48 protein-coding genes, 1 rRNA gene and 1 pseudogene are annotated in these 50,234 nt (G+C 44.1%); 40 read left to right on the forward strand and 10 right to left on the reverse strand.

What is annotated here, in order from left to right; genetic code table 11:
• The 6 genes from AB5706_RS19920 to cobS all read left to right on the forward strand — a co-directional run.
• Window positions 1-126 (forward strand): 23S ribosomal RNA (locus AB5706_RS19920); the annotation flags it as partial.
• Window positions 127-374: 248 nt separating this feature from the next.
• Window positions 375-1,337, forward strand: coding sequence for a glycosyltransferase family 2 protein (locus tag AB5706_RS19925; RefSeq protein ID WP_148463346.1), 963 nt, complete (start codon window positions 375-377; stop codon window positions 1,335-1,337).
• Window positions 1,321-1,737, forward strand: coding sequence for a GtrA family protein (locus AB5706_RS19930; protein WP_173771960.1), 417 nt, complete (start codon window positions 1,321-1,323; stop codon window positions 1,735-1,737). Before AB5706_RS19925 ends, AB5706_RS19930 begins: the two co-directional genes overlap by 17 nt.
• Window positions 1,734-2,786 (forward strand): nicotinate-nucleotide--dimethylbenzimidazole phosphoribosyltransferase, encoded by a 1,053-nt coding sequence (gene cobT / locus AB5706_RS19935; RefSeq protein WP_368366287.1) that lies wholly within the window; start codon window positions 1,734-1,736, stop codon window positions 2,784-2,786. The genes AB5706_RS19930 and cobT overlap by 4 nt, the downstream gene beginning before the upstream one ends.
• A gap of 1 nt (window position 2,787) precedes the next feature.
• Window positions 2,788-3,330, forward strand: a complete 543-nt coding sequence (locus tag AB5706_RS19940; protein WP_118583346.1) for a bifunctional adenosylcobinamide kinase/adenosylcobinamide-phosphate guanylyltransferase — start codon at window positions 2,788-2,790, stop codon at window positions 3,328-3,330.
• Window positions 3,317-4,081: an adenosylcobinamide-GDP ribazoletransferase gene (gene cobS, locus AB5706_RS19945; RefSeq protein ID WP_330590186.1), complete on the forward strand. Its 765-nt coding sequence runs from the start codon at window positions 3,317-3,319 to the stop codon at window positions 4,079-4,081. Before AB5706_RS19940 ends, cobS begins: the two co-directional genes overlap by 14 nt.
• Before the next feature lie 36 nt (window positions 4,082-4,117).
• On the opposite strand, the pseudogene AB5706_RS19950 reads toward cobS, so the two are convergent.
• A pseudogene (locus AB5706_RS19950) lies at window positions 4,118-4,165 on the reverse strand (DUF6783 domain-containing protein); the annotation flags it as partial.
• Between the two features lie 8 nt (window positions 4,166-4,173).
• On the opposite strand from AB5706_RS19950, the gene AB5706_RS19955 reads away from it, so the two are divergent.
• The 17 genes from AB5706_RS19955 (at window position 4,174) to AB5706_RS20035 (ending at window position 21,119) form a co-directional block, all read left to right on the forward strand.
• Window positions 4,174-4,335 (forward strand): DUF6783 domain-containing protein, encoded by a 162-nt coding sequence (locus tag AB5706_RS19955; protein WP_373119401.1) that lies wholly within the window; start codon window positions 4,174-4,176, stop codon window positions 4,333-4,335.
• Window positions 4,271-4,651 carry a bifunctional adenosylcobinamide kinase/adenosylcobinamide-phosphate guanylyltransferase gene (locus AB5706_RS19960; RefSeq protein WP_148463350.1) on the forward strand — a complete coding sequence of 127 codons (381 nt, stop codon included), beginning with the start codon at window positions 4,271-4,273 and terminating at the stop codon, window positions 4,649-4,651. The genes AB5706_RS19955 and AB5706_RS19960 overlap by 65 nt, the downstream gene beginning before the upstream one ends.
• On the forward strand, window positions 4,644-5,237 hold the full coding sequence (locus AB5706_RS19965) for a histidine phosphatase family protein (protein WP_118583352.1): 594 nt from the start codon (window positions 4,644-4,646) through the stop codon (window positions 5,235-5,237). Before AB5706_RS19960 ends, AB5706_RS19965 begins: the two co-directional genes overlap by 8 nt.
• 108 nt (window positions 5,238-5,345) lie before the next feature.
• Entirely contained in the window at window positions 5,346-5,459 is a 114-nt protein-coding gene (locus AB5706_RS19970; RefSeq protein ID WP_368072567.1) for a DUF6783 domain-containing protein, read from the forward strand.
• Window positions 5,460-5,617: 158 nt separating this feature from the next.
• The gene (gene ssnA, locus AB5706_RS19975) at window positions 5,618-6,955 is read left to right on the forward strand and encodes a putative aminohydrolase SsnA (RefSeq protein ID WP_118583354.1); all 1,338 of its coding nucleotides are present in this window, start codon (window positions 5,618-5,620) and stop codon (window positions 6,953-6,955) included.
• A gap of 2 nt (window positions 6,956-6,957) precedes the next feature.
• Entirely contained in the window at window positions 6,958-9,957 is a 3,000-nt protein-coding gene (ygfK, locus tag AB5706_RS19980) for a putative selenate reductase subunit YgfK (protein ID WP_173771964.1), read from the forward strand.
• A 218-nt stretch (window positions 9,958-10,175) separates the two neighbouring features.
• On the forward strand, window positions 10,176-12,758 hold the full coding sequence (xdh, locus tag AB5706_RS19985) for a selenium-dependent xanthine dehydrogenase (protein ID WP_173769657.1): 2,583 nt from the start codon (window positions 10,176-10,178) through the stop codon (window positions 12,756-12,758).
• Window positions 12,759-12,761: 3 nt separating this feature from the next.
• Window positions 12,762-13,253: a 4Fe-4S binding protein gene (locus AB5706_RS19990; protein WP_173718091.1), complete on the forward strand. Its 492-nt coding sequence runs from the start codon at window positions 12,762-12,764 to the stop codon at window positions 13,251-13,253.
• 10 nt (window positions 13,254-13,263) lie between these two features.
• On the forward strand, window positions 13,264-13,365 hold the full coding sequence (locus tag AB5706_RS19995; RefSeq protein ID WP_306467715.1) for a DUF6783 domain-containing protein: 102 nt from the start codon (window positions 13,264-13,266) through the stop codon (window positions 13,363-13,365).
• Between the two features lie 281 nt (window positions 13,366-13,646).
• Entirely contained in the window at window positions 13,647-15,920 is a 2,274-nt protein-coding gene (gene xdhA / locus AB5706_RS20000) for a xanthine dehydrogenase subunit XdhA (protein WP_173771966.1), read from the forward strand.
• A 17-nt stretch (window positions 15,921-15,937) separates the two neighbouring features.
• On the forward strand, window positions 15,938-16,924 hold the full coding sequence (gene xdhB / locus AB5706_RS20005) for a xanthine dehydrogenase subunit XdhB (RefSeq protein WP_173771968.1): 987 nt from the start codon (window positions 15,938-15,940) through the stop codon (window positions 16,922-16,924).
• Window positions 16,921-17,412, forward strand: a complete 492-nt coding sequence (xdhC, locus tag AB5706_RS20010; protein ID WP_118583364.1) for a xanthine dehydrogenase subunit XdhC — start codon at window positions 16,921-16,923, stop codon at window positions 17,410-17,412. The genes xdhB and xdhC overlap by 4 nt, the downstream gene beginning before the upstream one ends.
• 376 nt (window positions 17,413-17,788) lie before the next feature.
• Window positions 17,789-18,610: a selenium-dependent molybdenum cofactor biosynthesis protein YqeB gene (yqeB, locus tag AB5706_RS20015; RefSeq protein WP_173771970.1), complete on the forward strand. Its 822-nt coding sequence runs from the start codon at window positions 17,789-17,791 to the stop codon at window positions 18,608-18,610.
• A gap of 148 nt (window positions 18,611-18,758) precedes the next feature.
• Complete coding sequence (gene yqeC / locus AB5706_RS20020) at window positions 18,759-19,484, forward strand: selenium cofactor biosynthesis protein YqeC (protein WP_173771972.1); 726 nt, start codon at window positions 18,759-18,761, stop codon at window positions 19,482-19,484.
• Window positions 19,481-20,191: a nucleotidyltransferase family protein gene (locus tag AB5706_RS20025; protein ID WP_173771974.1), complete on the forward strand. Its 711-nt coding sequence runs from the start codon at window positions 19,481-19,483 to the stop codon at window positions 20,189-20,191. Before yqeC ends, AB5706_RS20025 begins: the two co-directional genes overlap by 4 nt.
• A 317-nt stretch (window positions 20,192-20,508) precedes the next feature.
• Entirely contained in the window at window positions 20,509-20,808 is a 300-nt protein-coding gene (locus tag AB5706_RS20030) for a BMC domain-containing protein (RefSeq protein WP_173771976.1), read from the forward strand.
• 23 nt (window positions 20,809-20,831) lie between these two features.
• Window positions 20,832-21,119 (forward strand): BMC domain-containing protein, encoded by a 288-nt coding sequence (locus tag AB5706_RS20035; protein WP_173771978.1) that lies wholly within the window; start codon window positions 20,832-20,834, stop codon window positions 21,117-21,119.
• 120 nt (window positions 21,120-21,239) lie between these two features.
• Here the strand turns inward: AB5706_RS20035 and arcC are convergent, their stop codons facing one another.
• From arcC to dpaL, 4 genes are all read right to left on the reverse strand, one after another.
• Window positions 21,240-22,187 (reverse strand): carbamate kinase, encoded by a 948-nt coding sequence (arcC, locus tag AB5706_RS20040; protein ID WP_179988296.1) that lies wholly within the window; start codon window positions 22,185-22,187, stop codon window positions 21,240-21,242.
• Window positions 22,188-22,474: 287 nt separating this feature from the next.
• The gene (gene ygeW / locus AB5706_RS20045; protein WP_118583376.1) at window positions 22,475-23,668 is read right to left on the reverse strand and encodes a knotted carbamoyltransferase YgeW; all 1,194 of its coding nucleotides are present in this window, start codon (window positions 23,666-23,668) and stop codon (window positions 22,475-22,477) included.
• A gap of 356 nt (window positions 23,669-24,024) precedes the next feature.
• Entirely contained in the window at window positions 24,025-25,335 is a 1,311-nt protein-coding gene (locus AB5706_RS20050) for a YgeY family selenium metabolism-linked hydrolase (protein WP_173718092.1), read from the reverse strand.
• 50 nt (window positions 25,336-25,385) lie between these two features.
• Entirely contained in the window at window positions 25,386-26,615 is a 1,230-nt protein-coding gene (gene dpaL, locus AB5706_RS20055) for a diaminopropionate ammonia-lyase (protein WP_173771979.1), read from the reverse strand.
• A 299-nt stretch (window positions 26,616-26,914) separates the two neighbouring features.
• On the opposite strand from dpaL, the gene AB5706_RS20065 reads away from it, so the two are divergent.
• Window positions 26,915-28,162, forward strand: coding sequence for a DUF1015 domain-containing protein (locus AB5706_RS20065; RefSeq protein ID WP_173718094.1), 1,248 nt, complete (start codon window positions 26,915-26,917; stop codon window positions 28,160-28,162).
• 4 nt (window positions 28,163-28,166) lie between these two features.
• Window positions 28,167-28,358, forward strand: a complete 192-nt coding sequence (locus AB5706_RS20070) for a hypothetical protein (protein ID WP_173718095.1) — start codon at window positions 28,167-28,169, stop codon at window positions 28,356-28,358.
• 223 nt (window positions 28,359-28,581) lie between these two features.
• On the opposite strand, the gene AB5706_RS20075 is transcribed toward AB5706_RS20070, so the two are convergent.
• Window positions 28,582-29,220, reverse strand: coding sequence for a helix-turn-helix transcriptional regulator (locus tag AB5706_RS20075; protein WP_173718096.1), 639 nt, complete (start codon window positions 29,218-29,220; stop codon window positions 28,582-28,584).
• Window positions 29,221-29,764: 544 nt separating this feature from the next.
• Here AB5706_RS20075 and hydA point away from each other — a divergent pair.
• A complete protein-coding gene (gene hydA / locus AB5706_RS20080; protein WP_173771980.1) occupies window positions 29,765-31,144 on the forward strand; it encodes a dihydropyrimidinase in 1,380 nt (459 codons plus the stop codon).
• Here the strand turns inward: hydA and AB5706_RS20085 are convergent.
• Window positions 31,141-32,346, reverse strand: a complete 1,206-nt coding sequence (locus AB5706_RS20085) for a cation:dicarboxylate symporter family transporter (RefSeq protein ID WP_173771981.1) — start codon at window positions 32,344-32,346, stop codon at window positions 31,141-31,143. The two genes, hydA and AB5706_RS20085, sit on opposite strands and share 4 nt — an antisense overlap.
• Before the next feature lie 318 nt (window positions 32,347-32,664).
• Here AB5706_RS20085 and AB5706_RS20090 point away from each other — a divergent pair, with 318 nt between their 5' ends.
• From AB5706_RS20090 to AB5706_RS20105, 4 genes are all read left to right on the forward strand, one after another.
• Complete coding sequence (locus tag AB5706_RS20090) at window positions 32,665-33,714, forward strand: XdhC family protein (protein ID WP_173771982.1); 1,050 nt, start codon at window positions 32,665-32,667, stop codon at window positions 33,712-33,714.
• A 327-nt stretch (window positions 33,715-34,041) separates the two neighbouring features.
• A complete protein-coding gene (locus AB5706_RS20095) occupies window positions 34,042-34,416 on the forward strand; it encodes a response regulator (protein WP_173771983.1) in 375 nt (124 codons plus the stop codon).
• A gap of 25 nt (window positions 34,417-34,441) precedes the next feature.
• A complete protein-coding gene (locus AB5706_RS20100; RefSeq protein WP_173771984.1) occupies window positions 34,442-36,508 on the forward strand; it encodes a PQQ-binding-like beta-propeller repeat protein in 2,067 nt (688 codons plus the stop codon).
• 163 nt (window positions 36,509-36,671) lie between these two features.
• Window positions 36,672-37,169 carry an SH3 domain-containing protein gene (locus AB5706_RS20105; RefSeq protein WP_173716590.1) on the forward strand — a complete coding sequence of 166 codons (498 nt, stop codon included), beginning with the start codon at window positions 36,672-36,674 and terminating at the stop codon, window positions 37,167-37,169.
• A 151-nt stretch (window positions 37,170-37,320) separates the two neighbouring features.
• Here the strand turns inward: AB5706_RS20105 and AB5706_RS20110 are convergent, their stop codons facing one another.
• Window positions 37,321-37,800 carry an S-ribosylhomocysteine lyase gene (locus tag AB5706_RS20110; RefSeq protein WP_173769671.1) on the reverse strand — a complete coding sequence of 160 codons (480 nt, stop codon included), beginning with the start codon at window positions 37,798-37,800 and terminating at the stop codon, window positions 37,321-37,323.
• A 166-nt stretch (window positions 37,801-37,966) separates the two neighbouring features.
• Between AB5706_RS20110 and AB5706_RS20115 the strand changes: the two genes are divergently transcribed.
• Window positions 37,967-38,767: a peptidylprolyl isomerase gene (locus AB5706_RS20115; protein WP_173771985.1), complete on the forward strand. Its 801-nt coding sequence runs from the start codon at window positions 37,967-37,969 to the stop codon at window positions 38,765-38,767.
• Window positions 38,768-38,892: 125 nt separating this feature from the next.
• On the opposite strand, the gene mnmM is transcribed toward AB5706_RS20115, so the two are convergent.
• Window positions 38,893-39,453: a tRNA 5-(aminomethyl)-2-thiouridylate-methyltransferase MnmM gene (gene mnmM, locus AB5706_RS20120; protein WP_179962554.1), complete on the reverse strand. Its 561-nt coding sequence runs from the start codon at window positions 39,451-39,453 to the stop codon at window positions 38,893-38,895.
• A 322-nt stretch (window positions 39,454-39,775) separates the two neighbouring features.
• Between mnmM and coaBC the strand changes: the two genes are divergently transcribed.
• The 3 genes from coaBC (at window position 39,776) to AB5706_RS20135 (ending at window position 42,721) form a co-directional block, all read left to right on the forward strand.
• Entirely contained in the window at window positions 39,776-40,975 is a 1,200-nt protein-coding gene (gene coaBC / locus AB5706_RS20125) for a bifunctional phosphopantothenoylcysteine decarboxylase/phosphopantothenate--cysteine ligase CoaBC (RefSeq protein ID WP_173716588.1), read from the forward strand.
• Window positions 40,976-41,203: 228 nt separating this feature from the next.
• Window positions 41,204-41,854, forward strand: a complete 651-nt coding sequence (locus AB5706_RS20130; RefSeq protein ID WP_173716587.1) for an ECF transporter S component — start codon at window positions 41,204-41,206, stop codon at window positions 41,852-41,854.
• Between the two features lie 93 nt (window positions 41,855-41,947).
• On the forward strand, window positions 41,948-42,721 hold the full coding sequence (locus AB5706_RS20135) for a type III pantothenate kinase (RefSeq protein ID WP_173716586.1): 774 nt from the start codon (window positions 41,948-41,950) through the stop codon (window positions 42,719-42,721).
• Window positions 42,722-42,803: 82 nt separating this feature from the next.
• On the opposite strand, the gene AB5706_RS20140 is transcribed toward AB5706_RS20135, so the two are convergent.
• Window positions 42,804-43,694 carry an RluA family pseudouridine synthase gene (locus AB5706_RS20140; RefSeq protein WP_173716585.1) on the reverse strand — a complete coding sequence of 297 codons (891 nt, stop codon included), beginning with the start codon at window positions 43,692-43,694 and terminating at the stop codon, window positions 42,804-42,806.
• A 193-nt stretch (window positions 43,695-43,887) separates the two neighbouring features.
• Between AB5706_RS20140 and AB5706_RS20145 the strand changes: the two genes are divergently transcribed.
• The 6 genes from AB5706_RS20145 to AB5706_RS20170 form a co-directional block, all read left to right on the forward strand.
• On the forward strand, window positions 43,888-45,231 hold the full coding sequence (locus tag AB5706_RS20145; RefSeq protein ID WP_173716584.1) for an MATE family efflux transporter: 1,344 nt from the start codon (window positions 43,888-43,890) through the stop codon (window positions 45,229-45,231).
• A gap of 344 nt (window positions 45,232-45,575) precedes the next feature.
• Window positions 45,576-46,751 (forward strand): cobalt-precorrin-5B (C(1))-methyltransferase CbiD, encoded by a 1,176-nt coding sequence (gene cbiD / locus AB5706_RS20150; RefSeq protein WP_173771986.1) that lies wholly within the window; start codon window positions 45,576-45,578, stop codon window positions 46,749-46,751.
• 142 nt (window positions 46,752-46,893) lie between these two features.
• A complete protein-coding gene (gene cobI, locus AB5706_RS20155) occupies window positions 46,894-47,577 on the forward strand; it encodes a precorrin-2 C(20)-methyltransferase (protein WP_173771988.1) in 684 nt (227 codons plus the stop codon).
• Between the two features lie 107 nt (window positions 47,578-47,684).
• Window positions 47,685-48,443: a precorrin-4 C(11)-methyltransferase gene (gene cobM, locus AB5706_RS20160; protein ID WP_173771990.1), complete on the forward strand. Its 759-nt coding sequence runs from the start codon at window positions 47,685-47,687 to the stop codon at window positions 48,441-48,443.
• A 46-nt stretch (window positions 48,444-48,489) separates the two neighbouring features.
• Entirely contained in the window at window positions 48,490-49,596 is a 1,107-nt protein-coding gene (locus AB5706_RS20165; protein ID WP_226815450.1) for a cobalt-precorrin 5A hydrolase, read from the forward strand.
• A 49-nt stretch (window positions 49,597-49,645) separates the two neighbouring features.
• Window positions 49,646-50,234: precorrin-3B C(17)-methyltransferase (locus AB5706_RS20170; protein ID WP_368366289.1), on the forward strand; the 589-nt coding region annotated here is incomplete at its 3' end.

The raw sequence follows: 50,234 nt of genomic DNA on the forward strand, positions 1-50,234 counted from the left end.
CTCAAGATGAGATGTCCCATTCGAAAGAAGTAAACCCCCTTGAAGACGACGAGGTAGATAGGGCAGGGGTGGAAGTGTGGCAACACATGGAGCTGACTGTTACTAATAGGGTGAGGGCTTGACCAAAAATCGCAAGGTTGTAAAATGATTCCATTAGGATGTAACATGTATGTAGTTTTGAAGATACAGAACGGAAACGGTAGCCGGTTGGTTATCGTTTTTTTGTTATTAAATTCTGAAGAATATCAATTAAGGTTGCCTGCCCACTGGATTTGTAATATAATGGGAACGTTGAAAAATCGAAAAGAATAAGATCTGCTGTCACGTTTTAAACATAAATATACAAGGCTGTCAGCAGAGAAGAGGATGAAAAAATGAGCAGATTATCAGTGGTTTTGCCAGCTTATAACGAAGAACTGATGGTAGGAAAAACCTGTCGTGTTCTTCATGAAGTATTAGCAGAAGCCGGCATTTCCTACGAACTAGTTGTTGTTGACGATGGCTCAAAAGACAAAACCTGGGAAGAAATCACCAAAGCCGGAGAAGAAGATGGAAATGTTCTTGGCGTTCATTTTTCCAGAAATTTCGGAAAAGAAGCAGCAGTATATGCAGGAATGGCCCAGGCTACAGGAGATGTGGTGGCAGTTATGGATTGTGACCTACAGCACCCGCCGGAAACTTTGATTTCCATGTACCATCTCTGGGAGCAGGGATGGGAAGTAATCGAAGGCGTAAAGAAATCAAGAGGAACGGAAAGTCTGCTTCACAAAGAGAGCGCTGGCTTTTTCTATGGAATCATGTCCAAGGCTACAGGTGTGAATATGCAGAATGCTTCGGATTTCAAAATGATGGACAGGAAAGCAGTGAATAGTATTCTTTCTATGCCAGAACGAAATATGTTTTTCCGTGCGACCTCATCCTGGGTGGGATTTAAGACCACTTATGTGGAATTTGAGGTGCGGGACAGAGAAGCTGGACAGTCTAAGTGGTCTACCTGGTCCTTGATAAAATACGCGTTTACCAATATTGTGGCTTTTACCACAGCACCGTTGCAATTTGTAACGGTCGTAGGAGGGGCATGCTTTGGATGCTCCCTGATTTTGATTATTTATTCGCTGGTACAATTTTTTGCCGGCAGAGCGGTAGAGGGATATACAACTACCCTTATCGTTCTTTTGCTTATTGGAAGCGCTATTATGCTCAGTCTTGGAATCATCGGCTATTATATTGCAAAAATATACGAAGAAGTAAAACGGCGTCCACGTTATATCATTTCCCAGATTCTTCGTGGAAAAGAGGATGTCTATCAGGAGGTAAACCATGACTGCTCTCATTAAGAAACTGTATGCCAGTGATGTGGTACGTTATGTGTTTTTTGGAGGATGTACTACACTGGTGAATTTGGTGAGCTTTTTTCTTCTGCGCCAGGCAGGAGTTCAAAGAGATCTTGCAAATGTGATCTCGATTATTCTGGCAATTCTTTTTGCTTATGTGGTAAACTCTAAATTTGTTTTTCAGGACAAATGCGAGACTTTGAAAGACCATATCCGTCCATTCTGCAAATTTGTCGGAGCGAGAGGTGTAACAATGGTGATCGAAGTAGCAGGCGTATGGTTCTTTGCAGAGATCATACACATGAATGATATGGCCGGCAAATTTATCACCCAGTTTGTAGTTCTGGCATTAAATTACATATTCAGTAAATTCCTGGTATTTACCAGCGGGAGGAAATCATGACATTAGAAGAAACACTTAAACAGATAAAGCCTCTGAATGAGGAAAAAATGAAAACAGCCAGAAGACGATGGGATAGCATCGCCAAGCCTCTCCATTCCCTTGGAAAAATGGAAGATCTGATTACGCAGATCGTTGGAATTACAGGGGATGAGAAAGTGGATCTTGGAAAAAAGGCTCTTGTTGCCATGTGTGCAGACAATGGCGTGGTAGAAGAGGGGGTTACCCAGACAGGACAGGAAGTCACTGCAATTGTAGCAGATAATTTTGTAAAAGAAACCACTACCGCATGTGTAATGTGCCACCAGTGTGGAGTGGATGTAAAGCCAGTAGATGTGGGAATGGTAAGAGATACTACAGCACGTACAGATCTGAAAGTTATGTATGGAACCCGCAATATGACGAAAGGTCCGGCTATGACAAGAGACGAAGCCATAAAGGGAATTGAAGCAGGAATTGCTATGGTAGAAGAACTGAAGGCTCAGGGGTATCGTCTTTTTGCAACTGGTGAGATGGGAATTGGAAATACCACAACCAGCAGTGCAGTTGCATCTGTGCTTCTGGGGCAACCTGTGGAAACCATGACTGGCCGTGGTGCAGGACTTTCCAGCGATGGGCTTACCCGCAAGATTCAGGCGATTAAGAAAGCCATTGATTTAAATAAGCCGGATGCAAAAGATTCCATAGACGTGCTTGCAAAAGTTGGAGGTCTTGATATCGCAGGAATGGCAGGTGTGTATCTTGGTGGAGCTGCATTACAGATTCCGGTTCTTATTGACGGTTTTATTTCCGGAGTTGCCGCACTTGTAGCAGCCAGACTTTGCCCGGAGGCAGCGGATTATATGATCGCCAGTCATGTGTCAAAAGAACCGGCAGCACTTCTTGTTCTGGATGAGCTTGGAAAAGAAGCTGTGCTTCATGCTGACATGTGTCTTGGGGAAGGCACTGGAGCCATTGCCCTTTGTCCGTTTCTTGATATGGGAGCTACTCTTTACAATACATTAAGTACATTTGATGATATTCACGTGGATCAGTACGAGGAGCTGAATTAATATGATGACAGTCGTGACCGGAGGAAGCGGAAGCGGAAAATCTGCTTTTGCAGAAGATAAAATAGTATCTTTTGGACCGGCAAAAAGAATCTATATTGCAACCATGCATCCATATGACGAGGAAAGTCATAAGCGTGTGGCACGTCATCGGAAAATGCGTGCAGGAAAAGGATTCGAGACAGTTGAATGCTATACCGGATTGAAGAATCTGGATTTCCCGGAAAATGCTGTGGTTCTTCTGGAATGTATGTCCAATCTTGCCGCTAATGAGATGTTTGAGGAAAAAGGGGCTGGTGAAAAAACTGTGGAAGCCGTTTTGGAAGGCATAAAAAAGTTGAGTAGCCAGGTACGTCATCTGGTGATTGTCACGAATGAGATTTTTTCCGAAGCAGCCAGTTATGAGGGCGATACCATCCGCTATCAGGAATATCTGGGGATAATCAATCAAAACATTGGAAAAATGGCTGATGAGGTGGTTGAAGTAGTATATGGGATTCCAATCTGGCATAAAGGAGGAAAAATCATTGAAAATGCTGTGGAATAATTTTAAAGTGGCATTTGCCATGTATTCAAAAATCCCTATGCCAATGGCAGACTGGAACAAGGAGAATATGAAATATACATTCTGTTTTTTTCCTTTTATCGGCCTGGTAATTGGAGCGCTTTCTTATCTGGTAGGATGGGCAGGCGGAAAATTTGGATTTAATCCGTCTTTTGTCTCAGCAGTTCTTGTACTGGTTCCGGTAATGGTGACAGGTGGAATCCATGTAGATGGTCTTCTGGATACTTCGGATGCATTAAGCTCCTGGCAGGAAAGGGAGAGACGTCTTGAAATTCTGAAAGATTCCCATGCCGGTGCATTTGCGGTTATTACAGCCTGTGCTTTTTTTCTGATATGGTATGGAGCTTACAGTCAGTTGTGGACGGACAGGCGGGCACTTTTGATTATGGCTCTCGGATTTATGGTTTCCAGATGTTTGTCCGGAATCAGTGTCATGATGTTTCCAAAGGCACGTAAAGATGGAACTGTAGCAGAATTTTCCAGAAAAGCAGAAGATATGATTGTGCGAAATGTGCTGATCGTCTATCTTGGAATTCTGCTGGCGGTGATGATATGGATCCAGCCTGTGATGGGTATTCTGGCATTTGGAACTGCAGTACTTGTTTTCCTTTATTATCATTATAAAGCAATGAAATATTTTGGCGGGATCACAGGTGACCTGGCAGGATATTTTCTGTGCCTTTGTGAGGTGGGAATGGCTGTTGTACTGGCTGTTGTTTCTGTATTTATCTAGACGTGTCTGAAAAATCATTCCCGCAATCTGCACGCCCCACTTTGCGGTATATTTTGCCCGAATTCGGTTGTCGTAGCCTGCTATGCGCCCTCATCCGGGCAAAATCTCCCACAAATTGTGACGTACATCTTGCAGAAAGTCTTTTACAGACACGCTCCGGGAACTGGGAAAAAAGGAGAAATTGTAACAATGGAAATGATCATTGGAGGTGCTTTTCAGGGAAAGAGCACATATGCAAAAGAACATCATCCTGATGTCTGCTGGAAAAAGGGAGCCGATCTGGAAAAAGAAGAGCTTATGAATGCAGAGGGCGTCCTTGATTTTCAGGAGTATATCAAAAAAGAATTAAAAGCAGACAAAGATGTGGCCAGACTGGCAGAAGAATTATGGGAGAAAAATCCGGATATCATTCTGGTAAGTCAGGAAGTAGGATACGGCGTTGTCCCCATGGATGCTTTTGACCGGAAATACCGGGAGGCAGTGGGAAGAGTCTGTACGGATCTCGCATCAAAAAGCAAAAAGGTAATACGTGTAGTATGTGGAATTGGGACGGTGATCAAAAATGCTTAAACTTATTCTGATTCGTCATGGGGAAACCCAGGGGAATAAGTTAAAAAGATATATAGGAAAAAGAACGGATGAACCTCTTTGTCCGGAGGCTGGGAATATGCTGGCGCAGCTTGCTTATCCGGAGGTACAGGCAGTTTATGCAAGTCCTATGATCCGCTGTACCCAGACTGCAGGAATCCTTTTTCCCGGAAAAAAGCTGAATATTATTGATGAGCTTGCAGAATGTGATTTTGGAGAATTTGAAAATAAAAATTATCAGGAACTGGACGGAAATGAACATTACCAGTCCTGGATCGATTCTGGTGGACTATTGCCATTTCCGGGAGGAGAGAGCAGAGAGGAATTTAAAAGACGCAATGTGACCGGCTTCCAGAAAGCTGTAAATGGTTGTCTCCGTAATGGGATTTCTTTGGCAGCACTTGTGGTGCATGGCGGTACGATCATGAATGTTATGGAAGAATATGCAGACGAAGACCGCTCTTTTTATGACTGGCATGTGCAGAATGGCAAAGGCTATGAGGTGGAAATTGATCCTGAATTATGGAAAAAGGGCCGGAAATTCTTGCATGTGATCCGGGAGTTATAAAGATACATATACGAATAATGCAGATGGAAAATCAGCTATGGATTAGAGCTTGTTTGAAAAATCCATTAATAGAGAGAACAAGGCAGTTTGTTTAATTGACAGACTGCCTTGTTTTCATGTTTATGCAGACTGCGGGCAAAATCTCCCTCGAATTGTGACGTACAGCTTGTAGAAAGCATTTTCAAACGTGCCCTAGAGCGTGTTTTGGCTGTGATCAGTTAGTTTGTTTGAACAAAAATTTTGAGAAACCCAAAAATATTTTTAGATTTCCTATTGAAATTTATATGGGAATGTGTTACATTATCTGTATAAAATATCCTAAAAAATGTTGAATTGTGCTATTTGATTCAACAATTTTAACAAGTAAAGGAGGATGCCATATGCTTATTATTGGTAATGGAAGAATGATCACACGGGACGCATCCAAGGCATTTATAGAGAACGGTGCAGTTGCAATGGATGGTAACACCATAGTTATGGTGGGGACTACAGATGAGGTGAAGAAGGCATATCCGGATGGAGAATTTGTAGATGCCAGAGGCGGAGTTATCATGCCTGCATTTATCAATACCCATGAGCATATCTACAGCTCTTTTGCCAGAGGTCTGAGTATTAAAGGATATAATCCCAAGGGCTTTCTGGATATTCTGGATGGACAGTGGTGGACTATTGACCGTCATCTTACCCTGGAGCAGACCAGACTTTCTGCGATGGCTACTTACATCGACAGTATCCGGAATGGTGTAACGACTGTATTTGATCACCATGCAAGCTTTGGACATATTACCGGTTCCCTCAGTGCTATTGAGTCAGCAGCTAAGGATCTTGGTGTCCGTACCTGCCTTTGCTATGAAATTTCCGACCGTGACGGCATGGACAAGTCCAGAGAATCTGTAATGGAGAATGTGAACTTTATCAAACACGCACTTGCAGATGACAGCGACATGATCGCTGCTATGATGGGTATGCATGCATCTTTCACTATTTCCGATGAGACCATGGAATTGTGTAACGAACTGAAACCAGACGGTGTTGGCTATCATATTCATGTTGCAGAGGGAATCTATGACCTTCATCAGTGCCTGAAGGAGCACAGCAAACGAATTGTAGACAGACTTTACGATTGGAATATTCTTGGACCGAAGACGCTTCTGGGACATTGTATTTATATTAACGAGCATGAGATGGATTTAATTAAAGAGACTGATACCATGGTTGTCCACAACCCGGAATCCAATATGGGAAATGCCTGCGGATGTCCGCCTACCATGGAATTGGTACATAAGGGAATCGTTACGGGACTTGGAACTGATGGATACACCCACGATATGCTGGAATCCTGGAAGGTTGCCAATATCCTTCACAAGCATCATCTCTGCGATCCAAATGCTGCATGGGGTGAGGTTCCCAAGATGCTCTTTGAGAACAATGCAATTATTGCCAACCGCTACTTTAAGAAACCACTTGGTGTTCTGAAAGAGGGGGCAGCTGCCGATGTAATCGTAATGGATTACAACCCGCTTACACCTATGAGAGCAGACAATGTAAACGGACATCTTCTGTTTGGAACTACAGGACATGACGTTGTGACTACTGTATGTAACGGCAAGGTTCTTATGAAAGACAGGGAAGTGCTGGTTTGTGACGTAGATAAGGTTATGGCTGACTGCCGTCAGTCTGCACAGGAACTGGCTGACGATATTAACGGAGGAAAATAAATATGAGCGATATGATGACATGTATGCCTTTCGGGCAGCTGATGGACTGGGTCCTTCAGGAGAAAAAAGGGCAGGACACTGTATTTGGGGTACATCGCCCATACACAGCAGATCCGAAGAATGATATGACTATTTTTACCAGAAACCTGGAGACACCAGTGGGACCGGCAGCAGGTCCCCATACCCAGCTGGCACAGAATATCATCGCTTCTTATTATGCAGGAGCCCGTTTTTTTGAGCTGAAGACAGTTCAGAAGATGGATGGCGCAGAGCTTTCAGCATGTGTGAATAAACCGTGCATTCTTGCAGATGATGAGGGATATAACTGCGAATGGTCAACTGAGCTGACTGTTCCGGACGCGATGGGCGAATACATCAAGGCATGGTTTATCCTTCATGTGATTGCAAAAGAATTCGGTTTGGGTGCACAGGATGGGTTCCAGTTTAATATTTCCGTAGGATATGATCTTGCAGGAATTAAGGGAGAAAAGGTCAATACCTTTATTGACGGAATGATGGAAGCAAAGGACACTGTTATTTTCCAGGAATGCAGAAAATGGCTTTTGGACAATGCTGACAAGTTCCAGAACTTTACCAGAGAAGACATTGAAGCAATCCCATCTAATGTCTGTAATTCTGCTACGATCTCCACACTGCATGGATGTCCTCCACAGGAGATTGAGAGCATTGCAAATTATCTGCTTACAGAGAAACATCTGAATACCTTTGTAAAGTGCAACCCGACCCTTCTTGGCTATGATTTTGCAAGAAAGACCATGGATGAGATGGGATATGATTATATGGTATTCGGCGATTTCCATTTCAGAGACGATTTGCAGTATGAGGATGCAGTTCCTATGCTTACACGTCTGATGAAATTATCCGACGAACTGGGCCTGGAATTTGGTGTAAAGATTACCAATACGTTCCCGGTTGACGTTACCCGAAATGAGCTCCCAAGTGAAGAAATGTACATGTCCGGCAAAGCTTTGTTCCCGTTGTCCATTTCCCTTGCAGCCAAACTTTCTGCTGAATTCGCAGGAAAACTTCGAATTTCCTATTCCGGAGGTGCAGATTATTACAATATTGACAAAATTGTGGGATGCGGTATCTGGCCTGTAACTATGGCTACCACCCTTTTGAAGACAGGCGGCTATCAGAGATTTACCCAGGTAGCGGATAAGGTGGAAGGAATCTGCCCGAAGAAATGGGAAGGAATCGATGTGGATGCACTGAAGAAGCTGGCAGCAGATGCTATTACTGATGGGCATCATGTGAAGAACATTAAGCCGGTTCCGAACAGAAAGAGCACAAAAGAAGTTCCTCTTCTGGACTGCTTCTATGCACCGTGTTCTGAAGGATGTCCAATCCATCAAGATATTCCACAGTATGTAGCACTGACTGGTGAGGGTAAATATAAAGAAGCACTTGAAGTGATCCTTGAGAAAAATGCCCTGCCATTTATTACAGGCACCTTATGTGCACACAACTGTATGACAAAATGTACCCGTAATTTCTACGAAGAATCCGTAAATATCCGTGGCACCAAGCTGACAGCAGCAGAGCATGGCTATGAGCAGCTGATCGGTGAGATCAAGGCTGGCGAGCCAAACGGTAAGAAGGTCGCCGTAGTTGGTGGCGGTCCTGCAGGTATTGCAGCTGCTTACTTCCTTGCAAGAGAGGGCGCAGCAGTTACCATTTTTGAAAAAGAAGAGAAAGCCGGCGGCGTGATCCGTTACGTGATACCTGGATTCCGTATTGGAGACGCTGCTATTGACAAAGATATTTCTTTCATCCAGAAGATGGGTGTAGAGATCCGCACAAATACAGAAATCACTTCTGTGGCAGATCTGAAAGCACAGGGCTATGATGCTGTGATCCTGGCAATTGGAGCTGGCAAGCCTGGCACTTTGAAACTGGAAAAAGGTGAGACCGTTAACGCTCTGAAGTTTCTTCGTGATTTCAAGGCAAATGATGGTAAGCTGAATATTGGCAAAAATGTAGTTGTAATCGGCGGCGGAAACACTGCTATGGACACTGCAAGAGCTGCGAAACGCACAGAAGGTGTAGAGCATGTTTATCTTGTATACAGAAGAACCAAGCGCTATATGCCAGCTGCAGAGGATGAGCTTCTGGAAGTTCTGGAGGAGGGCGTTGAGTTTAAGGAACTTCTTTCTCCGGTAAGTCTTGATGGCGGCAGACTGCTCTGCAAGAAGATGAAGCTCGGCCAGATGGATGCTTCCGGACGTGCAGGTGTAACCGAGACTGCAGATGTGGTAGAGGTTCCGGCTGACACCGTGATCGTAGCTGTTGGAGAAAAGATTGATACCGATTTCTACACTGCCAACCAGATCGCAGTGGATGAAAGAGGAAAAGCAAAGGTCAACGATAAAACTCTTGAAACCAGCGTGAGTGGTGTCTATGTTGCCGGAGACGGCGCCAGAGGCGCAGCAACTATCGTAGAGGGAATCCGGGATGCACAGCTGGCAGTGAAAGATATTCTTGGCAAAGAGATTACCAGAGATGCAGCTGTGACAGGTGATGTGAAAGACTGTTTCGAAAAGAAAGGTATCCTGAAGCACAGCAAAGAGGCGAAGACAGAGGAAGAGAGATGTCTTACCTGTAACAAAGTCTGTGAGAACTGTGTAGATGTGTGCCCGAACCGTGCCAATATTTCCATCAAGGTTCCTGGAATGGCTATGAATCAGGTGATTCACGTAGATTATATGTGTAATGAGTGCGGCAACTGTAAGAGCTTCTGCCCATACGCAAGTGCACCATACAAGGATAAATTTACTCTGTTTGCAAATGAGAAAGACATGGCAGACAGTAAGAACGATGGTTTTGTTGTTCTGGATAAAGAGAATAAGACCTGTAAGGTCAGATTTGTAGGCCTGATCACAGACTGCAAGGCAGACGATCCGGCAGATAAACTGTATGACGGTTTGAAGAAGCTGATCTGTGCAGTGATCGATGATTATGGATATTTGATAACTAAATAAGGTAATAGAAATACTGTCCACAGCTTTTTAAGGGCTGTGGACAGTGTCTATATTTTGACAGGCAGCGAGCCGAAGTATGCTCATGCATAAGATCTTGGTGACTGTTGCGATAATTTGGGAAACCTTCAGAATGTGTTTCTCATAGTTCACTGTGAAAGTTTAGGAGCGCAGTTAAAAGCATCTGACTTTCATGGGGGGAGTAGAAAGGAGAGTCCAACATGGCAGTATTTACAGTCAATGGCCAGAGGGTAGAGACGAAAAAAAATCAAAAGCTGCTCAGATTTCTCCGTGATGAGTTACATCTGACTTCTGTAAAAGATGGCTGTAGTGAGGGTGCCTGTGGAGCCTGTACAGTGATTATCGATGGCAGAACCTGTAAGGCCTGTGTGCCGGATACAGATCTGCTGGATGGCAGAAATATCATTACAGTAGAAGGTCTGACAGAGTGGGAAGAAAAGGTATATACGTATGCATACGGAAAGGCTGGTGCTGTACAGTGCGGCTTTTGCATTCCTGGCATGGTAATGTGCACGAAAGCTCTTCTGGATGTGAATAAAGAGCCCACTGATGAAGAAATCAAATATGCCTTGCGTAACAATTATTGCCGTTGTACCGGATATGTAAAAATTATAGATGCAGTACGGATCGCGGCTAAAGTTATGCAGGAGGGGACACTTCCGGAAGAAATTAACAACGACTGGCATATTGGCTCCCGTGTAGCAAGAATCGATGTTGGGGAAAAGGTTCTTGGTACCGGAAAATATCCAGACGATTTTTACCTGGATGGTATGCTTTATGGATCAGCACTGAGAAGTAAATATCCGCGTGCAAGGGTGCTTTCCATTGATAAGACCAAGGCACTGGCACTTCCTGGGGTAGAGGCAGTTGTTACGGCGGAAGATATTCCAGGAGAGAATAAAATCGGACATTTGAAGCATGATCAGTATACCCTGATTCCGATAGGAGGGCTTACCCATTATCTGGGAGATGCCATTGCACTTGTAGCAGCCAGAGATAAAGAGACTGCGGATAAGGCAGCGAAGCTGATCCAGGTTGAGTATGAGGTGCTTCCTCACATTCATACGATTGAAGAGGCAGCGAAACCAGATGCACCAAAGGTATTTGATGAGGAAGAGAACAATATCTGTGCATATAAACATATCAGCCGGGGAAATGCAGCAGAGGCTATAAAAAATTCCAAATATGTGATTTCCCATCATTTTGAGACACCATGGACGGAACACGCATTTCTGGAACCGGAATGTGCCGTGTCTTTTTATGATGAAGACGGAGATGTTTTTGTATATTCCACAGACCAGTCAGCACACCAGACGCTGCACGAATGCAGCTTAGTTCTTGGTACAGACAAAGTAAAGGTACAGAATGCGCTGGTAGGCGGCGGATTTGGTGGTAAGGAAGACATGACCGTGCAGCATTTAAGTGCGCTTCTTACTTATGTGACGAAGAAACCGGTTAAGATGAAGCTTACAAGAGCAGAATCCCTGCTGGTTCATCCTAAGCGCCATCCTTTTTATATGGATATGACCATGGGCTGTGATGAAAATGGAAATATCATGGGAGTAAAGGCAAAGGTTGCCGCGGATACAGGTGCATTCGCATCTCTTGGCGGTCCGGTTCTGGAGCGCGCATGTACCCATGCAGCAGGTCCTTATCACTACGAAAACTTTGAAATTGAGGGAACAGCTTACTATACCAATAATCCGCCGGCAGGAGCATTTCGCGGATTCGGAGTTACCCAGACCTGTTTTGCGACAGAGACACTTCTGAATATGATGGCAGATAAGGTGGGAATCACTCCCTGGGAAATTCGTTACCGCAATGCGATCCGGCCCTGGGAAACACTTCCAAATGGTCAGATTGTTGACGCTTCCACAGGTCTTGTGGAGACCTTAGAAGCGGTACAGCCGAAATATGAAGCTGCGTTGGCAGCAGGAAAAGCGGTGGGCATTGGCTGCGCCATGAAGAATGCGGGTGTTGGTGTTGGAATTCCGGACACTGGCCGCGTGAAACTGATTTATGAAGAGGATAAGAAGCTTCACATCTACTCAGGAGCTTCCTGTATTGGACAGGGGCTTGGCACAGTACTGACCCAGATGATCGTGAGTAATACAGATATAAAAAGAGAGGATATCATTTACGAGCGCAGCAATACCTGGATTTCACCAGATTCCGGAACTACATCCGGTTCCAGACAGACATTGATCACCGGTGAGGCTTGCAGAAGAGCCTGTGAGAAACTGATGGAGGATAAAAAAGCAGGATTAAGCGTAGAAGATATGATCGGTAAGGTTTATTATGCAGAATATCTTGCGAAGACCGATCCTCTTGGTGCAAATGTGCCCAATCCGGTATCCCATGTTGCTTATGGATATGCTACCCAGGTTTGTATTTTGGATTCCAAGACAGGTAAAATTGAAGAGATAGTTGCTGCTCATGATGTGGGAAAAGCGGTAAATCCTTTGTCCTGTGAGGGGCAGATCGAGGGTGGTGTGGTAATGTCCATAGGATTTGCCCTGCGGGAAAAATATCCCATTGATGAGAACTGTAAACCTATTTCCAAGTATGGTTCTTTAGGTCTTTTCCGTGCACATGAGATTCCGAAGATCGATGCCATTGTTATCGACAAGCCAGGCCTTAAGGTTGCTTGCGGTGCTATTGGTATTGGAGAAATTACATCCATTCCCACCGCACCCGCAATAGCAGATGCCTATTTCCGAAGAGATGGTGTAAGGCGTTACAGCCTTCCTCTTAGTGAAACACCATATGAAAGGAAGGGATGAGAGATGGCAGTAAAGAAGAAATTTCCGTATCGGTCAGCTGTTGTGGCATGTAATGGGGGGTGCAGGGTTACAGCAGGGGACAATGGATGCAAAGATGGATGTATTGGCTGTGGAGCCTGTGTGGAGAAATGTAAATTTGGCGCTATTTCCCTGAATGAGTATGGTGTGGCGGAAATAGATGAAGAAAAATGCATTGGCTGCGGGGCATGTGGGAAGGTATGTCCACAGCAGATCATTCATGTCCATGAATGTGCCAATTGGATCGTAGTAAAATGCTCAAATAAGAGTAAAGGGGCAGAGGCAAAAAAACAGTGTGAAGTCAGCTGTATTGGCTGTGGAATCTGCGAGAAGACCTGTACGGCCGGGGCAATCCGGGTTACAGATAACTGTGCAGTGATAGAAGAGTCTGTCTGCCTGAGCTGTGGAATGTGCGCAGTGAAGTGTCCAAGACATGCGATTTACGATCTGCGGGGGATTTATACGGCGAAAAATTAGAGAAGCGATTATGACAGTTACGCAATATTCCATGGCGAAATATACCGCAAAGCAGGGAATGAAGATTGCGGGAATGATTTTCCAGACATGCTCCAGGCTGATAGAGCTTTGAATTTGCAGAAATTTCAAAATTATACAGATAAAACAGCTAAATTATTTATAAAATTATTGCAAAACACCGGTGAAATATGATACAATAATTTTGCATTGAAAGAATATTTTGTACAATATTTTTTAGGTTGAGACGGAAAGAGAAGAAGCATAAGGGGCCGACGATCAGTTCAAAGAAGAACCGTAAACTTGTTTTTTGAACGGCGTCGGCCATTCCTTTATGAGGGGGTAAAGGGCGGATTGGAGGCATCCGCTGCAAAAAATATAAAGAAGGTGAAGCATATGATTGGAAAGAGTGTTCCAAGAGTAGACGCTTATGAGAAAGTGACAGGACGTGCGAAATTTACAGATGACCTGATTCTGAATAAGTGTCTGGTAGCCAGGGTTTATCATGCAAAGATCGGAAACGGCGTGGTAAAAACCATTGACACCAGCGAAGCAGAGGCTCTGGACGGCGTAGTAAAGGTAGTTACCTTTAAGGACGTACCGAATCATTGTTATCCCACCCCAGGACATCCCTGGTCCGTGGAGCTTGCTCATCAGGATGTGGCAGACCGTAATCTGCTCACCGGACGAGTACGGTATTATGGCGATGATATTGCAGCTGTAGTAGCCGAGGACGAAGTGACAGCTTCCCGGGCATTGAAGCTGATCAAAGTAGAATATGAAGAATATCCGGTGGTCGTGAGCCCGAAGATTTCCATGCGTGGAACGGAGCATCCCATTCATCTTGACAAGAAGGATAATATTCTGGCAAGATCCAGCTTTGCGATCGGAGATGTGGACAGCGCAATGGAGAAGGCTGCCGCGAAGCTGAAAAGAAGTTATAAGACACCTATTGTCCAGCACTGCCATATTGAGAATAATATTTCTTACGCCTATATGGAAAAGGGCAGGGTCGTGGTGGTTTCTTCCACACAGATTCCCCATATTGTGCGCCGTATTGTTGGCCAGGCACTTGGAATCCCCTGGGGGCAGGTACGTGTGATCAAGCCTTATGTAGGCGGTGGTTTTGGCAACAAGCAGGAGGTGCTTTATGAACCTCTGAATGCATTTCTCACCATGCAGGTGGGCGGTCGTCCCGTGAAGATCGAGCTTACACGTGAGGAGACCTTTACCAATACCAGAACCCGTCACTCCATTGAATATGACATGGAAGCAGGCGTGGATGAAGAAGGACATCTTCTTGCAAAAGAGATGACTACCTATTCCAATCAGGGAGCTTATGCATCCCACGGACATGCCATAGCAGCCAATGGTCTGACGGCCAGCAGACTTCAGTATGCATGCCCAAATATCCGAGGGGAAGCTTATACCGTCTATACCAACTGTCCTACAGCAGGGGCGATGAGAGGATATGGTATTCCTCAGGTTTGCTTTGCTACGGAGAGCTTTATGGATGATATTGCTTATGAAATCGGTATGGATCCGCTGGAATTCCGCAGAAAAAATCTGATCCATGGCTATTATGAAGATGCCTATCTGAAGCCAATCGCAGCGAATACCAACGGTATTTTTGAGTGCCTGGAAAAAGGAGCAGAGTATATTCACTGGGATGAGAAACGGAAAGCATATCAGAACCAGACTGGCGATATCCGGCGTGGAGTTGGTATGGCACTGTTTTCCTATAAGACTGGTGTATGGCCAATTTCTCTGGAGATTGCAGGTGCAAGGCTGTCTCTGAATCAGGATGGAAGTGTACAGCTGCAGGTTGGTGCTACAGAGATTGGACAAGGCGCGGATACTGTATTTTCCCAGATGGCAGCAGAGACCTTACATATGGATATTTCCAGGGTGCATATTGTAACCCAGCAGGATACAGATGTGACGCCTTTTGATACAGGTGCGTATGCTTCCAGACAGTCCTTTGTCACCGGTACAGCCGTGAAGGAATGTGCGCAGCAGCTGAAGCAGAAGATCTTAGAATATGCCAGAACACTTGTTCCAGGTAATGTGGACCGGCTGGAACTGGAGGATGGTTATATTCTGGCAGATGGCAAGCCTGCGATTTCCCTTGAGGATCTGGCTATGGAGAGCTATTACAGTCTGAGTAATTCTTCTGTCCTTACAGCAGAGGTTTCCAGACAGGTGAAGAAGAATACAGTTGCCAGCGGCTGTTGTTTTGCGGAAGTAGAAGTAGATATGAAACTTGGCAAGATCAAGGTTCTGGATATTGTGAATGTTCATGACAGTGGAACCCTTTTGAATCCGCAGCTTGCAGCAATGCAGGTTCATGGCGGCATGTTTATGGGAATCGGTTATGGAGTTTCTGAGCAGCTTCTTATCGATGAGAAAACAGGAAGACCATTAAATGGGACTTTGCTGGATTATAAAATGATGACAATGATGGATACTCCGGATCTGACTGCTGAGTTTGTAGAGCTGAACGATCCAATGGGTCCATATGGAAATAAAGCCCTTGGCGAGCCTCCTGCAATTCCAAGTGCACCGGCCATCCGGAATGCTGTGCTTCATGCAACTGGCATCGGCTTTTCTGAGATTCCTCTGACACCGCAAAGACTGATAGACGGTTTTACAAAGGCCGGACTGATCTGAGAAAGGGGGCATGAGGAATGTACGATATTGAAAATTATTATAATGCAGAGACCATTAAGGAAGCGGTAACTCTTCTGAAGGAGCATCCGGATGCAAGGGTGATTTCCGGGGGAAGTGATGTGCTGATTAAGATCCGTGAGGGCAAAATGGCCGGTACATCTTTAGTGAGCATTCGTGATATTAAGGAAATCAAGGGAATTCGGCAGATGGAGTCTGGTGATATTTATATTGGAGCAGGAACTACTTTTTCCCATGTGACCAATGATCCGGTGATTCAGAAGCTGATTCCGGTTTTGGGGGAAGCAGTAGATCAGGTTGGCGGACCTCAGGTCCGCAATATTGGTACTATTGGCGGAAATGTCTGTAATGGTGCGGTCAGTGCGGACAGTGCACCTACACTTTTTTCACTGAATGCCATGCTGCGGATCGCAGATGGAACTGGTGGACGGATGGTTCCTATCAGGGATTTCTATCTGGGACCTGGTAAGGTGGATCTGCATCAGGGAGATGTGCTCACCCACATTGTGATCCCAGGGAAGGATTATCAGGGATATCATGGATTTTATATTAAGTATTCCATGCGAAATGCAATGGATATTGCGACTCTGAGCTGTAGTGTAGTCAGCAGAATCGATCCTCTGAAAAAGGTTCTGGAGGATGTAAGGATCACCTTTGGTGTAGCTGCACCCGTGCCGTATCGCTGTATGAAGGCGGAAGAGGCGCTGAGGGGCATGAAAATTGGCGAGGAACTTTACCAGAAGGTGGAAGAGCTGGTAAGGGAAGAAATCAATCCCAGAGATTCCTGGCGAGCTTCTAAGGCGTTCCGACTGCAGATTGGCGGAGAAATCGCGAAGCGCGCGTTGAAGGAGAGTGTTCGCAGGGGAATGGTGACGGGAGTTGTAGTGCCGGATGTCCGGACAACTTCAGGCGAAAATATAAGTGCAAATGGAAAAATTTATCCTTCATCTGATGCTGAGAATGTAACAGGAGGTGAGCAGTCATGAAAAAGGATATGCGGCTGGTACAGTGTACCGTAAACGGAAAAGAGGTAGCTGAGTATGTGGACGTGAGAGAATCTCTTCTTGACATGCTGCGAAACCGCCTTGGGCTTACCTCTGTGAAGAAAGGCTGTGAAGTAGGTGAATGCGGTGCCTGCACTGTGATCATTGACGGTGAGACCATTGACTCCTGTATTTATCTGGCAGTCTGGGCGGAAGGAAAGAATATCCGCACCTTGGAAGGTCTTGAGAAAAACGGCGAACTTACCAGGATTCAGGAAGCTTTTATTGAGGAAGGCGCCATCCAGTGCGGATTCTGCACACCAGGCTTTGTTATGTCTGCCACAGTGCTTCTTGAGCGGGGCGAGAAGCTTACGAGAGATGCTATCCGCAAACATATGGCAGGAAATCTTTGCCGCTGTACAGGGTATGAGAATATTGTGAATGCAGTGGAGAAGGTGAATAAGGAGAATATGACAGCTGAGGGTAAATAATTTAAGTGCTACTGTTGTTACTGTTTACTGGTGATATTCCGCGTGCTGTTTTTTGTGAACGTAGTTCACAGAAAACCCGAGAAGTGCGGCGCGAAATCATGCGAATGCATGATTTCTGTGCATCGCGAAGCATGTTGCTGTGAACGGAGTGAACAGTAATCTATTGTTCGTGGGTTCTATATTAAAAATGTATTTTATACTATACTGTAAATGGAAAAAATGTTATAATATTAATTGCGAAACAATATTGTTATGAAATTGATTAAATCGAATAAAAAAATATTAACATGTATCAATATTGTTATAACACAAAAATATCAGAGGGCGGGGACTTCCCCGCCTTTTCTAAAATATTAAAAATGGGTAGGAAAAAAGTATGAGTGACAAGTGTATAATAGTCCGTGGCGGCGGAGATTTGGCAAGCGGCGTGATCCACAGGCTGCATCGCTGTGGCTATCGTGTATTGATCTTAGAATGTGAAAAACCAAGTGCAATCCGCAGAAAGGTAGCGTTTTGCGAAGCTGTGTATGATGGGACAGCAGCAGTAGAAGGGATTCTTTGCAGAAGAATAGATTCTCTGGAAGAATGTGGGCAGGTCTGGCAAGCAGGGGAAATTCCACTTATGGTCGATCCGGCAGGTAATTGTATTATTGAACTTTCCGCGCAGGGCAAGGTAGCTGCTTTGGTAGATGCAATTCTTGCAAAGAGAAATCTTGGAACTTCAAGAAATATGGCACCCCTTACCATTGGTCTGGGACCAGGCTTTTCAGCCGGGGAAGACGTGGATTACGTTGTGGAAACCATGCGAGGTCACGATCTTGCCAGAATCATCACAGAGGGACCGGCCATTCCAAATACTGGTGTCCCCGGAATGGTAGGCGGTGTCAGCAAAGAACGTGTGATCCACTCCCCGGGGACCGGCAGAATCCATAATATGGTCCATATTGCCGATATTGTAGAGAAAGGACAGATTCTTGCCTACGTGGGAGAAACCTCTGTAGAAGCCTCTATAACAGGCGTATTAAGGGGAATTATAAAGGAAGGCTACAATGTTCCTGTTGGAATGAAAATTGCCGATATCGACCCCAGAAAAGAGGAGAAGAAGAACTGTTTTACCATTTCGGATAAGGCCAGATGTATTGCTGGAAGTGTGGTGGAGATCTTGCTCAGTGAGGGTGTATTGCCAAACACGCTCTAGATCCTGTTTGGTCGCATTGCATTTATTAACATGTTTTCGCTTGGGAAATGTTATGAAGCCTATGTACTTTTTATAGAATTGTTTTTTAAGGTTACGAAGTCAGGCAATGAATCATTGCATGAAAATAATTGGCGTGAAGGAGGTCAGGATGAAAAGATACAGATATTTTCTGGACTTATTAAAACTCGATATAGAGAAATACCCAGTGATCGCTGTAGTTGGTGGTGGTGGAAAGACAAGTCTGATTTACCGTCTGAATGAAGAATTACAGGCTTTGGGTAAAAAAGTGATTATTTCCACAACTACCCATATGGCATATGATCCCATGCTGCCTCTGGTAAAGAGTACTGATCTTGAGCAAGTCTCGGAAATGTTGAAAGAACACGGTTTTGCAGCAGTTGCCGATATTGAAGAAACTTCTGGAAAAATGTGTGCCATAGAGGAAACAGCATTGAAGAAACTGGTTCCTCTTTGTGATGTTATGCTGATCGAAGCAGACGGAGCGAAACGAAAACCCTTGAAGGTTCCAGCTGACTGGGAACCAGCAATCCCGGATTTTGCAGACGTAGTAGTAAGTGTGATCGGTCTGGACTGTCTTGGCAAACCCATCTGTGAGACCGCCCACCGTGCCGAATACACCAGCTCTTTTCTTGAAAAAAATCTGGAAGCACCTGTTACCGAAGAAGACATAGAAAAAATAGCAACATCTGTTCACGGTTTGTATAAAAATGTAGACCATAAAGTTTACCGTGTATATTTAAATAAAGCAGACATATTGCCCGATTCTTCTCCGGCAGAGCATATAGTAGAAGACCTGACAAAGCAAGGCACAATAGCTGCATATGGCAGTTTAAGAGAGGCAGAAAAAATATGAAGATTGCATTGATCATGCTGGCAGCTGGAAACAGTCGGCGGTTTGGAAGCAATAAGCTTTTATATGAAATTGATGGAAAGCCCATGTACCGGCATATTCTGGAGAAGCTGATGATCGTGGCAGAATGGCTTGAAGAAACAGAGTGTATTGAAAAAGTGGAATGCGGTGAACATTTGGAAAAGCAGAATGAGGAAGGCTATAAAGAAGAACATATAGAATGCAATAAAGTAATTGTACCTCTTGGTGAAATAAAGGGGAAATTATTTAAACAGAGAGATTGCTATAAAAGAATAACAGTAGTCACCCAGTACGAAGAAATAGAGCAGGCCGCAAGATCCCTGGGTGTAAACGTATACATCAACCCTCATCCGGACGAGGGAATCTCCTCCTCACTGAAAATCGGCTTAAAAGCCAACTTAGACGTTGATGCTTGCCTTTTCACCGTCTCCGACCAGCCCTGGCTCACCACCGCCACAATTCGCCAGCTCATCACCCTCCTAAAAACATCAGGCAAAGGAATCGCCTGTGTCTCCTGCGAAGGAAAACTTGGAAACCCCTGCATTTTTACAAAAAAATACTACGACTCCCTGCTCTCCATTAATGGAGATAAAGGTGGTAAAGCTGTGATAACCGCACATAGAGATGATACAGCTGTTTTGAAAGTGAATGATGTGAAGGAACTTACCGATATGGATGTTAAATTGTAAAGAACGCTCTCTTTAAGAGCTATTGTCTACTATAAGATATTTCCGAAAAAATGAGCAAAAGTATTGAATCTTTTATACACGGAAGCAGTAGGAAACGACATTTAAATATAAAATGTGGGATTTTGTTGTATTTTGTGAATTTGTGTGAGATTCCAGCCAGAAATTACTTGTAATTATGATAAAAACAAGGTATACTAATGGAAAAGAAAGCAGTCGGGAGAAGTGTTTTTATTTCTGCTTGCAAGAAGAGTTCCGTGGGTGTTTTACGTGAACAGAGTGAGCAGTACCCCATTTTCCCGTCTTACAAGGAGGATAAAATGGCAGATAACTATGACGGCATGGCAGTTGGGGTGTTTGAACTGGATAACCTGGTAGCCTGCTTTGTGGCTCTTGATGCAGCATCCAAGGCTGCAAATGTAAAGATCCAGAGCGTAGAGAGAAACCGACTGAAAAGTGGAGCCTGTGTAAAAATGCGCGGTAGCGTTTCCGATGTAAATGCAGCTATGGAAGTGGTATTGGAGACTGCGAAGCCCCTTGGTAAAATCGTTTCCCATACGGTAATTGCATCCCCCACGGCAGACACGGAGACAGCACTTAAGATGACCATTAACAAATAGAACATGTCAGGAGGAGATAGAAGATGTCTTATGGAGCATTAGGATTGGTAGAGGTTCTGGGAAGCTGCAATGCAGTAGTTGTCCTTGACCAGATGCTGAAAACATCAGATGTAGAATTCCGTACCTGGCATACCAAGTGCGGAGGTCATGCAACTGTATTTTTAAGCGGTGATGTAGCCGCAGTGAAGGCCGCTGTAGATGCTGTGAAAGAGAATCCGCCTTGTGAAATCGTGGCAGCAGCCGTGATTTCAGCACCATCAGAAGAAACAGCGCGATTGGTGGAAGAAGAGGAAGAGAAACATCATAAATGATTTTTAAACACGCTCTGGCGTATAAAAAGGGTATGGTGTAAACCATACCCTGCTAAGTAATCTAAGTGACCTTTGAGGTCAAATTCTATTATTGGTGACTCTATCAGTCCCAGACACTTCTTACAAATGAATCTGTGTCCCTGTCTTTCCCATAATACCATCTTTTGCCTTTTCCAACAGCGTGATCATAGCTGTGCGGCCGGTGCCGGAGCTTGCAAAGTCTACGCAGGCCTGAACCTTCGGCAGCATAGATCCAGCGGCAAACTGACCTTCTTCAATGTATTTTCTGGCCTGGGAAACGGTAAGATCGTCCAGCCACTTCTCATTTTCTTTGCCAAAATTAACGGCAACTTTTTCCACAGCCGTCAGAATGATCAGCATATCTGCATCCAGCTGCTTTGCAAGCAGACAGCTTGCGAAATCTTTGTCAATGACAGCAGAAGCACCTTTTAGATGGTGACCTTCTAAGGTGACCGGGATTCCACCTCCGCCACAGCAGATAACGATCTTGTTGGCATCTACAAGGCTGTTGATGGCATCCTGCTCTACGATTTCCACTGGCTTGGGAGAAGCAACCACACGGCGGTAGCCGCGGCCTGCATCTTCTTTCATAACATGCCCGTAGGCTTTCGCCTGGAAATCAGCTTCTTCCTTGGTAAGGAATTTACCAATTGGTTTGCTTGGATTTTCAAATGCAGGATCCTCAGGATCGACACGAACCTGTGTGACAACGGTGACAACCGGTGTACGCATGAAGCCACGCTTGCGAAGCTCTTCACGGAGTGCGTTCTGAAGGTCATAGCCAATGTAAGCCTGGCTCATAGCTACACAGACAGAGAGCGGAGTGTTTGGCTGTGCCTGATCTTCGTGGGTAAGCGCAGTCATAGCGTTGTTGATCATACCTACCTGTGGTCCATTTCCGTGAACCACAACTACCTGGTGACCTTCCTCAATAAGGTCGCAGAGCGCCTTTGCAGTAGATTTTACTGCTATCATCTGTTCTGGAAGTGTATTTCCAAGTGCGTTGCCGCCAAGGGCAACCACGATACGTTTTCTTTTATATATCATAAAAACCTCCTCTGATAAATATTTAGGAAGGAGTAAACCAGAGTTTGTTTAAAAAAATCATTCCTGCGAATTGCGATAAATATTCCGCAGAAAGCCTGTGTGGGCGATACTCTAATATAATCACTTCTATAAATATTATCGTAAACAATCTATATAATGGCAATTTGATAGTTACTGGTCGCGGAGTGAACAGTAACATTTGATATACTAAAAATATATCAAGTATAAGAAATACCATCAAAATGAGAACAAAAAAGGGCTGTATTCCTACAGCCCCCTGAAAAGCATTATTCCATAATTCTCGGAGCAGCCTTTACTTCCAGTTTTTTCAGGATATCCTGTGGGTTTTCAAATTTGGAGAGCATGATCATTGCTGCAATTACATATGGTTTGAAGCTTGCTTCTTTATAAAGCGGGATACGGTAACGGTCAAATACGCTTGCATCAACCTCACCGGTCTCACAGCTTACGCCTGTAATATCAGCTGGCAGACAGTGCAGGTAAAGCGCTTTGCCGTCCTTGGTAGTCTTCATAAGTTCTTCTGTGCAAGCCCAGTCTTTGTGCTCTGCGTTCTGAGCAAGAAGCTCTTTCTCCAGTTTATCGATTCCGTCGAAGTCGCCTTCACCATAGAGATTGGTACGTTTTTCCATTGCTGCAAATGGAGCCCAGCTCTTTGGATAAACGATATCAGCATCTTTGAATGCTTCTTCCATGCTGTTTGTCTTTGTGAAAGAACCGCCGGACTTCTCAGCATTTTTCTTAGCAATTTCCTCAACCTCTGGCATTACATCGTATCCTTCCGGATGCGCCAGAACAACGTCCATACCGAAACGTGTCATAAGTCCGATGACACCCTGTGGAACGGAGAGTGGTTTACCATAGGAAGGAGAGTAAGCCCATGTCATAGCAAGCTTTTTGCCTTTCAGATTCTCGACACCGCCAAATTCATGGATGATGTGAAGCATATCTGCCATACACTGGGTAGGATGATCAACGTCACACTGAAGGTTTACAAGAGTAGGTCTCTGCTCAAGAATGCCATCTTTATTTCCTTCTGTTACAGCATCCATAAAATCTTTCTGATAAGTATGTCCCTTACCAATGTACATATCATCACGGATACCGATTACATCAGCCATGAAGGATACCATGTTGGCTGTCTCACGAACGGTCTCACCGTGTGCAATCTGGGATTTCTTCTCGTCCAGATCCTGTACCTCAAGTCCAAGAAGGTTGCAGGCAGAAGCGAAGGAGAAACGGGTACGTGTGGAGTTGTCACGGAAAATGGAGATTCCAAGACCACTCTCGAATACTTTCGTGGAGATATTGTGCTCTCTCATGAAGCGGAGAGCGTCAGCAACTGTGAAAACAGCTTCCAGTTCCTCGTCTGTTTTATCCCATGTCCAGAAGAAGTCGTTGTTGTACATTTCTTTGAAGTTAAGGCTGTTAAGCTTGTCGATGTAATCCTGTAATGTTTTCATGAATTTTCTCCTTATATAAATAAAATTTATCTGGTACAGAGAATATTAAGGAACCGTTATATTGATTGGTCTGATTTTTCAATACTGGGTCAATATCGCAGATACTTAATTTTCGCTGTACTGGTTAATTGTGAAAAGTACTATGTGTAAAGTGGAGGTATGGAGCAGACACATTGTAACAGCTGTCTGCTCCAAGGGTGTGCAGCTTGCGGAAAAGCGTTTGGGGCACACGTATAACCTCATGGCAGTTTATAATTTCTGATAACGATTCACAGGTACTGTTACGCAAGGTGTGTAGCTCTGAACGTGCGGAACAGTTGCAGTTTCTGTAGTTCTGATAAACAGATATTTCCGGATTATTTACAGTAAGCAGTAGGAAGTGCTGCGTAAACAGCTGCACATCTTACCAGATCATCTTTCCATGTTTTCTCGTTTGGAGCGTGAGCCTGTGCCTCTGCGCCAGGTCCAAATCCGATGCATGGGATTCCGTTACGTCCCATAATGGAAACACCGTTGGTAGAGAATGTCCACTTGTCGGTAAGAGGACGGGCTTTTCTCATAGCTTCTGTCTCAGCATTGCCCATACGCTCTGTGCCATACAGATTGTGGTAAGCTTCCTCAAGAGCAGAAGTAACCTTGTGATCCTTCGGGATTACCCATGTTGGAAAATAGCACTCGATTGGATATACCAGCTCTGTCCAGGATGGACGGGAGTACTCATACATGGAAACCTTAACATCGTCACCATACTTTTTGACAGATGGAAGTGCGCGGATCTCATCCAGGCAGCTCTCCCAGGTCTCACCTGCTGTCATACGACGGTCAAGGGAAACGGCACAGGAGTCGGCAACTGCACAACGGCTTGGGGATGTGAAGAAAATCTCAGAAGTAGTAACCGTACCTCTTCCAAGGAAGTTTGCTTCTTCCCATTCCGGGTTATATTTCTTATCCAGCATTTTTACAAGACCTTTGATCTCGGTCTCATCTGCAGCATCATTTTCATTTAATGCACGAACATCCTGAAGGATGTCAGCCATCTTATAGATTGCGTTGTCGCCACGCTCAGGAGCAGAACCATGGCAGGAAACACCTTTTACATCAATACGGATCTCCATACGTCCGCGCTGTCCACGGTAGATACCGCCGTCTGTAGGCTCTGTGGAAACAACAAATTCCGGACGAACCTTGTCTTCGTTGATGATGTACTGCCAGCAAAGACCATCGCAGTCCTCTTCCTGAACAGTTCCTGTAACAACAACCTGATATTTGTCATTAAGAAGACCAAGATCTTTCATGATCTTAGCACCGTAAACAGCAGATACGATACCACCCATCTGATCAGAAGTTCCACGTCCGCCGATCTCAGTCTCAGTCTCAAATCCTTTATAGGGATCGAATTCCCAGTTGGTTCTGTTTCCGATACCTACAGTATCAATATGTCCGTCAAAACCGATGAGAGTGCTTCCAGTTCCCATATAGCCAAGGATATTTCCCATTGGGTCAATCTCAACTTTATCAAAGCCAAGCTTCTCCATCTCTTCTTTAATACGCATTACATGATCCTTCTCACCGCAGCTCTCGCCTGGAAAGTGAACCAGATCACGAAGAAATTTGGTCATATCTGCTTCATAATTCTGTGCAGCTTCTTTGATTTTGTTATAATTCATAACTTTTTACCTCCGTTTTTTGTAAAAAAGTATCATATTGTTATAAAAAATTATTCGCTTAATGATTCGGTTGTTCCGTATAAGCCATCCCATACGATCTCACGGTAACGAACTGGATCTGTATCACCTTCTGTGGAGATTACCAGAATGTTGGAATTCTCATCCAGCTTCAGGGCCTCTTTCAGATCTTTGGCATCTTCGTCATGAAGCGCTGTATATGCAAGCCCCAGCGGAACAGAACCGGATTCACCAGATATGATGTGTGGATCGTTTTCAAGAGGATTGGCATAAATACGTGTTGCCTTGGCACTCATCCAGTCTGGGCAGGACGCAAAGACGGTTACATGATTCTTCAGGATGTCCCATCCGATGGTATTTCCCTCGCCGCATGCAAGACCTGCCATAATGGTCTGAAGATCACCGGTTACATTTACCAGATTGCCATCGGCCTGAACAGCAGAGCGATAGAGGCAGTCGGCAGCACTTGCTTCGCAGACAACCATTACCGGAGGATTTTCTTTATATTTGTGGGCAAAATATCCTACAACTGCACCTGCCAGAGAACCAACACCTGCCTGTACAAATACGTGTGTCGGGCGGTCAACGCCGTTCTTCTTCAGCTGTTTATCTGCTTCCAGTACCAGAGTGCCGTATCCCTGCATGATCCAGGATGGAATCTCCTCATAGCCGGCCCATGCAGTATCCTGGACGATGATGCCATGTTCTGTCTTAGCTGCTTCTGCGGCAGCCATTCTTACGCAGTCATCATAATTTACTTCTTCGATGGTTACTTCGGCGCCTTCCTTGGCGATGTTGTCAAAACGTGTCTTAGTGGTTCCTTTAGGCATTCTGACTACGGCTTTTTGTCCAAGGCGTTTAGCAGCCCATGCAACGCCGCGGCCGTGGTTTCCATCTGTAGCAGTGAAGAAAGTAGCCTGTCCGAATTCTTCTCTTAATTTATCAGAAGAGAGAACATTGTAAGGAAGCTGGCTGATATCGCGACCGAGTTCCTTCGCTATGTAACGTCCCATTGCATAAGAGCCTCCAAGAACCTTAAAGGCGTTTAATCCGAAACGATAGGATTCATCTTTGCAGTAGATGCCCTTTACTCCAAGATAGGAAGCAAGAGCGGAAAGCTTCTGCAGTGGTGTTACGGAGTACTGGGGGAAACTTTTGTGGAATTCATTTGCTTTGGTTACGTTTTCTTCGGACATCAGGTCCAGGAATTTATCATCAGATCCCGGAACATGATTGACCGTCCATTTCAGTCCGTCTGTCATGGTGAAAACCTCCTTCGTGGTTTTAGTTATTAGAGTACATCTTAACTACATTTTTGTTTTCCTTATAAGTATAATAACATAAATAAATCAATTTGCAATAGAAAAATACAAAAAAATTTAGCTTTCTCAAAAAATATTTAGCCTAATTGCAAGAGCCTTCTGATTGTGGTATAATATAAGGTATGGCATTTGAAAAAAGCCGAAGAAAAATGATGAAAATACTTTCAAACCGGATGTATGGAGCGTGCAGATCGCTGGAATGATTTTTTCAACACGCTCCGGGAAAGGAGCAAGATTTTATGGCAGTATTTCGTGCATTTAAAGCACTTAGACCTACAGAGGGAAAGGCAGCAGCAGTAGCTGCCCTTCCATATGACGTAGTGAATAGAGAAGAGGCAGCAGCCATTGGGAAAGAGAATCCGGATTCTTTTCTCCATGTAGACAGAGCGGAGATGGATCTGCCGGCAGAGACGGACCTTTATGATGCGAAGGTTTATCAGAAGGCGAAAGAGAACCTTCATAAGATGGAGGAGACTGGCGTTCTGGTCCAGGACCATAAGCCGTGCTATTACATATATGAATTGGTACGAAAGGGGAAAGTTCAGACTGGAATTGCAGGCTGCGCTTCTATTGACGATTATCTGAATAATGTGGTGAAAAAGCATGAACTTACCAGATCAGATAAAGAGCTGGACCGAATCAATCATGTGGATGTATGTGATGCTAACACAGGCCCCATTTATCTTGCATGCCGTTATACAGATGTTCTGACTGCCCTTCTTGCGCAATGGAAAAAAGAGCACAAAGCAGCCTATGATTTTACTGAAGAGGACGAGATCACACACCGTGTATGGGTGATCGATGAGGACGAGGCAATCAGCCAGATCCAGGCTGAGATGGAGAAAATTCCTGCACTTTATATTGCAGACGGACATCACAGAGCTGCTTCTGCTGTGAAAGTGGGGCTGAAGCGACGCCAGGAGAATCCGGATTATACAGGGGAAGAAGCGTTTAACTATTTTCTTTCCGTTGTTTTTCCATATGACCAGCTTACCATTCTGGCATATAACCGTGTGGTAAGGGACCTGAATGGGCAGAGCGTGGAAGATGTCCTTGAGAAAATTAAGGAGAACTTCGACATGACGATTATTCCGGGTTTTCCTGCAAAGCCAGTGGAGAAGCATTGCTTTGGTATGTATCTTGATGGTTTCTGGTATCTTCTGAAAGCGAAGCCGGAGCTTTATGAGGGAAAAGATGTGGTTGGTCAGCTGGATTCCCAGATTCTTCAGGATGTGGTTTTAGGTCCGGTTCTTGGCATTGGTGATCCAAGGACTGACAAGCGTATTAAGTTTGTAGGCGGAAGTCATAAGTTAAGAGAGCTTCAGGGTATGGCAGATGAGACCAGAGGCGTTGCGTTTGCGCTTTATCCTACTTCTATGGAAGATCTGATGCAGATTGCAGATGAGAGTAAGCTTATGCCGCCGAAATCCACCTGGTTTGAGCCGAAGCTGCGAAGCGGGATCTTTGTGCATAAGCTGAGAGGATGATAAAATGGAAACCGAAGAATTTATTTCAGGTTTTTGCAGAACCTGTAACGGCAGTCAGACAGTGTGCTGTGAATATGAAGAAAAAGATGGGAAAAGGATACTTACCTTTATGGACTGTGCCTATAAAAGATGTGTAAATCAGGGTGTCTGTGAAATTTTTAAAGAAGCGCACCGGTTAGGAAGCGAGGAAGAGTAGCAGCTGCCTGCTGGCAGCATCCGACAAAGGGGTGTAAGAAACCGCTTGCTGCTTCATGCTTGCAGAGAGTAAAGCTTGCAGAGAGTGTTATGACTTGATTATGATGAAATAAGCCATATAATAACCAAATCCTGTAATGAGGAGACGGTATTATATGGCTTTTTTACAACATGTATCCAATATGTTATTTTTGTTATAAAATAAAAAGAAAATGACTAAAATATTACTTATTTACATCAATATAACTATAAAGCGTATATTTAGAGATTCCAAAATAATTCGCTACTTTGTCTCCGGACTTTGTAATAAGGAAAGCTCCGGAATCATTAAGAAACTGGATCGCAGTTACCTTATCCTCTTTATTCATGAGAGCTACCGGCTTGCCTACAAGCTTCACGGATTCTTCAATGAGACGATCCAGAAGATCGTTGACACTGTGAGTAATCTGCTTCGGCTTCTCTTCTTTGTTCTTCGGGGTGATCAGATCATCAAGGGCACTGTTGATCAGGGTCAGCTTGGTGATGTCGTAGTTGATGCCGAATACATAGTGAAGGCTGCCGTCATCGTCCTTTATATATGAAGTACTGCACTTCAAAATCTTGCCGTCTGCTGTTTTCATCAGGTAACCATTGTGGTCGGCTGGAGCACAGTCACTTCCCCGTCCTTTCTGGCGGATGCCGTCGAAAACTGCGTCCGATGGACCGTCACCTACATTTCGTCCGGTTATGTGTCCGTTTACTATATAGATAATGGAATGTTCCGGTTCTTTTGTCTTCAGATCATGGATGACGACCTCGCAGTCGTTCCCGAATTCTGCTGCGATATCCTGCGCAATCTGCTCTAAGACAGTTAATCTTCCCATATTTGTTCCCTCCTGTTTTGGATTTGATTTTTTTATTAAGAGCAGGAAAATCCTGCCATGGGTCGATGCCTGAAATCTCCGCATAGAATCCGGGCATCCTGTCTGTATTTATTACTGTTCACTGGGAGCGTTCCGCGAGGTGTTTTTTGTGAACAGAGTTCACAGAAAACCCGAGAATGTCGGCGCGAAATCATGCAAGGCATGATTTCTGTGCATCGCGAAGCGGGTTGCTGTGAACGTAGTGAACAGTAACCTGTATTCGTATATTGCAGATAGTAACGAATGACTTGTTTCTTTTATAATAACATGTCAGAAAAAAAATAAAAAGACAATTTTACAAAAAAATTATTGAAGGCTTAAAAAAATTCGTATTTATTTTGTTGAAGATGGAAATTACATGTGGTATATTTACATTAAAATAAGATATAAGGTAAATAAAATTGGTTATTTTGTATAAATGCAAGTCAATGTGGAAGAAAAATAAATACAGGACTGGTTTGGAAATTGCAGATAACCATAGAAATGTGAAGGGAGGATCTGTTGTATGAAATATCTTTTGAAAAACGGAACCGTAATATCAGGTGCAGGCACAAGGAAACAGGATGTGTTGGTGGAAGGCGAAAAGATCATAAAAGTAGGAGAGGATCTTTCACAGCCAGATGCCAAAGTGGTGGATGTATCCGGCAAGCTTCTTTTCCCGGGATTTATTGACGGACATACCCATTTTGACCTGGAGGTTGCTGGTACTGTAACAGCAGATGATTTCGAGACAGGAACAAGAGCGGCAATCCTTGGAGGAACCACTCTGGTCATTGATTTTGCTTCACAGGATAAAGGAGGTCATACCCTGAAAGAGGGTCTTGAGAAGTGGCACAAAAAGGCTGATGGCAAATGCTCCTGTGACTATTCTTTTCACATGTCCATTGTAGAATGGAATGAGGAGACAAAGAAAGAAATTCAGGACATGATCAATGAGGGCATTACCAGCTTCAAGCTATATATGACTTACCCGGCAATGATCGTAGACGACGAGGATCTTTATAAGATCATAAAGGCCTTAAATGAAAAAGGCTGTTTCGCAGGCGTACATTGTGAAAATGCAGGCGTGATCGACGCACTGATCCAGGAAGCGAAAGCACAGGGAAAACTGGGTCCGGAGAATCATCCTCTTGTACGTCCGGATACTATGGAGGCCGAGGCAGTACACCGTCTTCTTGTAATTGCGAAGGAAGCAGGAGCTCCGGTCATGGTGGTACATTTGACCAACCGCAAGGCATACGAAGAAATCGTCCGTGCCCGGGAAAATGGTCAGACCGTATTTGCAGAGACCTGTCCTCAGTATCTTCTTCTGGACGACAGCGTTTATTCCAAACCTGATTTCGAAGGTGCCAAATATGTGTGCGCTCCGCCAATCCGCAAGAAAGAGGATCAGGACTGCCTGTGGAAAGCTCTGGCGGATGGAGATATCCAGACAGTAGCTACGGACCAGTGCAGCTTTACCCTTGCCCAGAAAGCAATGGGAAAAGCGGATTTTACCAAGATTCCAGGCGGCCTGCCGGGAGTTCAGACAAGGGGAACTCTTCTCTACACTTACGGCGTGCGCACCGGAAAAATTACAGTAGAGAAAATGTGCCAGCTTCTGTGTGAAAATCCAGCTAAGTTGTACGGTGTATATCCAAACAAAGGAGCTATCGCCGAAGGCAGCGACGCAGACATTGTAGTATTTGATCCGGAAAAAGAGAACGTGATCTCTGCGAAAACACATGCCTATAATACAGATAACAACCCCTATGAGGGTTTTGAAGTCCATGGAGATATTGATAAAGTATTCCTTCGCGGAAACCTTGCTGTGGATGAAGGAAAACTGGTGCAGGAGAAACTTGGAGCTTATATTAAGAGAGGGCTGAGACAGCCGCTGGCCTAGAGCCTGTTTGAAAAATCATGTCTTTTTACATATCCTGTCAGAAACAGTGCAGCGGCTCCGTCACATGTGGCATTACATGCTGCTGCAAAAGCATCATTCAGTGCAAAAACAGCGAACATCAGCGCCATACCGGAATCTCCGAATTTCAGGATTCCGGTCAGGGTTCCCAGGGATACCATTACGGTTCCCCATGGAAGCCCGGGTGTACCAATGGAACAGGTGGCAAGCAAAATACTGAAGATCAACATAGTTCCCGGTGCAGGAACAGAGCCGTACAGAATACGGGAGATCATCATAGCGAAGAATACCTCTGCAAGCACAGAACCACAGTGATGAATCTGGGTAAAAAGAGGAATTGCCTCTTTGATAAGCTCGGAATCAAGCGGCACACATTTGTCAGCTGCTTTCTGTGAATATTTTTCCACAGCTGTGGAAGAATGGGTTCTTAAAGCCATTTTACAGACCGGTATATAATTTTTCAGAATTCCCCATGCCTTTTCTCCGGCATAAGATCCTGCAATATGATACAGAACCAACACCCAGACCATATAAGCCGGAATTATAATAATAAGTGCCAGAAGCAACAGTGGCAGATACTTGATGAAATATCCCTGATAAGCCAGTGTACAAAGAGAAAGCCCGATATAAGCAGGTAACAGTGGAAGAAGAATTCTGGACATCAGGGAAAGGGTAATTCCCCGAAACTCCTGCAAAAGCTCTTTGGTTCGCACTGCATTGGTCCAGCAGGCACCAAGGGCAAGCAAAATAGCAAGTACTAACGCGCTCAGTGCAGAAACCGGTGCTGGAATGGGAAGCTCAAACAAGGTATCCGGCAGGAAGCGGAAAGATAAACTGTCTGTGGATACCGGAAGTCTTGGAATGATCAGATATCCAAGAACGGATGCGAAAGCTGCGGCTCCAAGCATGGAAAAATAAGTGATCCGGACAACTGGCGCGGTGGCTGGTGTGGGAGCTTTTTTTACGGAAATAATGGAAGATGCCACAAGACCGATAATGATCAGCGGTGCCAGAAAGGTGATTATCTGACTTAGCACATAACGGGCTGTAACCACCAGATTCAAAGCCCCGGAGGTCAGCCCCATAGTTCTTGTGGCATTTAAAAACAGGCCTGCAAGGAGGCCGGGTATACTGACTGCCAGAATCCGAATGGGAAAACTGGCCATAATTCTTTTTTTCTTCATTGTGAAAATTCCTCCGGATGTATTATAATATATAGGAATGAAAGGTGCAATGAAATTTTAACCGCTGCATCATCCTCTTGCTAATAAAAGGTTACTGTTCACTGGTAACATTCCGCGAGGTGTTTTTTGTGAACAAAGTTCACAGAAAACCCGAGAATCTCAGCGCGAAATCATGCGAATGCATGATTTCTGTGCATCGCGAAGCGTGTTACTGGTCACGGAGTGAACAGTAACAATAAAAGGGATTGATTAAAGAATGCCTGGTAATGATGGCAGGAAGGGCTGGGTAGTTGATATGACAGGATGGAGTGAAAAATCATGTATAATAAAATTTATCAGATTCTTGATGAAAAAGGCAGGGCAAAAACTGGAATTTTTCTGGATGGACCATATATGGGAAAGAAGTGCATTTTGAAACCGGAAACGGTTATTAGAGAAGAAAACTGTGGTGAAGTTGCTGAAAAAAAATCAGGTGTACAGCTGATCCCCGAGAAAACGGAAGATGCTTCCATATGGGATAATTATCTGAATATTCTGAGTGAGACGAAAGAGACAAAAGTAATAGAAGCAGACGGTCACCGGCTTTTCGTAGAAGACTACCGCAAGAACCCGCGGCTTGTGATCTTTGGCGGCGGTCACGTATCACAGCCAACTGCCCATCTGGGAAAAATGCTTGGCTTTCATGTAACGATCATGGATGACAGAGAAGATTTCGTGACAAAGGAGCGATTCCCGGAAGCAGACCAGCTGGTCTATGGTGATTTCAAAGAACTGGACAAATATATTACTCCTTATGAAAATGCCTACTATGTAATACTTACCAGAGGCCACATTGGTGATGCTGACTGCCTTCGCAGGCTTCTCCATCGTCCCTATGAATATCTTGGCATGATCGGCAGCAAAAACAAAGTACGGATCACCAGGGAAAATCTTTTGAAAGAAGGCTATACAAAAAAGCAGTTGGATGAAGTCCATGCACCGATTGGAATTCCTCTTGGCGGGCAGCTTCCGGAGGAAATTGCAGTGAGCATTATGGCAGAGATCATTAAGGTAAAAAATCAGCATTATTCCGCCTACTGTGATGAAAAAGTAGAGACAGCAGTTCTGGAAGGTCGTCATGGTGTCATGGTCACCATCGCAGAGAAATCCGGCTCTTCTCCAAGAGGAGTAGGAAGCAAAATGTTCGTAGAACCGTCCGGACACATTACAGGCAGCATTGGCGGCGGCAAAGTAGAGTACGAAGCCATCAGTCATTGTAAAGAAGTAAAAGAAAAAGAAGTAAAACACTATGCCTTAACAGCAGACGGCCAGGACAGTCTTGGAATGATCTGCGGCGGGCAGGTGACGGTGGTATTTGAGCGGGTATAAGTTATGGAATGGGAAAATGTTCCTGTAACACGTACAAGATCACATTGTAAAACAATAAGAAAACAGGCTGGCTTCTACAGAAGATATGTGGATCAGTCTGTTTTCTTTGAGTATATAAAATATAGATGTGATGCCACTGCTAAAAAAAGAAATTAATCCCTGTCCGCTCCGACAGACAATTCCCCAAACTTAAAATTATCTAAATACCATAGATTTACAATTCGTGTCATTTTCTGTCGTTTCGTGACAGAATTATTGAAATAATTTTCGACTTTTTTATAATGAGAATAACAAATGGGAGACATCAGATGGAAAAGGAGGGATGTCGTGTATTGTATTGCTATATTGACTGATCAGAAACAGGAAGGACAGAAATGTTCGGAATATATCAGGAATTACTGTACAGAAAAGAAAGTTTTTCCATTGATTGAAATTTATCAGGATCAGGAACAATTTTTTGAGTGGACACGAAAAACAGTACCTGCAGTGGTGCTTCTTGCATTACCTGGTGTGTCCGGGCTGAATGCTGCAGAACATCTTCGTTCCTTATATCCCAAATGTGGGATCATCTGGTGCAGTGATCTTGATTTTTCGCTTCATGCGTTCAGGATGCGGATAGAATATTTTTTTATGAAACCTGTGGAAGAGCAAAAAATAAAAGAAGGACTTTCCATTTGGTTTGAACGCAGCAATGTAATATGACAAAAACACTTTGGAGGAAAACAATATGAAGAAAAGAGCTTTAATTCTTGCAATGATTACTTTTATAGCTGCTGCAACATCTGAACCATCAATAAATATGGTACGTGCAGAGGAAACACAGGCAGAAGAAATACAGACAGAGGAAAATACAGGTCAGACATCAGAACTGCCCATAAAGACACTTACACAGAAGGTTATTGACGAGAATCCTTATATGGCAGCAAGTGATTCCAATATTCATCATGACTGCTACAATACAGATTCCACAGACGAGGTATTACCGGTAGGCATTTATTCAGAAATTAATGTTTCTTATGAAAAAACCAATGCAAATGCGTCTCCTGCTATCTTTTTCGATTCTTATGGACATGCAGTGGTTCCGTTGCTTGGTGGACTGGCAATTCGTGATATCAATGCAGAGGAAACACAGACACTGGGATATTTTTCTCCAAAACAGCATGACAATGGAGAATATCTGATCCAGAGCTCCTATTCCTTTGTAGATGAGAGTAACCGTCTGGTGTGTCCGACCAATAATAACCATGTGCTGATGCTGAAGGCAACAGATGAAGACGGAAACGTACTTCCGGAATTTGAGAAAGTGCTGGATATTGATATTAAAGCAGCGGCAGAGGCAGCACTTGGAAAAACACTGGATCAGAATCTTCTTGCGGTAGTGTTTGACTATGAAGGAAATCTCTGGTTTGCAACCGGAGGATTCCGCATTTACCCTGACAGGAAACAGCAGGGTGCTATGGGCTATATTTCCCGTACAGCTATTGATGCCATTTTAAATGGAGAGGAAACTGATCTGTCAGATGCCGTCTTCGTATATGAGCTGGCTCCGGGAGAGGGTGCAGAGAATGGAATTGCAGCATCCAAGGATGGAGCAGTGATCCTGACGAATCAGAACTGTTATCTGCTGCAGGCGGACAATGGGGTGAAGAAAATCTGGGAAACTCCTTACGAGAGTGCTGGCGCGAAAGAAAGCAAAGAAGGGGATGAAACAACTGGCGGAGGTCTTGCCTGGGGCAGCGGATGCTCTCCATCCCTTACAAAAGATCTGGTGATGTTTACCGATAATCAGGAGACCGTAAATCTTCTTGCCCTGGATATGAAAACAGGAGAAGTTGTCGCAAATCTCCCTGTGATCGATGAACTTCCGGAGGGCAGCCAGGTAGCTGTTGAAAATTCTGCGATCGTATATGATAACGGTGCAGGAACCGTAAGTACCATCGTATGTAACTGGTTTGGTGCAGGAAGTGCCAACCTGGGAAAAGAGGACAGTGATTCTTCTATTCAGAGTTATACCAATATTTATGATGAAAATTGGTTGAAACAGGGAAATAAAATGATCACGCCGGGTGTGGAACGCGTAGATACGATTAAGACTGAGGATGGATACGAAATGAAGAGTATCTGGTGCAGAAGTGATCTGTCAGATACTTCCATGATGAAATTATCTACGGCAACCGGATATATCTACGGATATGTACAGAATCTGGAAACCGGTATGTGGCAGTATATTATACTTGATTTTGAGACCGGTGAAACTGTTTTTTCCATGGATGTTGCCAGCAAGCCTATGTACAACAACATGGCTATCGGAATGTATGCCGGAAACAGCGGAAATTCACTTTATTGTCCTACCGGTTATCTGGAACTTCTGAGACTTCAGGACAGATTCGTTTATCTGCCGGAAATGCCTTATCGTAAGGTTGATCTGGATCAGGCAATGCGCAATGTGTTAAGCCAGGAGAAATTTGCGGCAGATGGTGGCCTGGGAGATGTGGAAGGATGGCTGAATACGATCACAATTGAGAATGTGCATCCGAATACAACCGTTGCAATACGTATGAAAGGAATCTCTGGGGAAACAGGTTCTCTGAAGCTGTATGCATATGGCACAGATGGTACCTTGAAAGAAGTTCCGGCAGAGAAATGGCATATCCAGACAGAAGATGGTGAAATACCGGATACATTATCCGAAGATGTACTGTATGAGGTACACATGACTGTGGAAGATGGCGGCGACTTTGATCTCAGTGAAACGGAAAAGGAGATTAAGATATCTGCTGTTCTGGGAATCTGAAGGATATGCTTTATTGCAAAGATACACTTAGGGGTTGCATAATTTGTAATAATACTGTATATTAATTGTAACGATTCGCGAAATGAGTCTGTTTTTGTAATATTATTTAAAAGAAGATGAATCAATTCAAAGCACCATTGCTTTGTAAAGGAGGAACTATATTATGAAAAAAGCAGGTTTGGCCGTTTTGCTTCTGGGCGCAGCGCTTTGCATCCCTGGATGTGGATTTGAGGAAGGTGCAGGAGCAAGCGTTACAGTTATACAGGCAACCCCGACCCCTATTCCAACACCAACCCCTGAGGCAACTCCTACACCAGAAGTTACGCCTACTCCAGAACCAGTTGTAGAGCAGACTGCAAGCGGTGTGAATGTAACTAAGCAGGATGGTACATATGTTGCGAATGCAGATATTAACCTTCGTGCAGATGCAAGTGCAGATGCTACCTGGATCGCAGGTGTAACAAGCGGTACACAGCTTACAAGTACAGGTGTATGCGACAATGGCTGGATTGAGGTTTCCTATGAGGGACAGACTGCTTATGTATCCGGTGATTATGTAAGTGCAGTGGCAGCTGACGGTGCAGCCGCAGATGGAACTGCTGATCAGGCAGCTACAGAAGGAAGCGCAGATGCTGCAGCTGATGAGGCTGTCGCAGGCTGACAGGCTGGAAATTTAAGCGATGAAATGATGAGATGAAAGACGCTATGTAAATGGATGATATTATCGTTTGCATAGCGTTTTTTGAGTACTAAAGAAATTCCCTCCTGCCATGAAATGGTAAGAGGGAGATTTCTGAATATATCAAATCAAATTATTTCGGATAAACCAGTCTGTCTGGTTTGATATCATACAGCACTTCATCCAGGAACTTCTTAGCCAGATATTTCGCCATTCCAAGGTTCATATCCAGATAATTTCCACAATCTTTCGGGGAAGCACCAGGAACCTCGCCCTCGAAATCACGGATAAACTCAAAGGTTTCAACCATAAGCGGAACAATATCCTTAGATTCATAATCTCCGTTCAGCAGCAGATAATTGCCGGTACGGCAGCCCATTGGTCCCCAGTAGATCATCTTCGGTCCGAATTCCTTGTGGTTGCGAAGAAAAGTAGCAGCAAGATGCTCAATGGTGTGAAGCTCTGCTGTGTTCATAACAGGCTCCTCATTTGGGGAAGTCATACGGATGTCAAAAGTGGTGATCACACTATTTCCAACCGGATCCTTGCGGGAAACGTAAACGCCTGGCTGAAGTTTGATGTGATCTATTGTGAAACTGGTAATCTTTTCCATAAAAAAGACCTCGCTTTCTGATAAATTCTTTCTTGATTTTAGCAGACAATACAAGCTGTGGCAAGACAAAGAAAAAGAAATTGAACAATCTGTGAAAACAATTGTTTTTTACGTGATTTTCGTTATAATAGAAAAAGATGGCATCAAGAATTGGAGGCATAAAATCATGAAAAAAAGAAAAATTCTGGCAATGCTGATGGTGGCAGCTCTTTCCGCAGGAATGCTGGCAGGCTGTGGTTCAGATGATACGAAAGAGGAAAGCAAGAGCACAGAAGCAGCAGATACTAAGGAGAATACAGAAGAAAATAAAGACACAGAAGAAACAAAAGAGGAAAGTACAGAGGAAAGTGCTGACCAGTCAGAAGGAACGGAGGAAGAAGTTTCCGGCTTTACAGACGGTTCCGGGGATGGAGAAGATACAGATACAGCAGACGATACCAGCACTGTTCTGGATACTTCAGAGCCTCTTACCGGTCTTCATCATGCAGAGATTGAGGTGAAGGACTACGGCACCATTAAGGTGGAACTGGATGCGGACACAGCACCTATCAGTGTAACCAACTTTGTGAAACTGGCACAGGAGCATTTCTATGACGGACTTACTTTCCACCGTATTATTGATGGATTTATGATCCAGGGCGGAGATCCGGAAGGAACCGGAAGAGGAGGCTCTGATGAGACTATTAAGGGCGAGTTTTCTGAGAATGGCGTAAAGAACGATATTTCCCATGAGAGAGGTGTGATCTCCATGGCAAGATCCTCAGACCCGGACAGTGCAAGCTCCCAGTTCTTTATCGTACAGTCTGACAGTACCTATCTGGATGGACAGTATGCCGCTTTCGGACATGTGACAGAAGGCATGGACATTGTTGACCAGATCTGCAAGGCTGCAAAGCCTACAGATAACAATGGAACTATTTCTGCAGATGAGCAGCCGGTGATGACAAGCGTTACCATTATAGATTGATAAAGTACAGTTTGAGAATACCGAAGATAAAACACCCCTTTGGCAGACACAAATAATTGTAGTCTGTCTAAGGGGTGTTTTTTGAGTAAATACATGGGAAAAAGTTGTTGCTTTTTGTATACAAGTTACAGTTTGACTACAAGTACGGGCATAGGCGGATGATTAGGCCGGTTGTAATATTCTGTTTTAATAACCAGAAATTTCCTGGAATCCAGCACCTTCAGCCATTTCAGCAGTGCATCCCGTTCCTCAAACCCGGAATCTCCGCCGCTGTAGATACACAGCATCAGGATCCCGCCCTTTTTCAAAAGGGACAGGGATACGGTAAGTGCCTGAATACTGGATTCTGCCCTTGTGGCAAGAGTATGATCGCCCTTCGGCAGATAGCCGAAATTGAATACAATGCAGCTTACACTCACAGGCTCTGCGTATTTTCCCATATTTACGTGGGAATCCAGAAACAGTTCATAATTGTGAGGGGCATTTTCTTTTTCAAGCCGCTCTCTTGTATTGGCAAGTGCCATTTCCTGAATATCGAAAGCGAGTACATGCCCTTTTTCCCCACAAAGACGGGAAAGAAGCAGAGTGTCATTTCCGTTACCCATGGTGGCATCAATGCAAAGCTCTCCCTCTTTTACATGCTCTGAGATAAAGTGGGCGCACCACTGTGTGATCTGGTAGTTCATAATGGTTCCTTTCTTTTGTAGTATCCTTATTATCAAAGACGAAAACAGATGGCAAAATTTCCCGCAAAGTGGGGTGTGCACGTTACGGGAAGGATTTTTTTACATGCTCTGGAATGGCTGTTAAAAGTCCAAGGCTATTATAACAGATAATAAAACAAAGAAAAGATGCATATAAAGGTAAATTATGTATGAAAAGCTGAACATATAAAAAATACATTGCATTCATACGTCTCTTTGCATTATAATAAGCGGTACGGACAAAAGGTATAAAATAACAGATGAATTTTGTCCAAAAGATTTCAAAGAGAGATGAGGGAAGATAATGTTAGAGGGAAAGACAGTTCTTCTGGGAGTTACTGGAAGTATTGCAGCATATAAGATCGCATATCTTGCAAGTATGCTGAAGAAACAGCAGGCAGACGTTCATGTGCTAATGACCAGAAATGCCACTAATTTTATTAATCCCATTACTTTTGAGACACTTACCGGGAATAAATGCCTTGTGGATACCTTTGACCGGAATTTTCAGTTCCAGGTAGAGCATGTGTCCATTGCGAAAAAGGCTGACGTTGTGATGATCGCACCGGCAAGTGCCAATGTGATAGGCAAGCTGGCTCATGGAATTGCAGACGACATGCTTACAACCACCATTATGGCATGCAGATGCAAGAAATTTATTTCTCCGGCGATGAACACCAATATGTTTGAGAACCCCATTGTTCAGGATAATCTAAAAATCCTGGAGCATTATGGATACGAAGTGATCGATCCTGCTGTGGGCTATCTTGCATGTGGCGATACCGGAGCAGGAAAAATGCCGGAGCCGGAGACTCTTTTAAACTATATTTTGAGAGAGTGTGCCTGTGAGAAGGATATGAAAGGGCTGAAGGTGCTGGTTACCGCCGGTCCTACCCAGGAAGCAATTGATCCTGTCCGTTATATTACCAACCATTCTTCCGGCAAGATGGGCTATGCCATTGCAAAAATGGCTATGCTGCGCGGAGCAGATGTCACACTGGTGAGTGGACGTACTGCACTTACACCGCCGCCATTTGTAAGAGTGGTTCCGGTGGTAACAGCCAGAGATATGTATGAAGCTGTAACCTCTGTCAGTCAGGAACAGGATATTATCATTAAAGCAGCAGCAGTGGCAGACTATCGTCCGGCCAGTGTGAGCGATGAGAAAATCAAAAAGAAAGACGATGACATGTCCATTGCCCTTGAGAGAACAGATGACATTCTGAAATATCTTGGAGAGCACAAACCGGATGGACAGTTTCTCTGTGGCTTTTCCATGGAAACAGAGAATATGATCGGTAATTCCAGAGTCAAACTTACCAGGAAAAATCTGGATATGGTAGCTGCCAACAATGTAAAAATGGCAGGTGCCGGATTCCAGGGGGACACCAATGTTCTGACTCTGATTACACAGGATGAGGAAGTATCACTCCCGCTAATGAGCAAGGAGGATGCAGCCGGTAAGATCCTGGATAAAATACTGCTTGAGAGAGTTCGCAGATAGTTATTTACAGGCTGTCATTTTGATAGCATTTATAAATCTTTTGCGAAGCCGCAGGCAGTGGCACTGGTGTTATATTCGCAGATTGTATTTTGTAAATCTGGACAGAGGATAACACATTTTTCAGAGTGGCGGGTAAATACCAAAAAAACATGCCCGCTGTTCCATACCGTATTGTATCCCTGGGTCTGAACAGGCTCTAATATAGGGAACGATAACAAGGAGGACAATATGAACAAAAAATTTACAACATCTCAAATCACCTTACTGGGCCTTATGATCGCAATTCTGCTTCTTATGGCTTACACACCTCTTGGATACCTGAATATCGGGCCTCTTGCAATCACCTTTAATATTATTCCGGTTGCCGTCAGCGCAATTACAATGGGACCTGTAGGCGGAGCCATCGCGGGAGCCGTATTCGGACTTACCAGCTTTGGTCAGTGTATCGGCATTGGAGGTACCAGCCTTATGGGTGTTACCTTATTCGGAATCAATCCATTCCTGGCGTTTGTTCAGAGATTTATTCCAAGACTGGTTGACGGACTTCTTCTTGGATATATTTTCCGGGGAGTCCGCAGGAAATCAAAAAATATTTATCTTTCCTGTGCTGTAACAGGATTTCTTTCCGCATTTTTAAATACTCTGTTTTTTATGGGGTTATTGGTTTGCCTTTTTGGAAATACCGAGTATGTACAGGGACTTATGGGTGGAAAAAACGTGATTCTGTTCATCTGTACATTTGTAGGAATCAACGCAGTATGTGAAATGCTTTCCGCTACCGTTATCACAGGCGCTGTAGGTGCAGCCCTTTACAAGGCAAGGCTTCTTCCGGAAACAGAGAAGAAATCTGAGAAAGTGGTAAAAACAGCAGAAGTTTAAGAAAATTGAAAACAGACAGACTGTTTGCAAAAATGGCCGCTGATTGCGGCTGAAAGCAGTCTGGCTGATGATAGAGAAATCATGGAGGAAAAAATGATTTTAGCAATTGATATTGGAAACACAAATATTGTGGTTGGCTGCATTGATTCAAAGCAAACCTATTTCATTGAGAGACTTTCCACTGTCCGTACAAAAACAGAACTGGAATACGCAGTTGACCTGAAGACAGTTTTGGATTTATATCATATTAAGCGGATTGATATTGAAGGCTGCATTATTTCCTCTGTAGTACCGCAGATTACCAATGCCGTGAAGCTTGCAGCTGAAAAGGTTCTGAAAAAAGAACCTATGGTATTGGGACCAGGTGTAAAAACAGGACTGAATATCCTGATGGATAATCCCGGACAGCTTGGAGCAGATCTTGTAGCAAATGCAGTTGCAGGAATTCATGAATATTCTCTTCCACTGGCAATTATTGATATGGGAACTGCAAGTACGGTAAGCGTAGTAGATGAGAAGAAGCATTATGTGGGAGGCATGATTTTTCCCGGAATGGGAGTGTCCCTGGATGCCCTTACTGCCCGTGCTTCTCAGCTTAGCGGAATCAGTATTGAAGCACCGAAGCGCATCATTGGAAAAAATACCATTGAATGCATGAAAAGCGGTGTGATTTACAGCAATGCAGCAGCCCTTGACGGAATTGTTGACAGAATTGAAGAAGAGCTTGGTCAGAAAATTACAGTTGTTGCAACTGGTGGTCTTGCCCGTAAGATTATCCCACATTGCAAGCGGAAGATTTTGCTGGATGAGGATCTTTTGTTAAAAGGTTTGCTCATTATATATGAGAAGAACAGAAAAGAATTATAAGCTTTCTGAGAATGAAAAATGAGACAGGTCAGAACTTCACGGTTATGAGGTTCTGACCTGTTTTGCCCGAATTCGGTTGCCGTTAGGAACGATGAAAGGCATCTGCAAAATCTTCTGGGACAGGGGCAGTCATACACATGTTTTCTCCTGTAACAGGGTGAGCAAATTCCAGCTGAAAGGAGTGCAGGGGCTGTCTTTTTATAATTCTGTAATCTGGATTGTAGAGAAAGTCTCCTGGCAGCGGATGTCCAATGTACTTCATATGCACACGGATCTGATGAGTGCGTCCGGTTTCCAGATGGAGCTCGATGAGAGAGTAGGAATGATAGGTGTCTAATCGCTCATAATGTGTGACCGCACTTTCCCCATTTGCGAAATCCACCTGTCTTTCGATGGTGGAATCTGCTGCGCGCCCGATAGGCGCATCAATAGTTCCTTGCTCTGGTGCGATTCCCTGTACAATTGCCAGATAGGTACGCCGGATCTGACGCTGTTTCATCTGGGCAGAGAGAACTGCTGCACTATAAGGATTTTTCGCCAGGATCAGGGCTCCTGTGGTGTCTCTGTCCAGACGGTTGATGCAGCGGTAGACGAAATGCTGTCCTTTTTCTTTAAAATACCAGGCAACTCCATTCGCCAGTGTATTATCATAATTTCCAATGGAAGGGTGCACAGGCATGTCTGCCGCCTTATTTATGACTAAAATATCTTCATCTTCATATAGAATAGAAAGGTCCATTCTCACAGGCAGGATATTCTCAGTGTTGTCCGCTTCCGGAATATGTATGTGAAGAGAATCTCCGACCTGAAGAACTGATTTCCCAAATCCCCGCTCACCATTTAGCTGAATCGCATTTTTATCTGCCTTCATGGAAGATAAAATTCCCCGGGAAAAGCCCTTGTTCCTGAGAAAATCAAGAAGCTGCATTCCTTCCTGCTCTGGCTGTATCGTGTATGTAAGAATTCTGTCCAAGGTGTTCCTCCTGAAATTGTATTAAAATTATGTTGAAACATAAGGATTGTGCGTAATTAAATACTGTATTTTTTTCGCTCAAGGTGTATAATAGCACAGAAAATATTTGCATGGAAGTATCTGAAGCAGTTTTATGAGATATACATCCATGCGACAGGAACTATTTATATATTTAAGGAAAAAGAGAAAACATATGAAACAACAGCAACATCTTTTTACAAACAAAATGCTCCGGGCGCTTCTTGTTCCTATTATTATGGAACAGCTATTAAATGCCTTGATGGGTACGGTAGATACTATGATGGTCAGCAATGTAGGTTCTGCGGCCATTTCCGCCGTTTCTCTTGTGGACTCCATCAATGTATTGATCATTCAGGCCTTTTCTGCACTGGCAGCAGGAGGTACCATTATCTGTACCCAGTATCTTGGCCAGAAGAATCACGAGATGGCAAACAAATCAGCCAGGCAGGCACTTTTTATTATAACGGCTATTTCTGTTTTCATCGTTGTGCTTGGACTTGCTTTCCGTGCACCGCTTCTTAGCTTTATTTTCGGAAAAGTAGACGCGGATGTTATGAAGAATTCCATGGTATATTTCTTTTATACTGTGCTGTCCTATCCTTTTATTGCGCTTTATGATGCCGGAGCATCCATTTTCCGTGCACAGGAAAACACCAGAGGACCGATGGTAATCTCCATTATTTCCAATGTGATGAATATTGTGGGAAATGGAATCCTGATCTGGGTATTTCATATGGGAGTTGCCGGAGCCGCCATTTCTACACTGGTATCCAGAATTTTTTGTGCAGTGGTAGTGCTTTATCAGCTTAGAAAAGACAGGCAGCCAATTGTGGTACGTGATTATCTGAAAATCCGTCCGGATGGAAAAATGATTGGCAGGATTCTTGCTCTTGGTATTCCTTCTGGTATAGAGAACAGCATGTTCCAGCTTGGAAAGCTGGCAATCCAGTCTACAGTCTCTACGCTTGGAACCACTGCAATTGCAGCCCAGGCTATGACCAATATGCTGGAGATGTTAAATGGAACAGCTGTAATTGGTGTTGGAATCGGACTTATGACAGTAGTGGGACAGAGCCTTGGAGCCGGAAAAAAAGACGAGGCAGTTTATTATATGAAGAAACTGATGATCTTTTCCGAAGTCTTTCTCATCGCCTGCTGTGCAGTGGTATATGTCCTTGCACGGCCGATTACCATGATTGGTGGAATGGAAGCTAAAAGCGCTGAAATGTGTCTTGATATGATGTTCTGGATCACCATTGTGAAACCAATCGTATGGATGTTTGCGTTTATTCCGGCTTACGGCATGCGTGCGGCAGGAGATGTGAAGTTTTCCATGATTACTTCCTGCATTACTATGTGGACCTTCCGCTTTTGCCTGTGCGTTTATCTGATCCGGGTATGTGGCATGGGACCGATGGCTGTCTGGATCGGAATGTTCACAGACTGGACGGTACGTGCGATCGTGTTTGGTCTGCGGTTTAAGAGTGGAAAATGGATGGAACATAAAGTTGTGTAAAAGGTAACTGCAAAAGGTAACTGCAAAAGATAAGGAAAGCGATCCCCTTTTATTGACTTTTAAATGGCAAAATTATATAATGTAACGGATAAAAACAGGGAAAAGCATGATCAGGAAGCCAGGTGTAATTCCTGCACAAGTCCGTTACTGTACAGTCAGATACTGGTTGCTTTTTCAGAAACAGGATTTCCTGCGGCAACCGGGATAAGACTGATAGGAAAGAAGCTTTGTTGTCAGGACAGGGCTTCTTTTATTTACGTAACAGATGGGGCGGACGTGAAGATTGCCGTCACAATCCCGGAAACCCGCATAGCGGGTTCCTCATAGCTTTGGAGGCAAGAAACATGGAACATAAGACAGGATTGGAAGATTATTATGTGATTCGCGGACAGAAGAAAATGCGTTTTGGCTATACTACAGGTTCCTGCGCGGCAGCAGCTTGCAAGGGCGCCTGCCTGATGCTTCTGGGAAAAAAAAAGTTAACATCTGTACCGCTTATGACTCCCAAGGGAATCCTCCTTGACCTGGAACTGCATGACATTCAGATCAGTGAAAATCAGGTTACCTGTGCAGTGAAAAAAGATGCCGGAGATGATCCGGACACAACAAATGGCATTCTTGTGTATGCTACAGTGTGGAAGACGGATACTGCCGGAATCGTCATAGATGGCGGAGTGGGCGTAGGCAGAGTTACAAGACCCGGGCTCTCCCAGAAAGTAGGAGAAGCTGCGATCAATTCTGTTCCTCGTGCCATGATCCTTCGAGAAGCAGAAGAAGCTGCAGTTTCCCATGACTATGAGGGAGGGCTGAAGGTTGTGATTTCTGTTCCGGAAGGTGTAGAGATCGGCAAGAAGACCTTTAATCCCAGGCTGGGAATCACAGGGGGAATTTCCATTCTTGGAACCTCCGGAATTGTGGAGCCTATGAGTGAAAAAGCTCTTGTAGAAAGCATTCATGTGGAAATGAAGCAGCACTTTACCCAGGGCGAGAAGTACCTTCTTGTGACTCCGGGAAACTATGGGGCAGATTATCTGCGTGAGCACATGACCTTACCTTTCGAACGAAATATTAAGTGCAGCAATTATGTGGGAGAAACCATTGATATGGCTGTGGATATGGGAGTGAAAGGAATCCTGTTTGTGGCCCATATTGGCAAGTTTGTAAAGGTAGCAGCAGGAATTATGAACACCCATTCCCACAGTGCAGATGCCCGTATGGAAGTGCTTGCAGCCAATGCCCTCAGAGTGGGAGCGGATGGAGATACTGCAAGAGATATCCTGAATTGCAATACCACAGATGATGCCCTTGATATTTTGCACGAAAAAGGCCTTTTAGAGCCTGCAATGCAAGAAATTATGGAAAGAATCCAGTTTTATCTGGATCACCGTTCTTATGAACAAATTAAGCTTGGTGCGGTTGTTTTTAACAATGTATATGGATATCTGGGAAAAACAAGAGATGCCGGTGAACTGATTCAGGAAATTCAAAAGCAGGATGAAATGCTTAAACTTCAAATGTAAGCGGGATGATAGAGTGTGCAGATTGCAGGCATGGACAGTATGTTGCAGGGCATTTTTACGAATAAAGATATGTTCAGTTTATGAGAGCAAAAAATAAAAACAGAGTAGTTATGTTTAAAAACTATTTCAGAAAGAGAGATCTATGACAGGAAAATTATATGGCGTAGGAGTTGGCCCAGGGGATCCGGAGCTGATCACTTTAAAGGCCTTAAGACTTACAAAGGAAGCAGATATACTGGCTTTTCCAGGGGAAAACCCAAAAGAATCTGTAGCATACAGAATCATGAAAGGAGCGTACCCGGAAATTGACAGCAAACAGATGATTTCCCTGCCAATGCCCATGATCAAAGACAGAGAAGAACTGAAACGTGTTCATGATGAAGGAGCAAAAATAATTGCAGAATGGCTTGAGAAAGGAAAAAATGTAGTATTCCTTACCCTGGGAGATCCAACCGTATATTCTACATACATTTATGTACACAAACGGGTGGAACAGCTGGGATATGCCACAGAAATCGTCAGCGGCATTACATCCTTTTGTGCAGTCAGTGCCAGATTTAATGAAGGACTGGTGGAAAAATCCCAGCAGCTTCATGTAATCCCTGCCTCCTATCAGATAGAAGAAGCATTGAAGCTTCCCGGAACGAAAGTTTTGATGAAAACCGGCAAAAAAATGCAGGAAGTAAAAGCACAGATCAAAGCATCTGGTAATAAGGCCGAGATGATTGAAAATTGCGGAATGCCAGATGAGAAAATTTATAGAAGTGTGGAAGAAATTCCAGATGATGCAGGTTATTATTCGTTGATCATTGTGAAGGAAAAATAAGATAATGTAAATAAAAAACCAATGTAGGCAAAGTGAAAATTTATTAAAGTAAGAATTATAAAACTTTGCCGCACAATAAAAATTATAGTGAAAAAGGAGAGAAAGCTATGATTCATTTCGTAGGAGCAGGTTCCGGAGCACCGGATCTGATCACCGTAAGAGGAAAGAAATATCTGGAAGAAGCAGACGTAGTTATTTATGCAGGATCTCTGGTAAATCCCAAACTTCTGGAGTACACAAAGGATATTTGTACCATTTATAACAGCGCAAAGATGACACTGGAAGAGGTGCTTTCTGTTATGGAAAAGGCAGAAGCGTCCGGCAAGACAACAGTAAGACTTCACACAGGTGATCCCTGTATTTATGGTGCCATCCGTGAGCAGATGGATGTGCTGGATGAGAAAGGGATTGCTTATGATTACTGTCCTGGTGTCAGTGCATTCTGCGGTGCGGCAAGTGCTTTAAATCTGGAATATACGCTGCCGGATATTTCCCAGAGCGTGATCATCACCCGTATGGAAGGCAGAACTCCGGTTCCGCCAAAGGAAAGCATTCAGTCCTTTGCTGCTCATCAGGCAACCATGGTTGTTTTTCTCAGCACAGGAATGCTGGAAGAACTGAGCAGAAGACTGATCGAAGGCGGTTATACGGCAGATACTCCTGCTGCGATTGTGTATAAGGCAACCTGGGAGGATGAGAAGAAATTTGTGTGCACAGTAGGAACTCTGGCGCAGACTGCTAAGGAGAATCATATTACGAAGACTGCACTTATGATCATTGGAGACTGCGTAAATGCCGCTCATTATGACCGTTCCAAGTTATACGATCCAGGATTTACAACAGAATTCCGTGAAGCAACGAAATAAGAATAAGGTTATTTGATATGGCAGCTTAGGTTAGAGCCTGTTCCAGATGAAAGGAAAACGGATGAAAATTTCCATGATATGCTACACCCTGACAGGGCAGCAGACAGGAGAGAAATTAAAAAAAGGACTGGAAAAAGAAGGAAATATAGTTTCTCTTTTCACAAAGAGCAAATACATTCCAGATTCTATAAAGGGAAGCTGCGGGAAATGGACGGGAGAACAGTTCGAAACTGCAGACAGTATCATTTTCATTGGAGCAGCCGGAATCGCAGTACGCAGCATCGCCCCCTTTATACAGAGCAAAAAGAAAGATCCGGCTGTGCTGGTAGTAGATGAATTGGGCAAATTTGTGATATCCCTGCTGTCTGGACATCTTGGTGGGGCAAATGAACTTGCCTGTCTGGCTGCAGACATTTTACAGGCAATCCCTGTAGTCACAACTGCCACAGACCTTGAGGGAAAATTTGCTGTGGATGTGTTTGCAAAGAAAAATAACTGTCACATTTTTCGAATGAAAGAGGCGAAAGAGGTTTCTGCCGCGCTGCTGGCAGGTGAGAAGGTGGGATTCTACAGTGAATTTCCCTGGGAGGGAGAACTGCCAGAGGGACTGATCTGGTGTCAAAAAACTGGCATATCACTTTCTGAAATACAGTATGAAACTGTGGATGGCACACCACTTCCAGAGGTGGGGATTGCCGTGACCGTACATAAAAGCTGTCATCCCTTTGCCTCAACGACGCATGTAGTTCCACCAGCTGCTGCGCTTGGAATGGGTTGCCGGAAAAATAAAGAATCAGAAGCCGTGGAAAATGTAGCATTTAGCTGCCTGAAAGAAAATGACATTTATCCGGAGGCAGTTGCAGCTCTAGCAAGCATTGATGTAAAAAAAGAAGAACCCGGGCTTCTGGCTCTTTCAGAAAAGCTGGGAGTTCCTTTCAAAACATTTTCCAGTGAGGAACTTCTGTCTGTGCAGGGTGAATTCACCTCATCCTCTTTTGTGAGTAAGACAGTAGGTGTGGATAATGTGTGTGAACGAAGCGCGGTGAAAGCCGCAGAGAATCATACTGGCATTCATTTTATACAGAGAAAACGGGGCGCAGAGGGCGTGACAACCGCTCTTGTCCTTGGAGATTGGAGGATACGTTTTGAGTAAAGAAAAGAAAATCTATGTGGTAGGAATCGGACCAGGTTCTTATGAAGGAATGACAGGAGCTGCAGCTACAGCTCTTGAAAAAAGTGATGTGATCGTTGGATACACTGTTTATATTGATCTTGTAAAAGACCATTTTCCGGGAAAATCTTTTCTCACCACACCTATGAGAAAGGAAGTAGACCGCTGTGTAATGGCTTTTGATGAGGCTATGAAAGACCAGACAGTTTCCATGATCTGCAGTGGTGATGCGGGAGTTTACGGAATGGCTGGTCTTATGTATGAAATCGGCGCAAACTATCCGGAGGTGGAGCTGGAAGTAGTTGCAGGTGTTACAGCAGCAACCGGAGGAGCAGCAGTGCTTGGTGCTCCATTGATCCACGATTTCTGTCTGATCAGTCTCAGTGATCTGCTCACACCATGGGAAAAGATCGAGAAGCGTCTTCTTCTGGCTTCGGAAGCTGATTTTGTGATTGTTCTTTACAATCCGTCCAGTCACAAGAGACACGATTATCTGAAAAAAGCCTGCGAACTTATGCTTCAACACAAATCTCCGGAAACAGTATGCGGTACCGTGCAGAACATTAACCGCGAGGGTGAAACTGCCAGGGTTATGACTCTGGCTGAATTGAAAGAAACAC

The organism is Ruminococcus sp. RTP21484sp1_RTP21277st1_D2_RTP21277_210401 (assembly GCF_040924225.1).
Classification (GTDB): Bacteria; Bacillota; Clostridia; order Lachnospirales; family Lachnospiraceae; genus Blautia_A; species Blautia_A faecis.

Bases quoted from the DNA above. Each gene is read 5' to 3' on its own strand.
- dpaL (WP_173771979.1), bottom strand. From the start codon at position 26,615: ATGACAGACGGACTGAAATGGACGGTCAATCATGTTCCGGGATCTGAT.
- AB5706_RS20085 (WP_173771981.1), bottom strand. From the start codon at position 32,346: ATGAAGAAAAAAAGAATTATGGCCAGTTTTCCCATTCGGATTCTGGCA.
- mnmM (WP_179962554.1), bottom strand. From the start codon at position 39,453: ATGAACTACCAGATCACACAGTGGTGCGCCCACTTTATCTCAGAGCAT.
- ygeW (WP_118583376.1), bottom strand. From the start codon at position 23,668: ATGAAAACATTACAGGATTACATCGACAAGCTTAACAGCCTTAACTTC.
- cobI (WP_173771988.1), top strand. From the start codon at position 46,894: ATGACAGGAAAATTATATGGCGTAGGAGTTGGCCCAGGGGATCCGGAG.
- xdhA (WP_173771966.1), top strand. From the start codon at position 13,647: ATGATTGGAAAGAGTGTTCCAAGAGTAGACGCTTATGAGAAAGTGACA.
- AB5706_RS20100 (WP_173771984.1), top strand. From the start codon at position 34,442: ATGAAGAAAAGAGCTTTAATTCTTGCAATGATTACTTTTATAGCTGCT.
- arcC (WP_179988296.1), bottom strand. From the start codon at position 22,187: ATGATATATAAAAGAAAACGTATCGTGGTTGCCCTTGGCGGCAACGCA.
- cobS (WP_330590186.1), top strand. From the start codon at position 3,317: ATGCTGTGGAATAATTTTAAAGTGGCATTTGCCATGTATTCAAAAATC.
- AB5706_RS20145 (WP_173716584.1), top strand. From the start codon at position 43,888: ATGAAACAACAGCAACATCTTTTTACAAACAAAATGCTCCGGGCGCTT.
- AB5706_RS20050 (WP_173718092.1), bottom strand. From the start codon at position 25,335: ATGAATTATAACAAAATCAAAGAAGCTGCACAGAATTATGAAGCAGAT.
- yqeB (WP_173771970.1), top strand. From the start codon at position 17,789: ATGAGTGACAAGTGTATAATAGTCCGTGGCGGCGGAGATTTGGCAAGC.
- ssnA (WP_118583354.1), top strand. From the start codon at position 5,618: ATGCTTATTATTGGTAATGGAAGAATGATCACACGGGACGCATCCAAG.
- AB5706_RS19930 (WP_173771960.1), top strand. From the start codon at position 1,321: ATGACTGCTCTCATTAAGAAACTGTATGCCAGTGATGTGGTACGTTAT.
- AB5706_RS20065 (WP_173718094.1), top strand. From the start codon at position 26,915: ATGGCAGTATTTCGTGCATTTAAAGCACTTAGACCTACAGAGGGAAAG.
- AB5706_RS20115 (WP_173771985.1), top strand. From the start codon at position 37,967: ATGAAAAAAAGAAAAATTCTGGCAATGCTGATGGTGGCAGCTCTTTCC.
- AB5706_RS19965 (WP_118583352.1), top strand. From the start codon at position 4,644: ATGCTTAAACTTATTCTGATTCGTCATGGGGAAACCCAGGGGAATAAG.
- hydA (WP_173771980.1), top strand. From the start codon at position 29,765: ATGAAATATCTTTTGAAAAACGGAACCGTAATATCAGGTGCAGGCACA.
- AB5706_RS20135 (WP_173716586.1), top strand. From the start codon at position 41,948: ATGATTTTAGCAATTGATATTGGAAACACAAATATTGTGGTTGGCTGC.
- AB5706_RS20130 (WP_173716587.1), top strand. From the start codon at position 41,204: ATGAACAAAAAATTTACAACATCTCAAATCACCTTACTGGGCCTTATG.
- AB5706_RS20030 (WP_173771976.1), top strand. From the start codon at position 20,509: ATGGCAGATAACTATGACGGCATGGCAGTTGGGGTGTTTGAACTGGAT.
- ygfK (WP_173771964.1), top strand. From the start codon at position 6,958: ATGAGCGATATGATGACATGTATGCCTTTCGGGCAGCTGATGGACTGG.
- AB5706_RS20025 (WP_173771974.1), top strand. From the start codon at position 19,481: ATGAAGATTGCATTGATCATGCTGGCAGCTGGAAACAGTCGGCGGTTT.
- AB5706_RS20105 (WP_173716590.1), top strand. From the start codon at position 36,672: ATGAAAAAAGCAGGTTTGGCCGTTTTGCTTCTGGGCGCAGCGCTTTGC.
- xdh (WP_173769657.1), top strand. From the start codon at position 10,176: ATGGCAGTATTTACAGTCAATGGCCAGAGGGTAGAGACGAAAAAAAAT.
- AB5706_RS19940 (WP_118583346.1), top strand. From the start codon at position 2,788: ATGATGACAGTCGTGACCGGAGGAAGCGGAAGCGGAAAATCTGCTTTT.
- xdhB (WP_173771968.1), top strand. From the start codon at position 15,938: ATGTACGATATTGAAAATTATTATAATGCAGAGACCATTAAGGAAGCG.
- cobM (WP_173771990.1), top strand. From the start codon at position 47,685: ATGATTCATTTCGTAGGAGCAGGTTCCGGAGCACCGGATCTGATCACC.
- AB5706_RS20070 (WP_173718095.1), top strand. From the start codon at position 28,167: ATGGAAACCGAAGAATTTATTTCAGGTTTTTGCAGAACCTGTAACGGC.
- AB5706_RS19990 (WP_173718091.1), top strand. From the start codon at position 12,762: ATGGCAGTAAAGAAGAAATTTCCGTATCGGTCAGCTGTTGTGGCATGT.
- coaBC (WP_173716588.1), top strand. From the start codon at position 39,776: ATGTTAGAGGGAAAGACAGTTCTTCTGGGAGTTACTGGAAGTATTGCA.
- AB5706_RS20110 (WP_173769671.1), bottom strand. From the start codon at position 37,800: ATGGAAAAGATTACCAGTTTCACAATAGATCACATCAAACTTCAGCCA.
- AB5706_RS20075 (WP_173718096.1), bottom strand. From the start codon at position 29,220: ATGGGAAGATTAACTGTCTTAGAGCAGATTGCGCAGGATATCGCAGCA.
- AB5706_RS19925 (WP_148463346.1), top strand. From the start codon at position 375: ATGAGCAGATTATCAGTGGTTTTGCCAGCTTATAACGAAGAACTGATG.
- cbiD (WP_173771986.1), top strand. From the start codon at position 45,576: ATGGAACATAAGACAGGATTGGAAGATTATTATGTGATTCGCGGACAG.
- AB5706_RS20090 (WP_173771982.1), top strand. From the start codon at position 32,665: ATGTATAATAAAATTTATCAGATTCTTGATGAAAAAGGCAGGGCAAAA.
- AB5706_RS20035 (WP_173771978.1), top strand. From the start codon at position 20,832: ATGTCTTATGGAGCATTAGGATTGGTAGAGGTTCTGGGAAGCTGCAAT.
- AB5706_RS19960 (WP_148463350.1), top strand. From the start codon at position 4,271: ATGGAAATGATCATTGGAGGTGCTTTTCAGGGAAAGAGCACATATGCA.
- AB5706_RS20165 (WP_226815450.1), top strand. From the start codon at position 48,490: ATGAAAGGAAAACGGATGAAAATTTCCATGATATGCTACACCCTGACA.
- yqeC (WP_173771972.1), top strand. From the start codon at position 18,759: ATGAAAAGATACAGATATTTTCTGGACTTATTAAAACTCGATATAGAG.
- AB5706_RS19995 (WP_306467715.1), top strand. From the start codon at position 13,264: ATGACAGTTACGCAATATTCCATGGCGAAATATACCGCAAAGCAGGGA.
- xdhC (WP_118583364.1), top strand. From the start codon at position 16,921: ATGAAAAAGGATATGCGGCTGGTACAGTGTACCGTAAACGGAAAAGAG.
- cobT (WP_368366287.1), top strand. From the start codon at position 1,734: ATGACATTAGAAGAAACACTTAAACAGATAAAGCCTCTGAATGAGGAA.